Origin of the sequence: Kitasatospora hibisci, assembly GCF_043950205.1 — a bacterium.
Classification (GTDB): domain Bacteria; phylum Actinomycetota; class Actinomycetes; order Streptomycetales; family Streptomycetaceae; genus Kitasatospora; species Kitasatospora hibisci.
The window spans coordinates 1,565,001-1,621,669 of the sequence record NZ_CP171642.1; the positions used below are offsets into that span (position 1 = coordinate 1,565,001).

Here is a 56,669-nt window from a genome sequence, read left to right on the forward strand (position 1 = left end):
CACGAGCATGCCGTGCTGGTGGGCGTGCTCGGCGATGGCCCGGATCTCCTCGACGGTGTAGAGGGTGCCGAGCTCGGTGCTCTGGGTGATCGAGACCGCGCACGGCTGCGCGCGGTGCTCGTCGCCGAAGCCCCAGGCCTGCTGGTCGATGAGCTCGGGGGTGAGCTTGCCGTCCGGGGTGGGGACGGTGAGCAGCTTGATGCCGCCCATCTTCTCCGGGGCGCCGCCCTCGTCCACGTTGATGTGGGCCGACTCGGCGGCGATCACGGCGCCCCAGCGCGGGAGCAGTGCCTGCAGGGCGACGACGTTGGCGCCGGTGCCGTTGAAGACGGGGTACGCCTCGGCCTTCTCGCCGAAGTGGCTGCGGAAGACGTCCTGCAGGTGGGCGGTGTAGTCGTCCTCGCCGTAGGCGACCTGGTGGCCGCCGTTCGCGAGCGCTATCGCGGCGAGGACCTCCGGGTGCACGCCGGCGTAGTTGTCGCTGGCGAAGCCGCGCACGGCGGGGTCGTGCCGCCGCACCGCGTCGGTACCGGGGGTGAGGTCGGTCATCGGGCTGTCAGCCACAGGTGCTGTCCGTTCAGTTCTGCTGCGGGGCGGTCCCAGAGGCCCGCCAGGGACGCGGCGAGGTCAGCGGTGTCGGTGAAGCCCGGGAACTTCGCGTCCGGCTTCTCAGCCCTCATTTCGGGACTGACCAGCGCCTTGATCACCAGGATCGCAGCCGCGGCGGTCGGCTCGCCATCCTCGGCGGTGGTCTCCTTCTTGAAGGAGTCGGCCATCGCGAGGGTCCAGGCCTCGGTGGCGGCCTTGGCCGCCGCGTAGGCGGCGCCGCCGGCGGTCGGCTTGTGGGCCGAGGCGGCGGAGATCATCGCGTAGCGACCCGACTCGCTGCGGATCAGCGCGGGCTGGAAGGCCAGCGAGGTGTGCTGCAGGGTGCGCACGACGGTGTCGTGCAGGAAGTCCCAGTCGTCGATCCGGGTGTCGAAGAACCTCTTGCTGCCGCGCCAGCCGCCGACGAGGTGGAAGAGGCCGTCGACGTGGCCGTGCTCGGCCTCCAGGTGGTCGGCCCAGTCGTGGACCTCCTGCGGGTCGAGCAGGTCGATGACCTGGCCGCTGACCCGGGCGCCGGGGACGGCGATCCGGGTGGCGTCCAGGGCGGCCTCCAGGCGCCGGCCGTCGATGTCGGCGCCGATGACGGTGGCACCGTCGGCGGTGAGGCGGCGCAGGACCGCCTGGCCCGCCGGGCCGCTGGCGCCGGCGACGGCGACGACCTTGCCGGTCAGCGGCTTGTTGTCGGTGCTGGTCATGCGGCAACTCCCTGGGTGCCCGAGCCGGTGATGCCGGTGGTGGAGGCGATGACGCCACTGAGCTTCTTGTTGAGGGCCTCGTAGAACATGCTCAGCGGGAACTCGTCCGGGAGCACGGCGTCGCACAGCGCCTTGTTGAGCGCCTTGCCGTCGGTGATGTCGAGCGGCAGCGCGTCGGTGCCCTTCGCCCAGGTGGAGGCGGGGTGCGGGGTGAGGTAGCGGGAGACCAGCTCGTAGGCGGCGATCCAGTGGGCCGGCTTCGGGCGGTCGATGCCGTCCCGGTAGAGGGTCTCGATCTCGCCGCAGAGCGCGTTCGTGACCTGCGGTGCGCGCTCCCAGTCGATGGTGAGGCGGTTGTCGCGCCAGCGCAGCGCGTCGTGCTTGTGCAGGTACGCGAAGAGCAGCTGGCCGCCGAGTCCGTCGTAGTTGCGGACGCGGTCGCCGCTGACCGGGAAGCGGAACATGCGGTCGAACAGGATCGCGTACTGGACGTCGCGGGCGTGCAGGTTGCCCTCGGCCTCCAGCTTCACGGCCTCCTTGAAGGTCGTGAGGTCGCAGCGGAGCTCCTCCAGGCCGTACATCCAGAACGGGCTGCGCTGCTTGATCATGAAGGGGTCGAACGGCAGGTCGCCGTGACTGTGGGTGCGGTCGTGCACGAGGTCCCACAGGACGAAGGTCTCCTGGGCACGCTGCTGGTCCTGCAGCAGGCCTTCGGCGTCGGCCGGGATCTCCAGGCCGAGCTGCCGGACGGCGCTGGTGGTGACGGCACGGAAGCGGGCGGCCTCGCGGTCGCAGAAGATGCCGCCCCAGGTGAAACGTTCCGGCGCCTTGCGCACGGCCACGGTCTCGGGGAAAAGGACGGCGGAGTTGGTGTCGTAGCCGGCCGTGAAGTCGGTGAAGGTGATCGGCACGAACATCGGGTTGTCGAAGCGGGTGCGCTCCAGCTCGGCCAGCCAGTCCGGCCAGACGACCGTCAGCAGGACGGCTTCCAGGTTGCGGTCCGGGTTCCCGTTCTGGGTGTACATCGGGAAGACCACGAGGTGCTCCAGGCCGTCGACGCGCTGGTCGGCGGGCTGGAAGGCGAGCAGCGAGTCCAGGAAGTCGGGCTCCCGGTAGCCGGTGTCGGCCCACTTCGCGAGGTCGGCGTCGACGGCGGCGAGGTACTCGGCGTCGTGCGGGAAGTTGGGGGCGAGCTCCTCGACGGCGCCGCGGACCGTGGCGACCAGCGGGTCGACCGTGTGGCGCTGCACGGCGGCGAGGTCGATCGAGCCGTCCTTGGACTGGAGCGGGCGCAGGGCCTCGACGGCTTCCTTCAGGCGCAGCCAGGCCGGGTGGCCGGCGAGGTCGGAGACCGGGGCGTCGGCCGCCACGGCGAGCCTTGGCGAAAGATTCTGCATCGGGGACTCACTTCGACAGGAGGGTTTTCAACAGGACCACCATAAGTACGAAAGGTTCTCCTGTTCAAGGGGGGGCCCGGGCGAGAACGTCCCGCGGCCAGGGCCGACGGCCGGACGCCCCGGAGGGGACGCCGTTCGAATCTTCAGGACAGCGGCACCGTGGCGATGCGAACCTCCCGCCCCGCGCCCGGCGCAGGGCCGTGTGGCCCTTGTGGCTCTCGGCCGCGGCGAGCCTCGCAGGCCAGCGGCCCTCGTGGCCCCGTGGCCCCCGCGGCCCTCGCGCGGGCTCGTGACCCGGGTGTGGCGACGGCCGCGGCGGAGCCGGCGGCTCCCGGCGTGCCTGCTCCGGTTCGGCGGCCTGGCCGACACACCCCCGTATGCCGACCATGCCGCCTGCGTTCCGGCGGCGCCACCGGGGAGGGGCGGCGCCACGGGATACGGGGTGCCGGCGCAGGTCCGGGCCGGCCGGCGCCGCCCGTCACCGGCGTCCTGCGGAAGCCTCCACTCCGGCGCCCACCACCATGCGCCCCCGTGCGCGCCCTACTGCCGGCGGCCCCGACCGGTGATCGTGGACGGTACGCACGTCCGCGCCGTCGGGGAGGCCGCCGTTGCACGGGCCAGTCCTGGTCAACTCACTGCTGGCCGTCCTCACCACGGCCGCCGGCGGCTACTGCCTCGACCGGCTGCGCCGGGCCTCCGGCACCGCCCGGCCCGGGACGCACCGGCGCCACTCCCACGAGTCCGACGCCGCCGAGGCCCTGATGGGATTCGGGATGGCGGCGATGGCCGTCTCCGGGGACGCCGTGCCGGCCGTCGTCTGGGCCTGGGTCTTCGGCGTGCCGGCGGCGGCGTTCCTCCTGGCCTCGGCGTTCGGGCCGGACCGCCGGGCGCACCGGCTGCACCACGCGATCGGCGGGCTGGCCATGACGTACGCGGCGCTGGCCATGGCGGCCGCGCCCGCGGCCGGCCACCACCACGCCGCGGCCGGGGGGACGCCGCTGCTGACCGGGGCCCTGCTGCTCTACTTCGGGGGCTACTCGCTCTGGGCCGGGACGCGGCTGCTCGGCACCACGACGGGGCGGCTGACGACGGCGACCGCCGGGCTCCCCCTGGCCTGCCGGCTGTCGATGGGCATCGGCATGTTCGCCATGCTTCTGACGATGTGATGCCTCTGGCGAGGTGACGCGCCGCTCTCGAACCCCATTCCGGTGCCCCGGCCACCCCCCGGTCGGGGCCCGCGTGGCGTTGGTCACTGGGTGGCCGAAAGCCGTTCCCCGGGGCGCCGGCACGGCTTAGGTTGGCGGGGAGCGCGCTGTCGCGTTCCGTGCGTACTCGGGGAGCCCATGCCATGACGGCCCTGCTCGGCCTGTTGCTGCTCGGACTGCTGCTCTCGACCGTGGCGCCCCGGCTGCTGGCCCGGGCCGACTGGGCCGAGCGCGAACCCGTGCTGGCCCTGCTCGCCTGGCAGTGCCTGGTGGTGGCCGTGATGCTGTGCTGCGCGCTGAGCCTGCTGCTGGCCGCCTCGGCCGCCCTCCCCGAACTGCGCGACCTGGTCTTCGCGGGCGCCCCGCCCGGCGTGGAGGCGGCGTACGGGCTGCAGGGCGGTGAGGGCTGGGGGCGGCTGTACGCCGCGGTGCTGGCCGCCGGCGGGGTGCAGACCGTGCTGGCGCTGACCCGCGAGGTCCGCTCCGCCAAGGCCCTGCGCAACCACCGTCACGCCCAACTGGCCGATCGAGCTCCCGAGTTGCCGGAGTCCATCGACACCGCGCGGCACCGTCGGGAGCGGCTGGTGGTGCTGGAGAACGTCCGCCCCGAGGCCTGGTCGCTGCCCGGCCACAACTCCCGGCTGGTGGTGACCACCGGCGCCCTGCAGCAGCTGACCGACCGGGAGCTCGCCGCGGTGCTCAGCCACGAGCGCGGGCACGTCCGGGCCCGCCACCACTGGCTCTCCCAGTGCTCGCAGGCGCTGGCGTCGGGTTTCCCCGGGGTCGGGGTGTTCAGCGCCTTCCGGGACCAGGTGGGCGAGTTGGTCGAGCTGGCGGCGGACGACCGGGCGGCCCGCCGGCACGGCCGGCACACCACCGCCCTGGCACTGGCCGAACTCAACCTGGGGCGCGGAGTGTTCGGCTCCTGCCCACCCGGTCAGGCGCAGTCGCCGAAGCGGGTGGACCGGCTGCTCGCGGGGCGGCCGCGGCTGCCCGTGCTGCACCGGCTGCGGCTCACCGTGGCGGCGCTGGCCGCACCGGCAGCCGTCGCGCTGGTGGCCGCCGCACCGGGACTCTCGGCGCTGATCTGACCGGCGGGGGCCGGTCGCCCTGTCGCCCCCGGGTGTTCCGCTACCCCTGAGCGGGGCGGCCGCCCTCCAGCGGGCCGCCGAGCGTGAGCGCGAGCACCTCGCGCTGCAGCGGGCGGGCCTCGGCGTAGCGCCGGCAGCCCTCCTCGGTCAGCGCGACCAGGATGCCCCGGCGATCGTCGGGGCACATCGCGCGCGTCACCAGGCCCGCCTTCTCCAGCCGGCCGATCAGCCGGGACAGCGCGCTCTGGCTCAGGTGGACGGTGTCGGCCAGCTCCTGCACCCGCAGGACGTGGGAGTTGTCCGCGTTCCGCTCCTCGACCAGGCGTTCCAGCACCTCGAACTCGCTCATGCCCAGGCCGTGCTTCTCGCCCAGCTCACGGTCGAGCAGGCAGGACGCGGCGGCGTGCCGCGCCAGCAGGTCACGCCAGGACGCGACGAGCGCCGCGTCCGCGTCGGAGTCGAGTTCAGTCACGCCGCCACGGTATCACATGCACAAGAAGCTTATGTGGCAACATTTAATTCATTTGCATTGAATGCGCGTGCATGTAGTGTCCTCCCCATGACCACCGCGACTGCGACGACTCCTGACGACTCATCAACCGGCGGGCTGAGCTGGGCTCCCCGCCTCTGGGGCACGCTGATCGTGCTCTGCGCCGCGATGTTCCTGGACGCCCTGGACGTCTCCATGGTCGGCGTCGCCCTCCCGTCCATCGGCTCCGAGCTCCACCTCTCCACCTCCACGCTGCAGTGGGTGGTCTCCGGCTACGTACTCGGCTACGGCGGCCTGCTGCTGCTCGGCGGGCGCGCCGCCGACCTGCTCGGCCGACGCCGGGTCTTCCTGGTGGCCCTGGGCGTCTTCGCCGCCGCCTCGCTGCTCGGCGGGCTCGTCGACGACGGCGGTCTGCTGATCGCCGCCCGCTTCCTCAAGGGCGTCGCCGCGGCCTTCACCGCGCCGGCCGGCCTTTCGATCATCACCACCACGTTCGCCGAGGGCCCGGCCCGCAACCGCGCGCTGTCGATCTACACCACCTGCGGTGCCAGCGGCTTCTCGCTCGGACTGGTGCTGAGCGGCCTGCTCACCTCGGTCGGCTGGCGCTGGACCTTCCTGATGCCGGTCCCGGTCGCCCTGATCGCCCTGATCTTCGCCGTCCGGCTGCTTCCCCGCCCCACCGAGGAGCGGGCCCAGGGCGGGTACGACGTGCTCGGCGCGATCACCGGCACCAGCGCCGTGCTGCTGCTGGTCTTCACCGTCACCGAGGCGCAGGGCGCCGGCTGGCTGAGCGTGCGCACCCTCGGCTCGCTCGCCGCGGTCGCCGTGCTCGCCATCGCGTTCCTGGTGGTCGAGACCCGGACCGCGCACCCGCTGGTCCGGCTCGGCATCTTCCGCAACGGCTCGGTCGCCCGGGCCAACCTGATCGCGTTCACGATCTTCGGCTCGTACGCCGGCTTCCAGTTCATCGTCACGCTCTACCTCCAGCGGCTGCTCGGCTGGTCGGCCCTGGAGATGGCGCTCGGCCTGCTCCCTGCCGGCGCCCTGGTCGCCCTCTCGGCGACCCGGATGGGGGCGATCGTCGACCGCTTCGGCACCGGGAGGCTGCTGCCGATCGGCGTGCTGGCCCTGGTGCTCGGCTACACCGTCTTCCTCGGGCTCGACGAGCACGGCTCCTACCCGGCGCTGGTGCTCCCCAGCATGATCCTGCTCGGGATCGGCTTCGCCCTCGCGTTCCCGTCCGTCAACATCGCCGCCACCGCCGGAGTCGCCGACGAGGAACAGGGGCTCGCCTCCGGGCTGGTCAACACGGCCTTCCAGGTGGGCAGCGCGGTGGTGCTCGCCGTGGCCACCGCGGTCATCACCGCGGGCAGTGGCGGCGGCGAGAGCCCGGCGGCCCAGCTGGACGGATACCGCCCCGCGCTGGTGCTGGTCACCGCGGTCGCCCTGGCGGGCTTCGCGGTCGCCGCAGCGGGTGCCGTGCTCGAACGGCGGCAGCAGCGGTCAACTCCGCTGTCGGTGCCGGACTATGATTATCCGTCAGTCGACCTCGCCGACCGGCAGGACGGGATGCTGACGAAGAGCTGAACGATCCCCGGGCCCCGCGCCCCGGGGGCGCCGACTCCACCAAACCCCCGTGTTGGTGGAGTCGGCGCTTCCGTACCAGTCGGCCCGCGTGCGCCCGCCCGGTGCGGCCGCTCGCCCCGCCAGTATATTGGCCGGGAGCCAACCAACGTACGGAGCAGACACGATGGCACCTCGCGGGGAATCGGTCAATGAGGAAATGCGCCAACGCTCCCGCCGGCGCATCATGCACGCCACCGTCGAGCTCGTCGACCAGCGCGGCTACGCCGGCACCACGCTGGGCGACATAGCCGAGCGGGCCGGGCTGGCCCGCGGACTGCTGTCCTACTACTTCGACGGCAAACGGCTGCTGATGCAGTCGGCGACGCACCGGATGATGCACAAGGCGCTCTCCAGCGCGCTGGGCGAGCTCGCACCCGGGGCCTCGGCGGAGGCCCGGCTGGCCCGGGCGATCGACACCGTGCTGGGCCTGGCGGTGGAGCACCCGCGGGTGATGCGCTCGCACCTGGCCCTGATCCTGGACCCGGACACCGGGGCGTTCGTCCAGGACCCGGAGCAGCGCCGGCTGGGCGCGATCCTCCAGGAGCTGCTGCGGGACTGGGGCGCGCCGGACCCGGTGGCCGAACACGCCGTGCTGCGCAGTGCGCTGATGGGCGGCTGCATAGGCGTGCTGCTGCCGGGGGCCGAGCTGCCGCTCGCCCCCGTGCGGGCGGACCTCTTCCGCCGCTACGACCTGGACTGGCGGCTGGGCGTGCCGCCGCAGCCCCTGCCGCCGGAGCGCGAACGGCCGACGGCCCGCGGCTGACGCACGACGTCCGCCGGTCCCGGAAGAACGGCTCGGGCGCGCCTCGGGGGCGGGCGCTTCAGCGCTCCTTGAGGATCGACGCCAGCAGGTCGATGGTGCGCTCGGGGGTCAGGCTGTCCACGCAGAGCCGCTCCATGACCTGGATGTAGGCGTCGACGTCGTCGCGCTTGTCGAGGTAGAGCGCGCTGGTGAGCTGCTCCAGGTAGACCACGTCGGCGAGGTCCTGCTCGGGGAAGCGTAGGATGGTGAAGGCACCGGACTCCCCGGCGTGCGCGCCGAAGCGGAACGGCATCACCTGGATCACCACGTTGGCCTGTTCGGCGACGTCGATCAGGTACTGCACCTGACCGCGCATCACCTCGGGCCCACCGACCGGCCGGCGCAGCGCGGCCTCGTCGATGACGGCCCAGAGGCGGGGGCTGGCGCCCTCGGTGAGCAGCTTCTGCCGGCGCAGGCGCAGGCTGACCCGCCGCTCGACCTCCTCCTCGCTGATCACCGGCCGGCTCTGGCCGAAGACGGCCCGGGCGTACTCCTCGGACTGCAGGAGGCCCGGGATGAACTGCACCTCGTAGGTGCGGATCAGCGCGGCGGCCTCCTCCAGGCCGACGTAGGTCTGGAACCAGCCGGGCAGGACGTCGTTGAAGCTGTGCCACCAACCGGACTTGTTGGCCTCGCGGACCAGGCCGAGCAGGGCCTCCCGCTCACCACCGTCGTCCACCCCGTAGAGGCTGAGGAGATCGGCGACGTCGCGCTCCTTGAAGCTGACGCGGCCGAGCTCCATACGGCTGATCTTCGACTCGGAGGCGCGGATCGCGTAGCCCGCGTCCTCGCGGGTGATGCCGCGGGCTTCGCGCAGGCGGCGCAGCTGTGAGCCGAGGAGGATCCGGCGGACCATCGAGCCGCCGCCCGGCTGAACTGTGGTCATGCGTCGAAACCTCCACCTAGGGCAAACAGCGCACAGTCTGCCATCAGTTGAGCGCTCACGGTGCCGATACTGACGGATGTTCCTATCAGTTCTGCACCTCACACACCAGGATGCACGTGCATTCGGCGCTTGCATATGCCATTTGAACGACTGCACGTGAATCGACTCTTGCATCTGCAGTGAGCGCAGAGGACCATGGTGCACGTGCACCTGCACATCCCTGGCAATCCCGCGGGCTCCGCGTTCGACCCCACGCGCGACTCCGTGCACCAGCCCGGCAGCGCCCCCGCGCCACCGGGCCTTCGTGTGCGCGCGCACCTGGTCGAGGGGGCGGTCGCGCGGCCGAGCGAGTCGGAGGTGACCGGCATGACCCCGGCGGGTCCAGCCGTGTCCGCCCCCTTATGGGAGGAGCTCTTCATGGGCACCGGTACGGCCTTGGCAGTCGATCCCCATGTGGTCACCTGTACGCTCGCACCCCGCTACGAAGCCGTCAGAACCGCGCGCGACTTCGCCAGAACCGCTCTTCAGCGCTGGGGACTGGACGAGCTGTTCGACGATGTCGCGCTGGTGGCCTCGGAGTTGGTGACCAACGCCCTCCGGCACGCGATCGGCGCGCGCCCGGGAGCGGCGGGCAGCGGCCTCGACCAGTACGACTTTCCCACCCAGGCGGGCCCGGAAGGAAGACTTCCGATCCGGATCAGCCTGGTGCACCGCGCGCCGCAGGTGGTCTGCGCGGTGAGCGACCCCAGCAGTGCCGGCCCGGTGGCGCGGGAAGCGGACTTCGTCGCCGAGTCGGGCCGGGGGCTGCACCTGGTGGACTCCTTCAGCCACTCCTGGGGCTGGCACCCGCTGGGCGGCGGCAAGGTGGTCTGGGCGCTCTTCGAGGCCGAGTCGGAGGCCGCGAAGGCACCAGGGCTCGGCGGCCGGCACCGGCGCTCGGCCTAGCTCCCCGGCTCCGGAGCACGACCACGGCGACACCCCGTTCGGAACGCGACCACGGCACCCGAACGGCCACCACGACTCCGGCGGCGGCGACCGGCGACCCTCGGGCAGCGGGCACCGGCCGACCTCACCCCCCTCACGACCGCGACGGCGGACCGGACGGGCGGGCGGGGAGCACGAACCGCACGCGGGAGGCCCCCGGGGCCCGCGGAACCGCCGGCAAGACAAAGGCCGTCGTGGTGTCAGCACCCACGACGGCCCCCCGATGGTGAAGGCGGCGGCCGATCGGACCGCCAGGTGGTCGTCAGACCGCCAGGTGGTCGAACTCCCCGTCCTTGGCGCCCAGCAGCAGCGCCGCGATCTCGGCCCGGGTGTAGATGAGCGCCGGACCGTCCGGGAACCGCGAGTTGCGCATCGCCACCTCGCCCCCCGGGAGGGCGGCGAACTCGACGCAGTTGCCCTGAGAGTTGCTGTGCAGGCTCTTCTGCCAGACCACGTCCTTGAGGTCCGCAGCCGCCATCCCGTTGTACGTGCCGTACGTGTCGTGCATAGAAATCTCCCGAAGAGCTCCGGAGTGGTCGTCCAGCGCGGCGCCCCGGCCACAGCCGAACGACTGGACCGGCCCCGTACCGGCCCGGCACAACGCCTCACTTGACGTGATGATAGCTCCAGTGCACGTGCATCAGCACGGGACAGTGCAGGTGCACGGACCCTTCGCCACCGAACCGCAACTCTTCACCACCTCGACACCTGACGGTACGTAAGCGGACAAATCCGACGGAATCGGCGAGCTTCCGCTAACCGCCCGTAGGCGGCTCCCCGCTGAATGTTGATCTTCGAACGCCCGGAGTCGCACCCCCGTGACCCTGCGTCAGGCGGCCGCAGCCCTGTGAGACATCTCACGCGCCACCGGTGCAACAGGGGGCGGGTCCGGACGCGTCCGGGGCGAGACCGCCACTTCACGAAGACATTGCACCTTATGTCCGGTTTTACGGCAGGCCGCCCCGCTGGGTTCGGTAGCCGACTGCAGGCAGGGCGGCCCTATGTCCTACGATCTCCGCCATGAGCACCGCAGCCATCCCGGGCGCGCCACTGCCCGTCCGCACCCCAGGCTCCCGTGCGCGGGGGCGCCACCGCCGCCCCGAGCGCCCCGAGATCCCGACCGGAGCCCCCGCCCTGGTGCTCGCTGTGCCCGCGACCGCCGGCCCGGAGTCCCGCCCGGTGGTCGAGGAACTCCTCTCCATCGTGCGCAGCGAGCAGACCGGCGTACAGACCGCCGCCGGCTACCTCCCGGCCGGCGAGGCCGAGGGCGAGGCCTCCGCCGAGGACCGCACCGTCGCCGAGCTGTTGGCCACCGCCGCCGAGGCCGGCCTGCCCGCGCCGGTCGTGGTACCGCTGGTACCGGGGCCGCACGGCTTCCTGGCCGAGCTGCACGCGCTGGCCGCCGAGCACGGCGCCCAGGTGACCGACGTGCTGGGCCCGCACCCGTTGCTGGCCGAGGCCGTCCACGTGCGCCTCTCCGAGGCCGGTCTGGCCCGCGCCGACCGCGCCCGACTGTTCGCCATCGCGACGGCCGCCGACGGCGTGGTGCTCACCACCGTCGGTGGCGAGGACGCCGCGGCCGCCGCCGGGATCACCGGCGTGCTGCTGTCGGCCCGCCTCGCCGTGCCGGTCGTCGCCGCCGCGCTCGACGTACCCGGCTCGGTGGCCGGGGCCGTCGCGCACCTCAAGGAAATGGGCGCGCAGAACCCGGCGCTGGCCCCGCTGGTGATCGGCCCGGAGGCCGACTCCGAGCTGCTCGCCGCGGCCGCCGAGGAGAGCGGCTGCCCGTCGGCCGCACCGCTGGGCGCGTACCCGACGGTCGGCCAGCTGATCGGCTCCACTTACCTGGCCGCACTGCCGGCCCAGGTCGTCGAGGCCGAGGAGGCCGCCGAGGAGCCCGCCACGGGCTCCGGTGGCGGGCGGCACGCCGCCGAGTAGGCGGGAACCTCAGAACGCGGCGCGGGGCCCGGAACGATGGCGTTCCGGGCCCCGCGCGTGCGTGGGCGGGCCCGCGCCCGTGGTCGGGCGCTCAGGAGTCGCCGCCGACCCGTCCGGTGGGCGCGGCGGCGTCCTCGAACCGCAGCGCCGGCAGCTGCACCGGCCGGGACTGCGCGGCGAACGAGGCGAGCAGGGTGCTGCTCGCGTTCCACTGCGGCTGCGCGGCGCCGCCGTCCTCCGCCCGGCGCACCTGGATCGCCTCGGCCCGGCCGGCCCGGCGCAGCAGGATGTTCTTCGGCGGCCCGGCCTCCGGGTCCAGCCAGAGCTCGTTCCCGCCGAACTCGCAGTCCAGCACCAGGACGTCGTCGGGTTGGCCGTCGGGCGTGGCCCGGAAGGCGAGGCCGGCCCGGCGGTATCCGGTGAACCGGCTGCGGCTGAAGGTGACGGCCTCGCCGGCCAGTTCGTGACGGGCGGTGGAGACGGCGAAGTCGCTCTGCCCGGCGCCGTCGATCAGCAGCCCGTCGAAGACGGTGCCCTTCTCCCGGCCGAGCGAGTGCAGCGCCACTCCCCCGCCGGCGTTGCCGTAGAGCACGCTCGCGGTGTAGTCGAAGTCGTTGAGGTAGGCGCCGTGCTCGATGCCCCAGCCGCCGTTGTGGTAGGCCGCGAACTCGGTGACCACGTGGTGCTGCCGGGCGTTCAGCCAGACGAAGATGCCGTCCTGCAGGTTGTTGTGGGCCAGGCAGCGCCGGAAGGTCCAGACCCCCTCGCCGTTCTCCGGCCACTCGAAGCCGGAGGCGCCGTTGGCGCCCTGGACGCCGACGGCCACGCAGTCCAGCGCCTTGCCGCCGGTGCCGGCGCCCAGGTTGAAGCCGGTCAGCCGGTAGGCCCGCGGGTTGGGCTCGAGCACGGTGCGGGAGGCCACGCAGGACTCGTAGACGATGTCGTCGGACGGCTGCTGCGGGGTGCGGGTGTCCGGCGGGCCGTCCCACCAGTAGGCGTCCTCCCAGGTGTCGTGGCTGATGCAGCTGCGGAAGGTGATGCCGTGGCTGGCGTGCGGGACGTACGCGTGGTTGCCGGCGTCGCGCACCACCACCCCCTCGACCACGGTGCCGCGGGTGGCGTCGCCGAGCATGTGGAAGTGGAGCCCGTAGCGGCCGAGCACCGGCGTGGTGACCGCGGCGCTGCCGTCCGGGCCCTTCCAGCTCTCCCTGGTGTCGGTCCGCGGGCCGACCCAGCGCAGCACGGCGTGCCGGACGTCGGCCTGGCGGGAGCTGGTGAGGTGGACGTGGGCGCGCCCCTCCGCGGAGCCCTCGACCCGGACGCTTCGGGTCAGGTTGAGCACCTCGGCGCCGACCGTGACGCCCCCGCCGAGGGCGACCCGGGGGTGGGCGTACCGCAGCGGGGCCTCCAGGGTGACGGTGGATCCGCTGACGGAGCGCACGACGGCGAGGTCGTAGCGGGCGGAGAAGCCGTCCTCGTCCGGCGGACCGGTCGGGGTGACGGCCAGTTCGTCACCGGCCCGCCAACCCGCGGGCGGGGCGGCAAGGCTGACGGTGGTGGCACCGGCCCGCAGCTCGCCGGCCGCGCGCACCCAGGCGGTCTTGGCGGCTCCGTCCAGCCGCAGGTAGCCGGCCCCGGTGACCCAGAGGCCGACGTCGGTGTCGACCACCTTCATGCCGTCGCCCTGGAAGCGCTTCTCGTCGACGGAGGGGAAGCGCAGGGTGTGCACGGCGGTGTCGCCGGGGGCGAGGGCGAGGGTTCCGCGGACCTCGACGTTGCCGGCCGAGCTGAGGGTGACACCGCGGTCGGCGGCGAAGGTGAGCGAGCCGCCGGGCTCGACCAGCAGGGAGCCGACGGCGGCGTCGGTGTCGAGCAGCACCCGGTCGGTGATCCGGACGGCACTCTGCGGTCCGGGCACCCGGCCGCCCCAGCCGGCCGGGTCGGACCAACGGCGGCCGCCCTGGTCGGGCTCGGGGGCGGCGCCCTCGGCGCCGTCGCCGGGCGCGGGCGGTACGCCGGGGCCGCGGTCCGGGCCGCCGCGGTCCGGGCCGCCGTGTTCCGTGCCGCCGTCGCCGCCGGTGTCGGCCAGGCTGGTGGCGGTGCTACCCGGGGCGGACCCGGTCGAGCCGGTCGAGCCGGTCAGCGAGCGACGCAGGGCCTCCTCGCCGCCGATCGCGGCGAACACCGTGCCGACGGCGAGCCAGCGCAGCATTGTGCGACGGCTTACGGGAGTTCGGGGTCGTTCGGGTGGGATGTCCGGTCTGCGATGCTTTGCCCTGCGATGCGCTCCGCGGGCTCCGTCGGCCGGCGATCCGCCGCCCCGCTCCTCGTCCATGGCCATCGCTGCGTAGCCCTCCCCCCAGACGGCTGCGTCGGTCCCGACGTTCTGAAGCATAGGCAGTTGCGGCGTCCCGTACGGGCGTTGCCGGAAATCGGTCATTTCTGATCATGGTGGACACGTCGCGAGCAGGCGGTCCGCAAACCGTGACGGGCATCACACATGTTTGCGGTTTGAACTTGAGTCTGCTTAACGTGCTCCCCGTTCGTGGCCACACGGACCCAGCCCGTCCGCAACGCCGAGTCCTGCCGTCGGGTGTGCTGGCAGCGCAGAAACGCACCACGGCAGGAGCGGGGGAACCACAGGTAGGTCGCCCCGGGCCGGTCCGCGTACCGGTCCAGGGCTAGGGGTGAAGCCGCGTCCACAGCGCGGCCGGGCAACTCCAGCCCGAATCCGACAGCTCACCTCGCAGGCGTGGGAGAGGACCGCATCTTCATGCTGCCCACCAACGGCACCCGCCTGTCCGGCCGTACCCGCCGCGCCATCGCCGCGCTCGGAGTCGCGGGCATCGGCCTCACCATCCCCTGCCTGACCACCACCTCCGCCTCCGCCGCCTCGGTCGCGACCTGGGACAAGGTCGCCCAGTGCGAGAGCAGCGGCAACTGGAGCATCAACACGGGCAACGGCTTCTACGGCGGCCTGCAGTTCACCAACAGCACCTGGGCCGAGTTCGGCGGCACGGCCTTCGCCGCCCGCGCCGACCTGGCCACGAAGGACCAGCAGATCGCGATCGCCGAGAAGGTGCTCGCGGTCCAGGGCCCGGGCGCCTGGCCGGTCTGCTCCGTCCAGGCCGGTCTGACCAAGGGCGGCACCCCCGCCGCGGTCGACACCTCCACCGCCGCCAAGCCCGCCGCGCAGACCCCGGCCCCGGCCGCCAAGCCGGCCGCCCAGGCCCCCGCCGCCAAGCCCGCCGCCCCGAAGGCCGAGACCCCGGCCGCCGCCGACGCCACCAAGACCTGGAGCCAGAACCGCTCCGACTGGTCGCAGAAGTGGCAGGAGAAGGACGGCGACTACACCGTGGTCACCGGCGACTGGCTGTCCGCCATCGCCGACGAGCACCACGTCCAGGGCGGCTGGGAGCGGCTGTACGAGCTCAACCGCGACACCCTGACCGAGGGCCCGAACCACATCTACCCGGGCCAGCACCTGAGCCTCGGCGAGCACGCCCGGACCCAGGCCTCGGACGAGTCCGGCAAGGGCTTCGACTGGTTCAACCGCTCCTCCGGCCAGGCCGCGGGCACCACCGCCGCCAAGCCGGCCGCGCAGACCGCCACCCAGGCCTCCCAGACCCAGGCCCAGGCACCGGCCGAGGCCGCCACCGGCAGCATGGCCGCCGCGGTCTCCTTCGCCCTGTCGAAGGTCGGCCAGGCCTACGTCTACGGCGGCACCGGGAACGGCGGCTGGGACTGCTCCGGCCTGACCCAGGCCGCGCTGCGCGCCGCGGGCGTCTCCGTCCCGCGCGTCGCCGCCGACCAGGCCGCCGCCAGCACCCACGTGTCGCTGGACGCCCTCAAGCCGGGCGACCTGCTGTTCTGGTCCAACAACGGCCAGGACTCCGGCGTCTACCACGTCGCGCTCTACATCGGTGACGGCAAGTACGTCGAGGCCGCCAACCCGAGCGCGGGCGTGCGGACCCAGACCGTCGCCAACTGGGCCCCGGACTTCGCCGGCCGGGTCTGACCCACCGCACACGCCGCAGCCCCCGGGGGAGAGAGACCGCTCCTCCCCGGGGGCATCGGCCTGCGCGCCGCCGGCCGGACCCGGCCCGCGAGCACCCGGCCCGGCGACGGCCCGGCGACGGGCTCGGCACCGGGCCCGCCCGGTCATGGTCAAACCGGGCCGCACCGGGCATGCTGCTGCTCTGCGCACCCGAGGAGGAGTCCCCATGGCCCAGGTCACCGTCACGCTCGACGCCAATCTCGCGATCGACGCGATGATGCTCTCCGGCACCAAGAACCCGCAGGACGCCGTCGAGCTGATCCTCCGCGACTACCTCGCGCGGGGCCGGCGCACCGAGACCCGGACCGGCGAGGCCACCGACGGACACCGCCTGGAGGAGGGCCGTCCCGCGGCCCAGGAGGGCTGAACGGCGAACGGCCGGGGTCCGGGGAGCGGTGTGCTCCCCGGGCCCCGGCCGTTCCCGCCCGGACGCGGCGTCCGGGCGTGCCGTCTCAGCGGGCGCAGGCGCCCGTGGAGCCGCGCATCACGAGCTCCGGCTGGAACATGAACTCGCCGCGCTGGGCGGCGTTCCCGCCGACCTCCTCCAGCAGCGCGTCGACGGCCGCGGTGGCCATCGCCTCCACCGGCTGCCGGATCGTGGTCAGCGGCGGCTCGGTGAACGCTATGAGCGGCGAGTCGTCGAAGCCGACCACCGAGACGTCCTGGGGGACGCTCAGCCCGCGCTGGCGCACCGCGCGGATCGCGCCGAGCGCCATCATGTCGCTGCCGCAGACGATCGCCGTGCAGCCCTTGTCCAGCAGCGCGCCGGCCGCGGCGTGCCCGCCCTCCACGCTGAACAGCGTGTGGTGGACGAGGCCCTGGGCCTCCTCCTCGGTCCGCCCGAGCACCTCGCGCATGGCCGCGGTGAAGCCCTCGATCTTGCGCAGCACCGGCACGTACCGGCGCTGGCCGACGGCCAGACCGATCCGCTCGTGGCCGAGTTCGGCCAGGTGCTGGACGGCCATCCACATCGCGGAGCGGTCGTCCGGCGAGATGAACGGGGCGTCGATCTTCTCGCTGAAGCCGTTGATCAGCACGAAGGGCACCTGCCGGCCGATGAGCCGGGCGTACCGGTCGTGGTCAGCGGTGGTGTCGGCGTGCAGGCCCGAGACGAAGACGATGCCCGACACCCCCCGGTCGACCAGCATCTCCACCAGTTCGTCCTCGGTGGACCCGCCCGGCGTCTGGGTGCAGAGCACCGGCGTGTAGCCGTGCCGGCTCAGCACCTGCTCGATCACCTGGGCCAGCGCGGGGAAGATCGGGTTGCTCAGCTCTGGGGTGATCAACCCGATCAGACCCGCGCTGCGCTGGCGCAGCCGGGTCGGCCGCTCGTACCCGAGCACGTCGAGCGCCGCCAGCACGGTCTGCCGCGTGGCGGCCGAGACGTTCGCCTTGCCGTTGAGCACGCGGGAGACGGTGGCTTCACTGACCCCCGCCTGCGCCGCGATGTCTGAGAGTCGCGCCGTAGTCACGGTCCCAGAGCCTATTGCAACCACGTCAGACCGCCCACCAGTCGGTGCTGTCCGGAGCGAGCACCGTCTCGCCGCCGTCCACCAGGGCGTCCGCGGAGGAGAGCAGCAGGCGGCCGGGCGCCGGTATCCGGACGGGCTCGGCGGTGGTGTTCACGGTGCAGACGAAGGAGCCGCGGCGGAAGGCCAGCGTGCCGGCCGGGCTGTCCAGCCACTCGACGTCGGTGCCGGCGCCGAGGTCGGCCTGCTCGCGGCGGACGGCCAGCGCGCTGCGGTACAGCTCCAGGGTGGACGTCGGGTCGCCGGTCTGCGCCTCGACGCTGAGCTCGGCCCACTCGGCGGGCTGCGGCAGCCAGCTCGGGCCGCCGGCGGTCGGGCCGAAGCCGTACGGGGCCTCGGTGCCGGACCACGGGATCGGCACGCGGCAGCCGTCGCGGTAACCGTCCTGGCCGGCCTGGCGGAAGAACGACGGGTCCTGGCGGACCTCGTCCGGCAGGTCGGTGACGTCCGGCAGACCGAGCTCCTCGCCCTGGTAGAGGTAGGCCGAGCCGGGCAGCGCGAGCATCAGCAGGGTGGCGGCGCGGGCGCGGCGCAGGCCGAGCTCGCGGTCGCCGGGGGTGCGGATCTGGGTGCCGAGGCCGGGCTCGTTGGCGAACCGGGTGGCGTGCCGCGTGACGTCGTGGTTGGAGAGCACCCAGGTGGTGGGGGCGTCGACCGGGCGCATCGAGTCGAGCGAGAGGTCGATCACCTCCCGCAGCTCGGCCGCCGCCCAGGAGGTGCCCAGGTACTGGAAGTTGAAGGCCTGGTGCAGCTCGTCGGGGCGGACGTAGTTGGCGGTGCGCTGGACGGTCGGGGTCCACGCCTCGGCGACGCCGATCCGCTGGCCCGGGTACTCGTCCAGGATCTTCCGCCAGCTGCGGTAGATCTCGTGCACGCCGTCCTGGTCGAAGAACGGCATGATGTCGTTGCCGAGCAGCTTGAGCTGGTCGCCGCCGCCGATGTCGGGCAGGCCGGGGGCCTTGACCAGGCCGTGGGCGACGTCGATCCGGAAGCCGTCGACGCCCATGTCGAGCCAGAACCGCAGGATCGAGCGGAACTCGTCGGCGACGGCCTGGTTCTCCCAGTTGAAGTCGGGCTGCTCGGGGGCGAACAGGTGCAGGTACCAGTCGCCGGGGGTGCCGTCCGGGTTCTCCGAGCGGGTCCAGGCCGGGCCGCCGAAGATCGACTCCCAGTCGTTGGGCGGCAGTTCGCCGTTCTCGCCCTTGCCCGGACGGAAGTGGTAGCGGTCGCGCAGCGGGGACGCAGGACCCTCGCGCAGAGCACGCTGGAACCACTCGTGCTGGTCCGAGGAGTGGTTGGGGACGAGGTCGACGATGATCCGCAGACCCAGCGCGTGCGCGTCGCGGATCAGCGCGTCGGCGTCCAGCAGGGTGCCGAACATCGGGTCGACCGCGCGGTAGTCGGCGACGTCGTAGCCGGCGTCGGCCTGCGGGGAGGCGTAGAACGGGGAGAGCCAGACGGCGTCCACGCCGAGGTCGCGCAGGTAGGGCAGGCGGCTGCGGATGCCGGGCAGGTCGCCCATGCCGTCGCCGTTGGAGTCGGCGAAACTGCGCGGGTAGACCTGGTAGATGACCGCGTCCCGCCACCAGCCTCTGGACGCGCCGGCGCTGGCCTCGTGAGCGGTGGCGTCGGCGGCGGGCCGGGAGGTGTCGGCCAGGTTCTGGGTCATGGACGGTGTCCCTTGGGGATCAGAGGAGCGGGGAGCGGTCAGGACTTCGAGGCGCCGGCGGTCAGGCCGGTCACCAGGTGACGCTGCACCAGGTAGAAGAGGAGCGACGACGGGATCGCGATGAGCACCGCGGTCGCGGCCATCAGGTTCCACTGCGCGTCGTGCTCGCTGACGAAGGTCTGCAGGCCGACTGCGAGGGTGTACTTGTCGGAGCTCAGCATGAAGGTGGAGGCGAAGGCGACCTCGGCCCAGGCCGTCAGGAAGGAGTAGAAGGCGGCCACCGCCAGGCCCGGCCGGGCGAGCGGCAGCACGAGGCGCCAGAAGGTGCCGAACGGGGTGAGCCCGTCGACCCGGCCGGCCTCGTCGATCTCCACCGGGATGGTGTCGAAGTAGCCCTTCAGCAGCCAGGCGCAGTACGGCACGGTGGTGGTCGAGTAGACCAGGACCAGGCCCAGGTAGCTGTCCAGCAGGTCGAGCTCGGAGAGGATCGTGTACATCGGCACGATCAGCACCGCGATCGGGAACATCTGGGTGACCAGCAGCGACCACATCAGCGGCCGGTGGCCGGGGAAGCGCATCCGGGAGACGGCGTAGCCGGTGGAGGCGGCGATCAACACGCCGAACACGGTGGTGATGCCGGAGACCAGGAAGGCGTTGCCGAACCAGGTGAAGAAGTCGGTGTCGAACAGCACGGTGCTGTAGTTCGACAGCGTCATCTTGTCGAGGATGTCGCCCGGGTGGAGGTAGTCGGTCTTGTCCGGGCCGAAGGAGACGTAGACGATCCACGCCACCGGGAAGAGCGCGATCAGGCTCGCCAGGATCAGCGCGCCGTGCGAGAGCGCCCGGGCCAGCGGGCTCGCCTCGCCGCGGCGGCGGGCCCTGGCCGGCCGGGCGACGGGCGCCGCGGGGCGCGTGGTCAGGGGTGCGGGTCGGTCGGTGGTGGTGCTCATCGGGATTCCTGCCTTCGTGTCGCCGGGGTGGTCGGGATCAGCCGTTCGCCTGCTCGTTGCGGGCGAGCCAGCGCCGGTAGAAGGCGGTGAAGACGATCAGGATGGAGAGCAGGATGACGCCGTAGGCGGCGGACTGCGCGTAGTCGCGGGGCTGCTGGCCGAAGCCGAGGCGGTAGGCCCAGGTGACCAGCAGCTGGGCGTCGGGTGCGCCGTTGCCGCCGAACAGCAGGAAGATCACGGCGAACTGGTTGAAGGTCCAGATCACGCCGAGCAGGACGACGGTGGAGGAGACGGTGCGCAGCCCGGGCAGGGTGACGTGGCGGAACCGCTGCCAGGCGGTGGCGCCGTCCATCTCGGCGGCCTCGTAGAGCTCGGCCGGGATCGACTGCAGGCCGCCGAGCAGCGAGATCATCATGAACGGCACGCCGACCCAGGTGTTGACCAGCACGGCGGCGGCCTTCTGCGCCAGCGGGTCGTCCAGCCAGCCGGGCTCGGGCAGGTGCAGGGCGGAGAGCAGGCCGTTGACGGCGCCGCCGTCGGCGAGCATCAGCCGCCAGGAGAAGACGGTGACGAAGGTCGGCACGGCCCACGGAAGGATGAGCATCATCCGGTAGAAGGCGCGGCCGCGCAGCTTCTGGTTGAGCAGCAGGGCGAGGCCGAGGCCGATGCCGTAGTGCAGGGCGACGCACAGGGCCGTCCAGCTGATGGTCCAGACGAAGTGCGACCAGAAGCGGTCGTACGAGCCGGGGCCCCAGAGGATGTCGGCGTAGTTGTCGAAGCCGACGAAGTGGTAGCTGGCCGGGATCTCGTTGACGCCGATCTTGCGGGCGGCGTTGAGGCTGTTGGCGTCGGTGAGGGTGAGCCAGACACCCTCGGCGAGCGGGTAGAGCACAAGGACGCCGAGCACCAGCACCACCGGCGCGATCATCGCGTAGGCGTACCAGTGCTTGGCGTACGAGCGCTTGAGGCGCTCCATCAGGCCCGGACGCGGATCGCGCTCCCGGCTGCCCTGGCCGGTGGCGCCCTGCACGGCGACTGACATGTTCGACACCTTCTCGGGGAGGTCCGCCGCCTCGCTACGGCGACTGCTGCTGCTACGGGTCCGGCCGTCCGGCCCGCCGGGGAGGTGGCGGCGGGCCGGACGGCTGCGGGGTGTTACTTCGCGAAGCCCGGGAGGAGCTTGGCGTAGTCGGTGGCGACGGTGTTCAGGCCGTCCTCGGTGCCGGTGCCCTGGACCACCTTGCCGAGGTTGGTGCCGAGCGAGGCGAACAGCGAGCTGTACTCCGGCAGTTCGGGGCGGGGCTTGGCGCTGGCGAGGACCGCCTGGAAGCCGGCGATGCCGGGGTCGGCCTTGACCTCGGGGGTGAAGGCGTCGAAGCGGGTCGGCAGCGTGGAGTTCTTCTTCGCGATGAACGCCTGGCTCTCGGCCGAGGTCATGAAGGCGGCGAACTTCTCGGCGGCGACCTTGTGGGCCTTGTCGGAGCCGGCGTAGACGGAGATGTTGTGGCCGCCGGTGGGGGCGCCGGCCTTGCCGGAGGCTCCGGCCGGTACGGGGGCGATGCCGAGGTTGGTCTTGTCGGCGAACGCGGAGCCCTTGTAGATGTTGGTGATCTCCCAGGGACCCTGGATGATCGCCGCGACCTTGCCGCTGTTGAAGGCGTCCATCATGTGCGCGTAGGCGTCGGTGGTGACGTCGGCCTTGGCGGTGCCCGGCGAGGTGAACATCGTCTTGTAGGTCTCGATGGCCTTGACGGCCTCGGGCGAGGCGACGGTGATCTTCTTGCCGGCGGCGTCGACGGTGTCGGTGCCCTCACCGAACAGGAACGGCATGGCGTAGTAGCCGTCGGCGGCCTTCAGCCAGAAGCCGTCCACGCCGGTCTTCTCCTTGACGGCGGCGGCGGCGGTCTTCAGCTCGTCCCAGGTCTTGGGGGCGGCGGCGACGCCGGCCTTGGTGAAGAGCTCCTTGTTGTAGAGCAGACCCAGGGTGTCGGTGACCAGCGGCACGCCGTAGGTCTTGCCGTCGTACTTGGCCTGCTGCACCAGGGTGGGCTGGAAGGAGCCGGCGTCGGCGGTGGCCGGCGTGCCGTCCAGCGGCTCCAGGAAGCCGGCCTTGGCGAAGGCGGCGGTCCAGCCGACCTCGGAGCGGAACACGTCCGGAGCGCCCTTGGCCCCCATGGCGGTCTGGAGCTTGTTCTGCGCCTGGTCGAACGGGACGTTGACGAAGTCGACCTTGATCTCAGGGTTGGCCGCCTCGAACTTCTTGACGAGCTCCTGGTAGTTGGGCGCCTCGTTGGTCGCGTTCGACGTGTCCCAGTAGGTGAGGGTGACCGGCCCGTCGGCCTTGCCGTCCGAGCTGGAGCCGCTGCTGCCACAGGCAGCCATCGAGACCGCGAGGGCCACAACGAGGGCAGAGGCCGCGATGCCACGCCGCATGAGAACTCCTTGGAGGGGTGGGGGTGCCCGAGATGTTGGGAGACAGGCGCATAATGGCTGCCTCGTGCCGACCGCACCGTTGCTGCCGTCGGGCTCGGAAGGAAGTTAACAGCGGGGCAATCGTCGCGGAAAGTCCTTGCAGCAAGTTTCTGCAAGAATCGGCGATCGTTACGCGCGCGTGTCCTTGACGTTGCCGCACGGTAGTTGACCGGTGAAGCTACGGCGACGATATGTCCGGTTCACCCGGGTATGAACGATGCGATTAGTACGCTGCGTTGCGGAAAGACGCTTGCAGCCGGACATGCCGGGAGCCCGGGCCGACGGCCCGGGCTCTCGTTCGGCTCCCCCCATTGTGCCTGCCCGCGGTCTGTACCCCGCGGGTCCGCGCCCCGGGGTCAGGCCACCCCGAGCCGCAGCACGGTGGTCGAGCGGAACTCCCGCCCCGGCCGCAGCTCGGTGCCGGGGAACCCCGGGTGGTGCGGGGAGTCGGGGAAGTGCTGGGTCTCCAGCGCCACGCCGGCGTAGGGCCCGTACGCCGTCCCGCTCGCCCCGGTCACCGCGCCCTGGAACTTGTTGGCCGTGTAGACCTGGATCCCCGGCTCGGTGGTCAGCACCTCCAGGGTGCGGCCGCTCACCGGGTCCTCCAGCAGCGCCGCACGGGCCGGGACGCCGTCCGCCGGGCGCGGGCGCAGCACCCAGTTGTGGTCGTAGCCGCCGGGCCCGGCCAGCTGCGGGTGCTCGTCGTGCACCGACTTGCCGATCGGGCGGGCGACGGTGAAGTCGAACGGCGTGCCGGCCACCGGCTCGATGCGCCCGTACGGGATCTGCCGCTCGTCGGCCGGGGTGTACCCGTCGGCGTCCACGGTCAGCAGGTGGCCGAGGACGTCACCGCCGCCCTCGCCGGCCAGGTTGAAGTAGGCGTGGTTGGTGAGGTTGAGCACGGTCGGCAGGCTGGTGACCGCCTGGTAGGCGATCGCCAGCTCACCGGCGGCGCTCAGCGTGTAGTCGACGGTGACGTCGAGCCCGCCGGGGAAGCCCTGGTCGCCGTCCGGGCTGTGCAGCCGGAGCCGGACGCCCGAGGGGAGCGCCTGCGCCTCCCACATCCGGTGGGCGAAGCCGTCCGGGCCGCCGTGCAGGGTCATGCCGCCGCCGGTGGGGGCGAGCGGATGATCCTCACCGTCGATGGTCACCGTGCTGCCGTCGATCCGGTTGGCGTACCGGCCGACCACGCTGCCGTAGTGCCGGCCAGGGCCGAGGATCTCGGCGAGCCGGTGGGGGGCGAGCAGCACCTGGCCCGGCCGGCCCGAGCGGTCGGGGGCGGTGAGGGTGTGCAGGGTGGCCCCGAGGGTGAGCACGGTCGCCTCGTACGGGCCGGCCCGGAGCGTCCAGCGTTCGATCGCCGTGCCGGCGCCCGAGGGTTCGAGGGGTCCGCGCCGCACGCTGGTCGCCTGCGACCCGTTCGCCGGGGGCGTCGCCATGGCCTGCTCCTCACTACCGGCCGCGGACGCGCCGCAGCCCCTGGGTACCCGGTCGTCGGAGGCCCGCCGAAGGGCGGGCCCCAGGGAGTTTCCTACGGATCGAAAGCCTAGTCACCGGGGGCGGTACGGGGGCTCTTGCCGCGCCCGCGCGCCGCCCCGGTGCTCCCGGCCGCCGCCCCGCCCCGGCGCCCCGGCACCACTTCCCGGCAGCGCTCGCCGTCAGCGCTCCCCGGCGCCGCCGTTATCCGTCCGCACGGTCGCCCGCGCCGTCGGCCGGCTGCTCCGGCGGCAGGCCGAGCGCCGAGGCGAGCCCGTCGGGGCCACTGCCCGCCTTGCGGTAGACCGCCGCCAGTCGGCGGTTGACCAGGCTCAGGTGGACGCCCAGCTGGTCGGCGATCCGCTGCGCCGGAAGACCGCGCACGGCGAGCCGGGCGACGTCCCACTCGGGCTGGGAGAGCGTCTCTCGGGTGTCACTGAGCCGGTTGGGCCGCAGGCCGTAATTGGCCAGCTCCCGGCGGGCCCGGACGACCAGGCCGTCGGCAGCGCAGTGCTGGGCCAGCTCGATGCCCTGGTACAGGTACTCCTGGGCGTCCTCCAGCCGACCGACCCGGCGCAGCGCGGCACCGAGGTCCACCAGGGCGACGGCGTGCTCGTAACCGGCGGGCGACTGCCCGAGGTGGCGTGCCGCGGCCTCCAGCAGCTCGACCGCCTGCTGCCCGTCCTCGATCTCGGCCTGCAGCCGCAGCGCGGTGCCGATCGCCGAGGCGGTCCCGAAGCGGCGGGCGTCGGCGACGGACTTCTGCGCGTACCAGCGGGCGCGCTCGGGCTCGTCCTTGGCCAGCGCGACGGCGAGGTGTCCGGCCCACGGCGCCCAGACGGTGTTGTGCCAGCCGCGCGCCTCCAGCTGGGCTCCGGCGTCGGTCAGCGCGGCGGCGGCGCCGGCCTTGCGGCCCTTGGCGAGCAGCAGCTTGCCGTAGAGCGACGCCGCGTCCGGCAGGACCATCGCGGTGTCGTGGTACGGCGGGTTGAACCCGAAGCCGCTCGCGACCTCCCAGGCCTCGTTGACCCGGCCGCGAGCGATCAGGGTGTCCACCAGGACGCCGACGGCGTCCCAGGCGAGCGGCAGCTTGGGGCCGATCCGCTCGGACAGTCGCAGCGCCCGGCGCAGGAAGTCCTCGGCCTCCGCGAGCAGACCCCGGCGGAACCTGGCCAGGCCCATCAGGAAGTAGGCGAAGCCGCGGTGGGCACCGCTCCAGCCGGCGATCTCGAACTGGACGATGGCGTCCCCGAAGAGCCGCTCGGCCTGGGCGATGCGGTCGTTGTAGGTGTAGGAGAGGCCGAGCGTGGCGGGCAGCTCGAAGCCCCAGGTGGAGTCAGTCCAGCCGAGCCCCCTGGGCAGCCGGCCCTGGTCGAGGACCTGGTCCGCATGCCGCAGCACCTCGGCGGAGGGTTCGCCGCGCAGGGTGAGGTCCCAGGCGCGCAGTGCCAGGACGGCCCGGTCGGCGGCCTCCCGGCCGGTGAGGCTCGCGCAGAGCGCGCCCAGCCGCGCGGAGCGGGCGGGCCCGTCCTCCTCGGACTTGCGGTAGGCGTGCCACATGAACGCGGCGGCCTCCAGCCGGAGCCGGCCCGCCGGGTCGTCGACGGTGTTCCCGGCCTCGTCCTGGCAGACCCGGGCCGCCTCGCCGAGCTGGCCGCTGTGCGCGAGCACCTCGGAGAGCCGGAAGGTGGCGTCCACCCGGAGCGAGGGGCGCAGCGGTCCCTCCTCCGGGTCGAGGGCGAGCTTGAGCTGGTTGACGGTGGCGGCCGGGTCGGTGAGCAGGGCGGAGCAGCCGAGCTCGTAGAGCACCTCGGCGCGGATGTCGTCGTCCGGCGGTTCGGCGAGGGCGCGGTGGAGACAGCGCTGGGCCGCCTCGGGCGCGCCGATCAGCAGGTGTTCCTGGGCCGCGCGGCGCAGCTTGCGGACGGTCCGGTCGTCGCCCTCGCCGGGGAAGGTCTCCACCAGGTGCCGGGAGGCGGCGAGAAGGCCGAGCCCGGCGTTCTCGATCTCGGCGGCGGCCACGCCGTGCATGCCGGTCCGGGTGGATTCGGGCATGGTGTTGTAGATCGAGCTGCCGATCAGCGGGTGGACGAACTCCAGGTTCCCGCCGGGCGTCTGGGTGAGGATGCGCTGCTTGCGCAGCTGCTTGACGGAGTCGCGGGCGCCCTCGGTGCTCTGGGTGGAGATCCGGGCGGCGAGGTCCTGGCGGATGTCGGTGCCGAGCATCGCACAGGCCCAGGCGAAGCGGAGGGTGGAGGCGCCGAGCCGGTCCAGCCAGCCCTTGAGGGTCATCCCGATGACGTCGACGGCCAGCTCGCGCAGTTGCTGGGAGTTCTCCTCGACCGGGTCGAGCTCCTGGTCCCGGACCTGGTCGAGGAGGGCGACGGCCTCGAAAGGGTTGCCGTTGACGACGTTCCAGAACTCGTAGCAGAAGGAGTCCTCGGCCTTGTCCCCGAGCTCGGCGCGGACCATGTCGGTGACGGAGACCAGGGTGAGCCGGCTCAGCTCGTGCCGGCGGGTGGCGAGGTCGGAGACGGCGGCCCGGTGGTCGTTCGCCTCGGGCTGCCAGTCCGCGGCGTCCTCGCGGTGGGCGAAGACCAGCAGGACCGGCAGTTCACGGGCGCGGACCGCGAACTGGGCGAGCCAGGCGAGCGATTCGAGGTCGGCCCAGTGCAGGTCGTCGACGATCATCACCATCGGGGCGCGGCGCGGGGCGAGCTGGGTGAGGACGTAGTCGAGGCCGTCGCGGACGCCCTGCGGGTCGAGGCGGCGGGCGCCGGCCTTCGGCTGCTTGAGGCCCATGGCCGGTCCGACGACCTCCTCCCAGGTACCCATGACCTGGCGGAACTCAGCCGGTTCGAGGCTGCCGAGGACGGGCTGGAGCAGCTGGCGCAGCACGTGGTACGGCTCGTTGGACTGGCGCTCGCCCCCGCGGGCGAACAGCACGGTGGCACCGTCACGGAGCTTGGCGATCCGGCGGACCTCGTGCAGCAGGCTGGTCTTGCCGATGCCGGGCCGGCCGCAGAAGGTGAGCAGCTCGCCGATCTCGGTGCCGCCGGCCGCGAACTCCCGGCAGAGCTTCTCCACCGCGGCTTCGGCGGAACGCAGTTCGGCGTCACGGTCGCGCAGCCTGACCCGGGTCGACGCGGTGTCGGTCTCCCGTCCGCCGACTCCCGCCCGAAGTTCGTGTTCCTGCTCGGTCACCGTCGCGCCTCCGCCTCGCAGTTCCGTGCTCGTGGGAGCGAGGTTAGCGCCGCGGGGGGCGCGCTGCGCGGCGTTCACCCAGGCTGGGGCCGGAATTGAGGGTTCGGCCCGCTTGCCAAGGGCATTTGCCCTATATACCTAACGTCCGATCATTGCATCAGATACTCTGCGGCCTTCGCGATCAGTTGATCTTGCCATGCCACTCCGTTCACGTCGAGCACCGCAACTCAACTCCCCGCGAAAAGCCCTCGTACTCTGTAGACCCCCACCCTCAGCCGCACCGGGAGTCCGATGTCTGACGACACCTCACTTCAGATTCCGTTCCCGCACCGTCGCAGCCCTCACGGACGGCACGCCGCCGAACTGCACCACGCGTGGCTGTTGCGGCATCCGTTGCTGCCCGACCCCTACCACCCCTCCTATGCGCACTGGGACGTGGTGTCGCTCGCCGCACTCGGCTACCCCGATGCCGGGCCGGACGAACTCGCGCTGGCCGCGGATCTGATGGGCTTCTACTTCCTCTTCGACGACCAGTTCGACGGGCCGCTGGGCCGGCGCCCCACCGAGGTGGCCCCGATCTGCGAACGGCTGATCGGCGTGCTGCACGGCGCTCGGCCGAACCCGTCCTCCGCGGTCGAGACCGCCTTCGCGGACCTCTGGGAGCGCAGCGCGCGGGGCATGCCCGCACGCTGGCAGGCGCGCGCGGCGTACAACTGGGAGTGGTACCTGGCCAGCCACCCCGCCGAGGCCGCCGGCCGGATCTCCGAACGGCCGCCCGATCGCGACGGCTACCTGGCCCTGCGCCGGGGCACCGCCGCGATGGAGACGATCTTCGACATGGTGGAGCGGCTCGGCAACTTCGAGGTCCCCGCCGCCGTCCTCCACCACCCGGTGCTCCGTCAACTCCGGCAGCTCGCCGCCGACATACCGTCACTCAGCAACGACGTGCGGTCCTTCCCGCTGGAGGCGCCGCGCGGGGACGTCAACAACCTGGTGATGATCGTGCAGCGCGAGCGGGACTGCTCGGCCGAGGAGGCCTGCGCCGTGGTGATGGCCGAGGCCCAGCTGATGGTCGAGCGCTGCGGCGAGCTGCACGACCGCCTGCCCGCCGTCCACCGGGAGCTCGGCCTGGCCCGGGTGGAGCGGATCCTCGCCCAGCGCTACGCCGACGGCCTGGTCACCTGGCTGGCCGGCTACCTCACCTGGGAGTCCCGCACCGGCCGCTACCTGACTGCCTGAGCGCAGCCCAGGCCCGGCCCGGCGCGGCTCCGGCAGGGCGCCGGGCCGGGCTGCCGGGGCGGACCACGCCCGCCGCCCGCACCACCCGCGCGGCCGAAAACGGCCGGAAACCACCACCCTCCGTACAGCGGTCGGGGACGGACCGTAGCCGGGCCCGCCGTCCCCGGCTAGGGTGCTCGACGGCGCGGGCGCCCCGGCGACGCCCCGCCCACATGCGCGTCCGTACCCTCCGCCGGACCGCGCGGGCCCCGGGTCCGCGGTCCGGCGCGCCGCCCGGCCCGTGCGGCCTCGGCGGCGCCCCCGACAACGCGAGGAGGCACCCGAGCATGACGGTCTACCAGCCCCCCGGGCGACCCGGCTCCATCGTCCGCTACCGCTCCCGGTACGAGCACTGGATCGGCGGCGGCTGGACGCCCCCGGTCCGCGGCGAGTACTTCGAGAACCCCAGCCCGGTCACCGGTGAGGTCTTCACCGAGGTCGCCCGCGGCTCCGCCGAGGACGTCGAGGCCGCGCTCGACGCCGCCCACGCCGCCGCCCCGGCCTGGGGCCGCACCCCGCCCGCCGAGCGCGCACAGGTACTGCTGCGGATCGCGGACCGGATCGAGGCGCACCTGGAGGAGCTCGCCGTCGCGGAGAGCTGGGAGAACGGCAAGCCGGTGCGCGAGACGCTGGCCGCCGACCTCCCGCTGGCCGTCGACCACCTGCGGTACTTCGCCGGCGTGCTGCGGGCCCAGGAGGGCGGCATCTCCCAGCTGGACGAGGACACCGTGGCGTACCACTTCCACGAGCCGCTCGGTGTGGTCGGCCAGATCATCCCGTGGAACTTCCCGATCCTGATGGCGGTCTGGAAGCTCGCCCCGGCGCTGGCGGCCGGCAACGCGGTGGTGCTCAAGCCCGCCGAGCAGACCCCGGCCTCGATCCTGCTCCTGATCGAGCTGATAGCCGACCTGCTGCCGCCCGGCGTCGTCAACGTCGTCAACGGCTTCGGCCTGGAGGCCGGGCGGCCGCTGGCCTCCAGCAGCCGGATCCGCAAGATCGCCTTCACCGGCGAGACCACCACCGGCCGGCTGATCTCCCAGTACGCCAGCGGGAACCTGATCCCGGTCTCGCTGGAGCTCGGCGGCAAGAGCCCGAACCTGTTCTTCGCCGACGTCGCGGCCGAGCGGGACGCCTTCTACGACAAGGCGCTCGAAGGCTTCGCGATGTTCGCCCTCAACCAGGGCGAGGTCTGCACCTGCCCCAGCCGGGCGCTGGTCCAGGCCGAGGCCTACGACCGGGTGCTCGCCGACGGTCTGGAGCGGGTGCGGGCGATGCGCCAGGGCGACCCGCTGGACACCGAGACCCAGATCGGCGCCCAGGTCAGCGACGACCAGCTGAAGCGGATCCTCTCCTACATCGAGGTCGGCCAGGCCGAAGGCGCCAAGGTGCTGGCCGGCGGCGAGCGCGCGGAACTCGGCGGGTCGCTCGCCGGCGGCTACTACGTGACGCCCACCGTCTTCGAGGGCGTCAACGGGATGCGGATCTTCCAGGAGGAGATCTTCGGTCCGGTCCTCTCCGTCACCCGCTTCGAGGACTTCGAGGACGGCATCGCCCTCGCCAACGACACCCTGTACGGGCTCGGCGCGGGCGTGTGGACCCGGGACGGCAACACCGCGTACCGGGCCGGGCGGGCCATCCAGGCCGGCCGGGTCTGGACCAACTGCTACCACGCCTACCCCGCCCACGCGGCCTTCGGCGGCTACAAGAACTCCGGGATCGGCCGGGAGAACCACAAGGCGGTGCTGGAGCACTACCAGCAGACCAAGAACCTGCTGGTCAGCTACTCCCCCGACGCCGTGGGCTTCTTCTAGGCGGTGCTGCGCCGAGCCGGCCGGCACCGGGTCGCGCCGGGTCGCGCCGGGTCGGTCGCGCGCCGGGTCGCGCACCGGGTCGCGCCGGGGCCGAGATCGCGGAGTGGGAAGTCGGGCCGGCCGACTTCCCACTCCGTCACCACTCCCCGTGGCCCACAGGACTCCCGTCAACTGACAAATCGCCTATATCGGGATCTAAGCACAAGAAAGCCGAAAATCGCCGACACGCCGCCGACACGCCCGGACACGCCCGGGCGACGCCCTAGACAGGAGGAGGCCCAACCCCTTCTCGTTCCAGGGAGAACTCGATGACCATCGCCACCGCCAAGCTCACCGACCCGGCCGTCCGCGCCTTCGTCACCGCGCTCAACGCCGGCGACCGGACCGCCTTCTTCGAGGCGCTCACCTCCGACGCCACGATGTCCGACGACGGCTCGGACCGGAACGTCGAGGACTGGACCGAGCGGGAGATCTTCTCCAGCAGCGGCCACCTGGACGTCCAGTCCGAGTCCCAGAACGGGCACGCGCTGGTCGCCAACTACCGCAACGACACCTGGGGCGAGATGCGCACCGCGTGGCGCTTCACCGTCGACGGCGGGAAGATCAGCCGCTTCGAGACCGGCCAGGCCTGACGGGCCTCCCGGGCCGGACGGGCCTCCCGTCAGAGCGTTCCGCCACGTGTGGCGGGCTCAGCGACCGGCCGCAGTCCGCGCCCGGCGGGACCTCCCCGGAGGCCCGTCAGGCGAGCCCCAGGCAGCCGCGCACCGCGCGGATCAGGTTGCGGGAGCGGACGTCGCCCGTGACGCCGGGCTGCATGCCGTTGGTGACGTAGCCGAAGCCGATCCCGAGGTCCGGGTCGGCGAAGCCGAGCGACCCGCCCCGGCCCGGGTGGCCGAAGCTCGCCGGTGAGGCCATCGGCGCGGTCGGGCTGTGCCGGAAGTAGCCGAGGCCGAAAGTCGAGTTGACGATCAGCACCCGGTCCGGCCCGCTGACCGCCGGTCCGACCGCGCGGGCCAGCAGCTCCGGCCCGAGCAGCGGCGGGTGCGTCTCGCCGGGCGCCCCGCCGTGCCGGTCCGCCGCACCGACCAGCGCCGCGTAGAAGCGCGCGACCGAGCGGGCGGTGCCGATCCCGCCCGCACCGGGGATCTCGGCGGCCTGCACCGCCGGGTCGTTGAGGTCCACGCCGGGGCGGACCGAGGCGAAGGCGCGGGCGGTCAGCGAGGTCGGGTCCTGGTAGGCGTCCCGCACCGACTGCTTGGGGCGCAGCCGCAGCCCGCTCTGCCCGGTCCGGGCGGCCTCCGGGGCGGGCAGGTCCACCAGTCGGCCGACCCGGGGCGCGGCGCCGGCCGGCAGACCGATCCACAGGTCCAGACCGAGCGGCCGGGCGATCTCCTCGGCGAGGTACTGGCCGACCGTCCGCCCGCTGACCCGCCGGACCACCTCGCCGACCAGCCAGCCGAAGGTGTACGGGTGGTAGCCGTGGGCGGTGCCCGGCTCCCAGGCGGGCGCCTGGGCCGCGACGGCGGCCGCCGCCCGCTCCCAGGTGAGCACGTCCTCCAGGCGCAGCGGCACGTCGAGCGCGGGCACCCCGGCCTGGTGCGAGAGCAGCCAGCGCACCGGCACCCGGTCCTTGCCCGCCGCCTTGAACTCGGGCCAGTACGAGGCGACCGGCGCGTCCAGGTCGAGCTGCCCGCGCTCGGCCAGCAGCAGTGCGGTGGTCGCGGTGAGGCCCTTGGTGACCGAGCGCAGCACCTGCGCGGTGTCGGCCGTCCACGGCACGGCCGGCGCCGGCCGCCCGCCGACCTCGGGACGGGCGTCGCCGGCCCACAGGTCGACCACCTTGCGGCCGCGCAGGTAGAGCGCGAAGGCCGCGCCCAGCTCGCCGTACTCGCGGAAGTTGCGCGCGAAGGCCTCCCGTACCGGCTCGAAGCCCTCGGCCGTCTCGCCCCAGATCTCCACCACCGCGTGCCGCCCTGTCCCGTCCGACCGTCGTCCCGTGCCCGCGCCGACCGCTGCGCCCGCCCCCGAGTCGTGGGAACGATTGGGATCGTTCGGGTCTTCCGCGCCGTTCGAACCGTTCGAACCGGCTCCGAAACCCTAACCTGTCGGTCATGACCAACCCTGCCGAAGAGCTGCTGGACGTCGTCGACGAGCACGACCGGGTGATCGGGACCGCGCTGCGCGGGGAGGTGTACCGGGACGGGCTGACGCACCGCTGCGTCTTCGTCCTGGTCCGCGACCCCGCCGGGCGGCTCTTCGTCCACCGGCGCACCGGCACCAAGCTGTTCGCCCCCGGCGCGTACGACATGTTCGTGGGCGGCGTGGTGGGCGCCGGCGAGACGTACGCGAGCGCCGCCGTCCGGGAGGCCGAGGAGGAGCTGGGGGTCAGCGGGATCGAGCCCCGCCCGCTGTTCAAGTTCCTCTTCCGCCGGGACCGGCTCGCCTGGTGGTGCGACGTCTACCAGGCCGAGTGGGACGGGCCGGTCACGCCGCAGGAGTCCGAGGTGGCCTGGCACGCCTGGCTCACCCCCGCCGAGCTGGACGAGCGGCTCGCCCGTGACACCTTCGTGCCGGACGGGCTGGACGCCTACCGGCGCTACCGCGCCTGGCAGACCGGCCGGGCCCGGTGACACCGGCCGGGCCGGACCTCCCCCGAACCTTCGGCCACAGCACCACGGCCGGTCACAGCGCCACGGTCGGGCACGGCCACCCGGTCGGGCGGCCGCCGCGGGGGGCGCCCGGGCCGGCGCCGGCCCGGGCGTCCAAGATCCACCGGCCGCGGCCCGGACGGATAGGGTGACGCGCATGGTTTCCCGTACGCCGTCGGCCACGCCCCCGTCCGCGCGCACCGACCGCGGCCCGGCTGCCGGCAAGGCCGCCGGAGCAGCCACCGGCAAGGCCACCGGAAAGGCCGCCGCCCGTGCGGACAAGGGCGGTGACCGGCCGCGGCGCCGGCTCAGCGTGGACGAACGGCGCGAGCAGCTGATCACGGTCGCACTGGAGCTGTTCAGCTGCCACCCGCCGGAGGAGGTGTCGATCGACGACATCGCGGCCGCCGCCGGCGCCTCCCGGCCGCTGGTGTACCACTACTTCCCGGGCAAGCAGGCACTGTACGAGGAGTCGCTGCGCCGGGCCGGCCGCGAGCTGGCCGCCCGGTTCGAGGAGCCGGCCGAGGGCCCGCTCTCCGAGCGCCTGTACCGGGTGATGGGCCGCTACCTGGACTTCGTGCAGAGCCACGGCCCCGGCTTCGCCGCGCTGTTGCGCGGCGGCTCGGTGGCCGCCAGCGCCGGGACGTCCGCGGTGATCGACGAGGTCCGGCAGGCCGCGCACGAGCAGATCCTGTCCCACCTGGCCGTCCCCTCCCCCAGCGCGGGCCTGCGGCTGGCCGTGCGGGCCTGGATCGCCAACGCCGAGATCACCTCGCTGGAGTGGCTGGCCGAGCGCTCGCTGCCGCTGGAGCAGTTGCAGCTCCAGCTGGTCCAGGAGTTCGTGGCCTCGCTCACCCTGACCGCCGCCCGGGAGCCGGCCCTGGCCGTCGAACTGGCCGGGTTCTTCGCCGGCGAGCGCCCCGAGGGCCCGACCGGGCGGCTGGTGCGGGACCTCTCCGGGCTCTTCGCCGTCCCGGGCATCGCCGAGGCGGTCACCGCCCTGGCCGTGGTGCCCCCGCCCGCCGCCCCGGAACCCACCGCGGAAGCCGGGCAGCAGGCCGGACCGGGTCCGGCCTGACGGACACCGATCCGACGGACACCGATCCGAGGAGCGCCGGCCCGAACCGCGCCGGCCTGACGGACCGCCGGTTCTGCGGTGACAGCGCCCTCTGATAGGAATGTGCACGGATCTGACGGCATGCCGGTCGAGCGCGTGCCCGAACCACCGGACCACCGAAGGCACGCGCAGAGCGGGGGCTCATCAGTTGACCCAGGACGGCCAGTTCACGACGGAGGCCAACGCCTTCGCCGCCGCGGAGCAGGTCTCCGCGACGCTCGGCGCCCTCGTGGACGCCCTCTTCGAGCCGCACACCTCACGCCACCCGGCGGCCTCGCTGACCGCGCTGCGGGCCGGCGCGCACCCCGCCGCCGAGACCCTGTTCAACCTGCGGCTGGCGCCCAACGGCCCGGTGCACGACGCCGTCGACCGGCTCGGCACCGTGGTCACCGCCGGCACCGCCCGTCCCGGCACCGGCGCCCCGCTCTCCGCAGCGGTCGCCGACGCGCTGCTCGCCCGCTTCGGCGGCGGCGCGGTGCGCGGCACCGTGGCCGACCGGGGCACCGCGGCGGCCGCCCTCTTCGAGCTGCCGGTGACCGGCGAGCCCGCCGACCCCAAGCTACGCCCGGCGTTCGCCCCGGCGCTGGCCGAACTCGCCGCCGGGCAGCAGACCCGCGAGCCGGTGGAGCTGGCCACCGGTGCCGGCGCCGAGGTCCGCCTGGTGGTGCCGCCCGGCTTCCACGCGCTGACCTCCCCCGGCGGCCCGCCCGGCGTCTCCGCACGCACGGTGTCCGCCGACCCGGCGGCCGCGGACGGCCCGGCCGTCGCCAAGGGCACCGACCCGGTGACCGGTGCGGCGGCCGTCGAGCTGACCGCCCATCTGGCCGAGCTCGTCGAGGAGCTGTTCAGCGGCACCGGCCCGGCGCCGCGCCGGGACTTCGCGGTGGTCGCCGCCGCGCTGGCCGACACCGTCACCGCCTCGGGCACGGCCTACGCCGGCGTCTGCGCGGTCGAGGTCGACGGCCGCCCGAGCGAGGCGACGCTGACCGTCGCGCTCGCCCAGCACCCGCTGCCGATCACCGAGCTCGCCACCGAGCTCGCCACCGTCCGCCGGCACGCCGAGGTCTGGACGGTGCTGCTGCCGGCCGGGCCGGCCGCCGTCCTGGTCGAGGGCCGCAGCGTCCCGGTGCCCGCCTCGCTGGCCGCGGACGGGCAGCGCCGCGGGACGGTCACCTCGGTGGCGGAGGCCTTCGTCCCGCTGCCGGACGGCGTGACGGTGCTCTGCGTCCAGCTGGCCACCGGCCGGGTGCAGGACTGGGAGCTGTACACGGGGGTCTTCGCCGAGCTGCTGAAGAGCGTCCAGTTCGGCTGGGACGGCGTGGCCGGGAAGCTCACCTCCCCGGCCACGGCCGCGACGGCCCCGGCGGCCCCCGCGACGCCGCCCGCCGGCGTTCCCGTGGCGCCGGACGCGCAGGCGGTCACCACCGAAGTCCCTTCGATGCCGACGGCGTTCGCCGACCCGGTCCCGGCCGACGCCACCCCGCTGCCGGTGCACCTGCGCGGCACGCCGGTCCGCGTCCCCCCGGCCGACTTCAACCCCTTCGCCCCGGTCGCCGAGCCGACCCCCACCCAGCCGATCCTCGTCCCGGACGACGGCCCGGCGGCCGACTCCGAGCGGGCGCCCAAGGGCACGCCCGTCATGGTCCCGCCGCCGGACTTCAACCCGTTCGCACCGCTGGCCCCGACCCTCACCGACACCACCGTGCCCGGTGCGGAGGCGGACGACCGACCCAAGGGCACGCCGGTGACGGTCCCGCCGCCGGACTTCAACCCCTTCGCCCCGATGGCCGCCGACACCCCCGCCCCGCCCGCGCCCGCCGCGCCGGCCACCGCGCCCGTGTCCGACCCGTTCGGCACGGTGGTGCCGGAGCAGCACAGCGACCCGTTCGGCACCACGATCCCGCAGTCGTCCTCGGCCGCCCCGCCGCCGCCCCCGGTCCCGCCGGCCGTCGCGGCACCGACCGTCACCCTGCCGGCCGAGGACACCGCCGACGATCCGGACCGCAAGCCCAAGGGCACGCCGGTGACGGTCCCGCCGCCGGACTTCAACCCCTTCGCCCCGATGGCCGCCGACACCCCCGCCCCGCCCGCGGAGACCCCCGCCGCCGCACCCGAGAACAGCCCGTTCGGCTAGGGCGCACCCTCGGTGGACGACGGTGCCGGACCCGGCGACACGCTCGCCGGGCCCGGCACCGTCGCTCCACCACCCGCCCGTCCGCGCCCCGGCCCGACCGCCAACTGGTACAGACCTATTGCCAGTTGCCCGTCCGCTCCCTACCCTCGGCTCAGGATCCTCCGCGGCACCCCGACGGCCCGAGGTCCCCGGTTCCGCGCCGCCCCCATGGCCCGGAGCACGCTGCTCCACGCACCTGACACCTCCCCACGGGTAACGGGGCGTCCGGGCCTGCCCGGGCCCCCAGGACAGGAGCCACATCCATGCGCAGACGTCGGATCAGCCTGCCGCTGCTCGCAGCCGGGACCCTGCTCGTCCCGCTGCTCGCCGCCGCCCTCCCCGCCGCCACCGCCCACGCCGTCTCCGGGTCCGCCACCGCGGCCTTCACCAAGGGCAGCGACTGGGGCTCCGGCTACGAGGGCGGATACACCATCACCAACGGCTCCAGCACCTCGCTCAACGGCTGGACACTGGAGTTCGACCTGCCCTCGGGGAACACGGTCGCCTCACTCTGGAACGCGACCTACACCACGGCGAGTTCGCACGTCACCGTGAAGAACCCGAGCTGGGCCGGCAGTCTGCCCCCCGGCGGCACGTACAACTTCGGCTTCAACATCGCCTACTCGGGCGCCTACAAGCCGTTGCTCAACTGCAAGCTGAACGGCCTGCCCTGCGAGGGCGGCGGCGGGGACGTGGTCGCGCCCAGCGTGCCGGGCAACCTCCAGGCCGGCACCACCACCCAGACCACCGTGGACCTCTCCTGGACGGCGAGCACCGACAACGTCGCGGTCACCGGCTACGACGTGTTCCAGGGCGGCACCAAGGTGGCCACCACCGACGGCGCCACCACCGCGGTCACCGTCCAGGGGCTCACCGCCGGCACCGCCTACCAGTTCACCGTCCAGGCCTTCGACGCCGCGGGCAACCGCTCGGCCGCCGCCGGCCCGGTCGGCGCCACCACCAAGCCGCCGGTCGACCCGGACAAGCAGCCGCCGACCGCCCCCGGCACCCCCACCGTGACCGGCTCGGACGCCAACAGCATCTCGCTGAGCTGGGCGGCCAGCACCGACAACGTCGGCGTCACCGCCTACGACGTCTACAACGGCACGGCGCTCGCCGCGACCGTCACCACGCCGTCCGCCACGGTCGGCAACCTGGCGCCCGACACCTCCTACACCTTCAGCGTGAAGGCCCGCGACGCAGCCGGGAACGTCTCGCCCGCCTCCGGCCCGGCGACCGGAAGGACCAAGCCGGGCGGCACCGACCCCGGGGCTCTGAAGATCGGCTACTTCACCCAGTGGAGCATCTACGCCCGCGGCTACAGCGTGAAGAAGCTCGACACCTCGGGCTCGGCCGGCCGGCTCACCACGCTCAACTACGCCTTCGCCAACATCCACCCGACCACCAAGCAGTGCTTCATCACCAACAAGGCGGCCGGGAACGACTCCGATCCCAACGCGGGCGACGGCGCCGGTGACGCCTGGGCGGACTACGGCAAGGGGTGGGACGCGGGCAACTCGGTCGCCGGCACCACCGACACCTGGGACCAGAAGCTGGCCGGCAACTTCAACCAGCTGAAGCAGCTCAAGGCCAAGTACCCCAACCTGCGGATCCAGATCTCGATCGGCGGCTGGTCGTACAGCAAGTGGTTCTCCGACGCGGCCGCCACCGACTCCTCCCGCAAGGCACTGGTCAGCTCCTGCATCGACATGTACATCAAGGGCAACCTGCCGGTCATCGACGGCCGCGGCGGCGCGGGCAGTGCGGCCGGCATCTTCGACGGCATCGACCTCGACTGGGAGTGGCCGAACTCCGACGGGCACCTGGGCAACATCTTCAGGCCCGCCGACAAGGCCAACTACACGCTGCTGGCCCAGGAGTTCCGGCGCCAGCTGGACGCGCTCGGCGCCACCACCGGCAAGCACTACACGCTGAGCGCCTTCCTCCCGGCCGACCCGGCGAAGATCACCGCGGGCATCGACGTCCCCGGCCTGTTCGGCGCCTTCGACTTCGCCACCATCCAGGGCTACGACTACCACGGCGCCTGGGAGATGACGACCAACCAGCAGTCCGCCCTCAAGGTCGCGGCCGGCGACCCGTCGACCCCGGACCGCCGGTTCAGCTCCGAGATCGCCATCAACGCGTACGTCGACGGCGGCGCCCCGAAGAGCAAGCTCACGCTGGGCATCCCGTTCTACGGCCGCGGCTGGACGGGCGTGCCGCGCGGCACCACGAACGGCCTCTTCCAGAGCGCCACCGGACCGGCTCCGGGCAGCTACGAGAACGGCTTCGAGGACTACCACAAGCTCAAGGACCTGGCCGCGAGCGGCGGTTACACCCTCTACCGGGATCCGGTGGCCGGCTTCGCCTACCTCTACAACGGCACGGTGTTCTACACCTACGACGACCCGACCGAGATCGCCCGCAAGACCGCCTGGATCAAGTCCCAGGGACTGGCGGGCGCGATGGTCTGGTCGTTCGACGGGGACACCGCGAGCGGTGAGCTGATGGCCGCGGTGGACAACGGCCTGCGGTGACGCGCGATCCCCGGCCAGGCGGCCGGGGATTCCCACCACGGTCACCCGACCGTCCCGGCGGGTTCCTGCTTCTTCCCGCTGTGCCGGTCCGGCCTGCGCTCGACAGGCTGACACCGGCAGTCCGGCGGCCCTGACGACGTCGGCCGCCGCGTTGACGTCCTGGTCCAGGGCGGTCCCGCACGCCCCACACGTCCGCTTCCGGACGTTCGGGGCTCGGGGCCGTCCCGGACGCCGCGGTGCGAAGCCATGCGAAGCGTCCGCCGTGATCCCGGCCGGGCGGGAACGGCGCAGCAGGTCAGCCGGCCCGGCGGGCCAGGTGCACGACGTCCGGCACCCCGCGGGCGACCGGGATCTCGTGGGTCGCCACGTCCGAGAAGCCCGCCGCGCGCAGCGCCTCCTCGAAGGCCGGGGAGGGCTGCGCGCTCCAGACCGCCAGCACCCCGCCGGGCTGCAGCCGGTGCCGGAGCACCGCGAGCCCGTCCGCGCCGTAGAGCCCGGCGTTGGAGTCGGTGACCGTCCAGTCCGGGCCGTTGTCGATGTCGAGGCAGAGCGCGTCGTAGCGCTCGCCGTCGGCCGCCGCCAGGTACTCCAGCAGGTCGGTGTGGAGCACCTCGACCCGGACGTCCTCCAGCGCACCGGCCGAGAACGCGGCCAGCGGACCGGTCCGGTGCCAGTCGATGATCGCGGTCTCGCGCTCGACGATCGCGATCCGGCCCCACCGCGGCTCCGCCGCCGCGTACGCCAGGGAGAAGCCGACGCCGAGTCCGCCGATCAGCACCGAGGGCCGGGTCGGCACCGTGCCGGCGCGGTCCAGCTCGTCCAGCGCGGCCTGGATCAGCAGTCGCTCGGAGCGGCCGTCGGCGGTGTCCATCAGGAAACAGCCGTTGGCGATGATCTCGAAGTGCCGCCCCCGCTGCCGCAGGACCACCTCGCCGAAGGGGCCCTCCCGCCGGTCGAGCGTGACGACGGCGTCGTGGCCGTCCCGTGCGGGCAGTGCGGTGGACATGCGGGTTCCCTTGCAGGCTCGGATGCACGGACTACCCGCCCGACAATAGCCGAGGCCGGGCCCGGCCCGGTCATGTCGTGATCAGCACTCCGGCGTAGGAGACGCCGGCGATCATCACCCAGGAGGCCAGGCCGAGCAGGGCGATCCGCCCGCCGGTGCGCAGCAGGGTGGGCAGGTGGACGGCGCTGCCGAGGCCGAACAGGGCGGCGGCCAGGAGCAACTCCTGGGCGTCCGCAGCCAGGGTGAGCGCCCGGTCGGGCAGCACGCCGGTGGTGCGCAGCACGATCATGGCGAGGAAGCCGGCCACGAACAGCGGCACGATCGGCGGTCGGGTGGCGGCCGTGCCCCCGGCTTCGCCCCGACCGGCCCGCGAGCGGCGCACCGCGACCACGACGCCGGCGACCAGCGGTGCCAGCAGCATGACGCGCATCAGCTTGACCAGGACCGCCTCGCGCAGCGCACCGGCCCCACCGGTCTGCGCGGTGGCGACCACCTGCCCGACGTCGTGCACGCTGGCGCCGACCCAGCGGCCGAACTCGGCCTCGCCGAGCCCGAGCGGGTGCTGGAGCAGCGGGAGGACGGCGATGGCGAGGGTCCCGCAGAGGGTGACCAGGGCGACGGAGGCGGCGGCGTCCTCCTCGTCGCTCCCTGCGGCCTGGCTGACCGCGCCGATCGCGGAGGCGCCGCAGATCGAGTAGCCGGTGGCGACCAGCAACGGCTGGTCGCCGGGCAGGCCGAGTCGGCGCCCGAGCCACCAGGTGCCCGCGAAGGTGGCGGCGACCACGGCGAGCACCATGGCCACGGTGGCCCAGCCGAGCCCGAGCACGTCGCCGAGGGAGAGCTTGAGACCGAGCAGGACGATGCCGATCCGCATCAGCCGCTTCCCGGCCGTGGAGAGGCCGGGGCGGGCGACGCCGCGGACGACCGGGCGCAGTCCGGGCAGGTGCGCGGCACCGATGCCGAGCACCACCGCCGCGGTGAGCTTGGGCACGGCGGGGACGGCCTGGTGGACGGCGAGGGCCGCGGCGACGCCGAGGGCGGCGAGCAGTAGGCCGGGGGCGTCCCCGCCGAGCGGGGGGAGCATGCGGGTGCGGGCGTGCCGCTCCCGGACGGTCAGCGCCACCGGGTGCTCACCGCCGGCCGTCGGCGGGCAGCCGGTAGGTCCGTCGGACGCTGGTGCCCAGGCGGGAGATGTCGGCACCGTAGATGTGGATCGAGTGGGCGATGGTGGTGCCCGTGTTGCGGACGGCGTGGATGTCACCGGGCGGGGCGAAGGCGGCGACGCTCCCGGCCGGGGCGACCACGTGCTCGGTCTCCACCAGGTGGGCGGTGCGGCCGTCGGAGACGAGCCGGTAGCGGGTCTCGCTCTCCTGCCCCTCGTGGACACCGGCCACGCACCACGCGACGTGGTCGTGGATCGGGGTGTACTGGCCGGGGAGCCAGACCAGGGCGACGATGGAGAAACCGCCGTCGGGCTCGGCGTGCACGAGGTGCTGGCGGTAGCGGTCCGGGTCACCCTCGCGCTGGTCCTCGGTGAGCAGGTCGCTCTCGCGAAGGTGCGGGGCGAGCCGCTCGCCGACCAGGTAGGCGGTGAGCTCGGGCGGCAGTCCGCGGTCCACGACCGCGCGGACCTCGCCGACCAGAGCGGTCATACGCTCGGTGAGACGGCCGCTGCCGACCGTGGCTGAGGGTGTCATGGCAGCAGGTTGGCGGCACCCCACCTATCACGTCCAACGATGGTTCGTTAGCTGTCCCCGAAATCCAGCTTATGGGTCACGGCGGCAGCGGCAGGACGGCGGCAGGCCTCAGCAGGGCGTCAGCAGCCGACCCGGGCCGCGGCCGCCGACCGCAGGTGGTCCAGCACCAGGGCGGTCGCCGGGATCCGTCGGTGCTCGCGGAGCACGTACGCGCTCACCTGGCGGCGCAGGTGCGGTTCGACCGCCCGCCCGGTGACCTTGCGGTGGCACATGAAGGAGAGCACCAGCGCGGGCATCAGTGCGATCCCGACCCCGGCCGCGACCAGGCTCTGCACGGCGAGGTTGTCGTCGGTGGAGAAGACGATGTCGGGCGCGAAGCCCTCCTCGGCGCAGACGTGCAGCAGGTTGGCCCGACAGCGCGGACAGCCGGCGATCCACCGCTCGCCGTCGAGATCGGACAGCCGGACGGCGTGGCGACGCCCGAGCGGGTGGCCGACCGGCAGGAGGACCGTGAGCAGGTCCTCCATGAGGGGTATCTCGTCCACGCCGTCCGGCAGCTCGGTGACCACGCCCGGATAACGGAAGGCCAGCGCGATGTCGCACTCGCCGCGCAACAGCCGCTGGACGGAGTCGGGCGGTTCGGCCTCCAGCAGCTCCACCCGGACGCCGGGGTGCTCGGCGAGCAGCCGGGCCATCGCCTCGGGGATCAGGGTGGCGTTGGCACTCGGGAACGCGCAGACCCGGACCCGCCCGGCGCGCAGCCGGGCCAGCGCGGCGAGCTGCTGCTGGGCGGCCGAGAGGCTGCCGAGGATCTGCTCGGAGTGCCGGGCCAGCGCCTCGCCGGCCTCGGTGAGCCGAAGTCCGCGCCCGGCCCGGGTGAAGAGCGGGAGGCCGACGGAGCGTTCCAGCGCCTTCATCTGCTGGGTGATGGCGGGCTGGGTGTAGCCGAGTTCGCGGGCAGCCGCCGAGTAGGAGCCGGCCCGGACGACCTCGTGGAACGTCCTGATGTGCCGCGAATCGAATACCGGATCCACTACCCCTCCGCCCGTCCGCTCCGCTGCAGTCCGGCAATCATAAGCAGACTTTGGAGGAGCCCGGCCTGACCCCGTGTGCACCTATGGTTTACGGCGGGATCACCCGCCCCACCGGAACCGCCCCGCGCCACCGGCCCGATTCGTCCCCCTCCGGCCCCGGTGCCCCCCTCCGGCCCCCGGTGCCCCACGCCGTTGCCCGGTACTAGGCGCCGAGGTCCTTGAGCGCCTGCGCCGTCGCCACCCGGGTGCGCTCGTTCAGCCCGAGCCCTCGCAGCAGGGCTGCCCCCAGCTGGACCGCGACGTCTTACTCGTCGACGCCGAGCACCCCGTCGTGGTCGTCGCGGTGCCGCCGCCCGCGCGCACCACCGCGACGCAGGAGCTGGACAGCCGCCCCTCGACCTCGTTCACCGCCTCGTACCGCTCCCGGCCGCCCGCCGCTCGGCGCAGATCTGCGGCGGCCGGCCGGCCGAGGCCGCGCCCTTGGCCGCCTGGGCGGCGGGCGGCTCCGCGGTCCCGCCCACCCGGCTCCTGCTCGTGACGGTGAGCCGGCACCGCCCGCCCCGGTCCTCCCGCCGGGCGGTCACCTAACACGCCGGCCCTTCAGCAGCCAGCCGAGCGCGCCGCCGGCCACCAGGGTGGCGAGCAGGGCGATCCAGAGCGGGGCAGTGACGGTGAACACCCAGAACTGGATCTGGACCCTGTCGAGGTTGGCGAAGAGGAACCACACCGCGAGCACGATGATGACCCCGATCCCGATGTACCGGGTGGGGATGCCGGCGATCTCGCTGCGCTTGGCGCCGGACGAACCGTTTGAAATCTTGGTCACACGCTCAAGTCTGCGATCCGATCGGCGGATTTCTCCGGTTACGCGCCCGGGAGTAGCCCGCACGGGGCAACCCGCTCTACGGCCCCCGTTGGGCTGCTGTGGCGGCCTGACGGGGGCCGTCACGGTGGCCGGACCAAGGGCCGGGGCCCGGGGCTCGACAGGGGCCGGACGGCCGGGGGCTCGACGGGCGAAGGCCCACCGGGGACGGCCCACCGGGGACGGCCCGGGAGGCCTCCCCCGGTCCGGCCGGCTCAGCGCTCGTCGCGCCAGGACCGCCAGAGCGCCGCGTACGGACCGCCCGCCGCCACCAGCTCGGGGTGGCTGCCGTACTCGCTGATCCGGCCGCCCTCGACCACGGCGATCACGTCCGCGTCGTGCGCGGTGTGCAGCCGGTGCGCGATCGCGATCACCGTCCGACCCTCCAGCACCCGGGAGAGCGAACGCTCCAGGTGCCGGGCGGCCCGCGGATCCAGCAGCGAGGTGGCCTCGTCCAGCACCAGGGTGTGCGGATCGGCCAGCACCAGCCGGGCCAGCGCCAGTTGCTGCGCCTGCGGCGGGGTCAATGCCGTGCCGCCCGAGCCGACCTCGGTGTCCAGGCCCTCCGGCAGCGCGTCCACCCAGTCTCCGGCGTCCACGGCGCCGAGTGCCCCGCGCAACTCGGTGTCGTCCGCCTCCGGCGCCGCCAGCCGCAGGTTGTCCCGCAGGCTGCCGACGAAGACGTGGTGCTCCTGGTTGACCAGCGCGACCTGCGCGCGGACCCGCTCGGCCGGCATCCGGGCCAGCGCGGCACCGCCGAGCGTGACGCTGCCCCGGCCGGGGGCGTAGATCCCGGCGAGCAGTCGGCCGAGGGTGGACTTGCCGGCGCCGGACGGCCCGACCAGGGCCACCCGGCTGCCCGGGGCGACGTCCAGGCTGATGCCGTGCAGCACGTCGGCACCCTCGCGGTAGCCGAACCGCACATCCGTCGCCTCGACCCGGCGGCCGCTCGGCCTGGCGTCCTCGTCGGTCTCCTGCTCGGGCACCTCACGGACCCCGACCAGCCGGGCCAGCGAGGCCTGCCCGATCTGGAGCTCGTCGTACCAGCGCAGGATCAGGTCGACCGGCGCGGTGAGCGCCTGGGCGTAGAGCACCCCGGTGGTCAGCTGGCCCACCGAGATCCAGCCCTGCAGGGTGAACAGGCCGCCGAGCACCAGGGTGCCGAGCACGGCCAGGGTGTAGACCGCGTCGATGGTCGGGAACCAGACCGAGCGCAGCCAGAGGGTGTACCGCTCCCAGGCGAGCCACTCGCCCAGCTTGCGGTCGGTCAGCCGGACCCGGTCGTCGCCCAGGCGCAGCGCCTCCACCGTCCGCCCGGCGTCGACCGTCTCGGCCAGCACGGTGTTCACCGCGGCGTAGCCGGCCGACTCGTTGCGGTAGGACTGCGGGGCACGCCGGAAGTACCAGCTCGAGGAGGCCAGCAGCAGCGGCAGGCCGATCAGCGCGGTGAGCGCGAGCAGCGGCGAGGTGAGCACCAGGGCGCCCATGACCAGCAGCAGCGACACCACGGCGACGGCCAGCTCGGGCACCGCCTCCCGGACCGACTTGTCGAGCCGGTCGATGTCGGTGGTGCCCCGGGAGACCAGGTCCCCCGTGCCGGCCCGCTCCAGGACGCCGGTCGGCAGCGCCACCGAGCGGACCAGGAAGTCCTCGCGCAGGTCGGCCAGCACCCGCTCGCCGAGGATGCTGCCGCGCAGCCGCGACCACCAGGTGAACGCGGACTGCACCACCAGCGCCAGCAGGTACCAGCCGGCCGCGACCGCGATGGTCGACTCGGCGGTGCCGGTGGCGAGTGACTCGACCAGGGTGCCGAGCACCCAGGGACCGACCAGTCCGGCGACGGTGGCCACCGAATGCAGCAGCACCACCGAGGAGAAGCCGGCCCGGTGGCGCCGGGCGAGCAGCTGCAGGTAGGCGCGGACCGCGGCCGGGGAGCCGACCGGGAGGGTGGTGGCCGGCCCCTGTTCCCGTTGGACGGGGGGCTTCATGTCAGGCTCCTCGGTGGGTTGGTCGTCCGGTACGCGGGTCGGTCGGTCACACGCCCTCCCCGACCGGGGCCGGCTCCTCGTCGCGGGTGACCACGGCGCGGTAGACCGGCTGGGTGTGCATCAGTTCGCGGTGGCGGCCGGCCACGACGGCCCGGCCGTCCTGGACCAGCACCACCCGGTCCGCCTGGTCGAGCAGCAGCGGGCTGGTCGCGAACACCACGGTGGTACGGCCCTCGCGGTTCTTGCGCAGCCCGGCGGCGATCCTCGACTCGGTGTGGGCGTCCACCGCACTGGTCGGCTCGTCCAGGACGAGCACCGGCGGGTCGGCCAGCAGCGAGCGGGCGAGCGCCAGCCGCTGGCGCTGGCCGCCGGAGAGCGATCGGCCGCGCTCGGTGATCCCGGCGCGCATCGCGTCCCCACCGCAGTCGGGCGAGCCGTCCACCAGGGCGTCGAGGACGTCCTCCGCCCGGGCGGCGGCCAGCGCCTCGGCCGGCGCGACCCGGCCCGAGGCGGGGATGTCCAACAGCCCGGCCAGGGTGCCGGAGAGCAGCACCGGCTCCTTGTCGTGCACCAGGACGGCCGCGCGTGCCTCGGCCAGCGGGACGGCGTCCAGGGCCGTGCCGCCGAGCCGGACCGAGGGCTGCGGCTCCTCGCCCTCGGCCAGCGGGACGTGCCCGCCGAGCCGCTCGGCGAGCGCCCCGGCGAAGTCCGGATCGCCGCAGACCACTGCGGTCAGCTCGCCGGCCCGGGCGGTCAGCCCGGTCGCGGGGTCGTGGAGGTCGGACCGGCCGGGCCCGGAGAGCACCGCCTCGGCGGTGGCGGTGGTCCGGCTGAGCGAGAGCACCCGGACGGCCCGCCCGGCGGAGACCCGGGCGACGCTCCAGGCGTGCGCGGCCTCCCCGAGGATGCGCAGCGGGGCGGCCAGGAAGGCGGTGGCGCCGTAGACGGCGACCAGGGTGCCGACCCCGATCCGGCCGGAGGCCGCCAGGTGGGCCCCGTACCAGCTGACGCCGACCACGAACAGGCCGGGCAGCAGGATCTGCTGGGCCTGCATCAGGGACCAGACCCGGGCCGACCGGACGGCGGCGGCGCGGACCTTCTGGGAGGCGGCCCGGTAGCGGTCGAGGAACAGCTCCTCGCCGCCGATGCCGCGCAGTACCCGGAGCCCGGCCACGGTGTCGGCGGCCAGCTCGGTGGCCTTGCCGCCGAGCGCGCGCTGCTCCGAGTAGCGCCGCTCGAACGGGCCGAGCAGCGGCCAGACGGCGGCGGCCAGCACCGGCACGCCGAGCAGCACGGTGAGGCCGAGCAGCGGCTCGGTGACCAGGACGGCGCCGCTGACCGCGAGCCAGACGATCACCGCACCGCGGACCCGGGCGACCAGCTCGACGTACCAGCCGATCTTCTCGACGTCGCCGCTGCCGACAGCGACGATCTCGCCGGTGGCGATCCGCCGGGCGAGACCGCTGCCGAGCCGGGAGGCCTGACGGGCCACCAGCTGGCGGACCTGGGTGGCGGCGTGGATCCAGTTCCACACCGCCTGGCGGTGCAGCAGGACGGTGCCGACCGCCGCGACGGCGGCGAGGGCCAGGGCGAGGCCGCCGGCCCGCCAGATGCCGGCGGCGTCGCCGTCGACGGCGGCCTGGACGCCCATCCCGAGCGGGACCGGCAGGGCCGCCTGGCAGCCCATCTCCAGCACGGACCAACAGGTGGCCAGCACCTGGCCGCGGCGCTGGCTGCGCTGGAGCCAGCGCAGGAAGGCGAGGGGGGAGGACAGATCGGGGCCACCGGGATCGGCCAGCGGCAGGGACTTGAGCGGCATGACGCTCCGTTGCGGGTGGTACGGGCGGTTGACGCGGGATTGCGGCGACGCGGGTGGCGTGCGAAGGCGGCCGCGCGGATGGCGCGGGGCGACGGAGAACCGGCCGGCAGGGTCACGGCCGTGACGAGCTGTTCAGGAGGTCATGACAGCGAGCCTGCCAACCCGCTGTGACCTGCGCAACAGGTTTTCCCGCCGCGCGCGCCCCCTTCCCGCCCCCTTCCCGCCCCCGTCCGCACCCGGCCGCCCCCTCCCGCCTACTGACCGCCTACCGACCGCCCACCGACCGCCCACCCGACCGCCTCCGACCAGACGCCCGGACGCCCCGCCCGGACGCCTCCGCAACCCGCTGCGTGCGCCGGTACCACGCGTCAGAAATTTCTTTCCGCAACCGGGAACAATCCGGACACGGAACCGGTTCTGCGACTGGAAGCACTTGGACAACCCGGAGGCACCACTTCCCGTGAGCAGCATCCCGAGCGTCACCCTCAACAACGGCACCCAGATCCCGCAGCTCGGCTTCGGCGTCTGGCAGGTCCCGGACGCGGAGGCCACCGCCGCCGTGCACGCCGCCGTCCAGGCCGGCTACCGCTCGATCGACACCGCCGCGATCTACGAGAACGAGGCCGGCACCGGCCAGGCGATCGCGCAGGCGCTGGCCGGCGGCGTCGCCCGCGAGGACCTCTACATTACGACCAAGCTGTGGAACTCCGGCACCCGCGACTGGTCGGGCGAGCAGGGCCGCGACGCGGTGCTGCGCGAGTTCGACGCCTCGCTGGACAAGCTGGGCCTGGACTACGTGGACCTCTACCTGATCCACTGGCCGCGCCCGATGCACGGCAGCTACACCAACATCTGGAAGGCCTTCGAGCAGCTCGCCGCCGACGGCCGGGCGAGGTCGGTCGGCGTCTCGAACTTCGGCCCCGAGCAGCTCACCCGCCTGCTCGACGAGTCCTCGGTCGTCCCGGTGCTGAACCAGGTCGAGCTGCACCCCTACTTCCCGCAGGAGGAGCTGCGCGCCTTCCACGCCGAGCACGGCATCGCCACCGAGGCGTGGAGCCCGCTGGGCCAGGGCAAGGACCTGCTCGCCGAGCCGGCCCTTCTGCAGATCGCCGAGAAGCACGGCCGCACCGTCGCCCAGGTGGTGCTCCGCTGGCACCTGCAGAGCGGCGTCATCGCGATCCCGAAGTCGGTCACCCCGTCCCGGATCAAGGAGAACCTGGACGTCGCCGGCTTCGAGCTGGACGCGGCCGACCTCGCCGCGATCGCGGGCATCGCCACCGGCCGGCGGATCGGCCCGGACCCGCAGGGCTTCGACTGGAACTGACGCCCCGCCCGGTCGCGGTCGGCCACCGGCCGCGACCGTCCGGCGGTCACCGCGACCGCCGGGGGCTCGTCAACCCCGAAGGCCGCCTTCCCCCTTACGGGCCGGCGGCCTTCAGTACGTTGGCGAATCGTTTTGGCTGGAGATTGCAGTACTGCCCAGCCTAGAACCGAGCCGCCTTGGCGATCAGCGCCAGTGCCGTCTCGTGCTCGTGCTCCTCAAGCGGAGCCAGCAGCAGCCGCTGGACCTGGGCGACGCCCGCGGCCGAGCGGTGCAGCAGGTCCTGGCCCGCCGGCGAGAGCGAGAGCAGGTTGCGGCGCCCGTCCGAGGGGTCGCGCCGGCGCTGCACCAGGCCACGCCGGACCAGCCGGCTGACCATCTCGGCCATCGTGGCCTTGTCCAGCGAGGCCAGCTCGCCGACCGTCCGCTGGTCGGCACCCGGCTCCAGTTCGAGCGCGTCCAGCACCGCGTACTGCGGCGCCGTCAGCTCCGAACCGACGTGCTCCGACCAGAGCTTGGTGTGCACCTGCTGGCTCACCCGGATCAGGTAGCCGATCGCCCGCTGGGCGTCCAGCATCGGTCTCGCGTCGCTGAGGACGGCGACCTGGGCCGGCTCCAGCCTGGCTATCTTGGCCATCACCCGCACGATCTCCAGCTGCTCCTCCGGGGAGAGCGGCTCGAACAACGTGCGCTGCACGCGGACCACCCCGCCGGTGGCCTCGCGCACCGCCTGGGCACCGCTCTGCGAGAGCGCGAGCAGTTTGCGCCGACCGTCGGCCGGGTCGCGGCGTCGCAGCACCAGGCCGCGCCGGACCAGCCGGGCGACCATCTCGGCCATCGTGGCCTTGTCCAGCGAGGCGCGCTCGCCGACCGTCCGCTGGTCGGCACCTGGCTCAAGGGCCAGGACCAGCAGTACGGCGAACTGCGGAGCCGTGAGGTCGGCTCCGACGTGTTCGGACCACAGACGGGTGTGTACCTGCTGTGCAACGCGGATGAGGTGCCCGGGCGACTGCTGCAGTCGCGCGGACACGCGGGTCGTCGGGATCTCCCCCAGCACCATGTATCCGTCCCGATGTCACACCCGGTGTGTGTGGGACACCCGGGTGGGGCAGTAACGGCGAGTGGGCGTCCCGCTGTGAGGGAGGGCGCTCCAGCCGTGCAGCCGGTGGCTGCTGGCGGACACTATACAAACGGCAGGCCCTCGCTGGCAGGCGGGGGCGGATAGTAGACGCAGGTTCGGCAACATTGGCATATTTACGCGCCGTGCCGACTCGACAGTAACCCGAACGCAGGAGAAAGCCGACCGGCCGGTCCTTACCCTCGGTCACCTGCGGCTTCACCCTGGCCGCACACCCTACCCGCCGGTAGGGTGTGGCCACTCGACGGTCCGCCCCGAGCCGCCGCTCCGCGCGACGCCCGCGCGGAGCCCGCGACGCTCCGCACCGGACCGGGCGAGACCCGAGCGGGATCGACGATCCCGCAGATCCGAGAGAGACGAGAGCGAGCATGACCGAGCAGACCACCGCCCCCCGGGTCGCCGTCGTCACCGGCGCCGCGCGCGGACTGGGCGCCGCCACCGCCGAGCGCCTGGCGGCCGACGGCTACGCCGTCGCCGTCCTCGACCTGGAGGAGGCGGCCGGCAAGGACACCGTCGACCGGATCACCGCGGCCGGCGGCCGGGCGATCGCCGTCGGTGCCGACGTCTCGGACGCCGGGCAGGTGCAGGCCGCGGTCGACCGGATCGCCGCCGAGCTCGGCGCCCCGGTCGTTCTCGTCAACAACGCGGGCGTTCTGCGCGACAATCTGATCTTCAAGATGTCCGAGTCCGACTGGGACACGGTCATGAACGTCCACCTCCGTGGCGCCTTCCTGATGACCCGCGCGGTCCAGAAGCACATGGTGGACGCCGGCTTCGGCCGGATCGTCAACCTGTCCTCCTCCTCCGCCCAGGGCAACCGCGGCCAGGCCAACTACTCCGCCGCCAAGGCCGGACTCCAGGGGTTCACCAAGACCCTGGCGATCGAGCTCGGCAAGTTCGGCATCACCGCCAACGCCGTCGCCCCCGGCTTCATCGCCACCGACATGACCGCCGCCACCGCCGCCCGGGTCGGCATGGACTTCGAGGACTTCAAGCGCGCGGCCGCCACGCAGATTCCGGTCCAGCGGGTCGGCGTGCCCGAGGACGTCGCGAACACCGTCTCGTTCCTCGCCGGCGAGGGCGCCGGATTCGTCTCCGGCCAGGTCATCTACGTGGCCGGCGGCCCCCTCGACTGAGGCACCGGACCTACACAGGGTGACCACGGAGCGGGAGCCGGCCCGGCCGGTCTCCCGCTCCGTTCGCTTTACCCGCCCTTGGGGATACCTGCCCGGATACCGGACACACGAACGATCGAAGAATATCGGAAAAGCATCTCCTTATGACCGGATTCCGGCCGCATCGATGCTTTCCGGAGAATTCCGAATTCCCCGGCGGGCGGCCCGGACCCCGTGGGTATGGTCACCGGGGTGCAAGCGCCGAGTGAATTGCCGGAGAACCAGACCACCCGCCGTGAGCGCGCGCGCCGCACCCCCGCCCACCCCGGCCGGGACACCGGCTGGCCGCCGCTGAGCCGACGCCACGCCGGCCTGCTCGCCCTCACCTGCCTCGGCTACCTGCTGGTGGTGGCCGGCGTGCTGCTCGACACCGCCCTGGTCGACCTCGACTGGTCGCTCCGCCTGCTCCGTCCCTACGAACGGTGGCCCGGTCTGCGACCGCTGCTCGACAACTGGGTGGTGGCCGGGCAGCGCGGCCCCTCCGCGATCGCGGCCTTCGCCTGGCTCGGCTGGCGCGCCCACCGGCTCCGGCGGCTACGCCCACTGCTGGTGATGGGTGCCGCGCTGCTGCTGCTCAACGTCACGGTGGGCGCGGTGAAGATCGTCACCGGCCGACTGGGCCCGCACTACGCCCACTACGTCGGCTCGCCCGAGCTGTTCTCGGGGGGCACCATATTCCCCTCAGGCCACACCGCCAACGCCGTCGTCACCTGGGGAGTCCTCGCCTACCTGGCCGTCCGCTGGCGGCGCACCGGCGCGGCGCTCGCCGCCGCCACCGCCTGCTCGGTCGGGCTGACCACCGTCTACCTCGGCACCCACTGGGTCTCCGACGTGCTGGCCGGCTGGACCGCCGGGCTGCTGGTGCTGCTCGCGCTGCCGCTGCTCGAACCCCTGGTGACCGCCGCCGAACAGCGGGTGGCCGCCCGGCGGGCCCACCGGGCGGCGCCGGCGGTCATCCCTCCCAGGAGCGTTCCACGACCCCGTCGCGAACCGCGAGGTTGAGTCGGCCCTCCCGGAAGTCCATGGTCATCGACGCCCCGGGCGGCAGCACCCGGACCGAGGCCCAGCCGTGGCTGCGGGCCAGTTCCTGTGCCCGCTCCACCCGCAGCCCCGCGTAGCCCTCCGCGTCCGCCTCGGTCATCGCGCCTCCCCGCCTCCGGCCCCGGACGTACGCTGGAATCGTAGACCGCCGAAGGAGGTGACGGGCGTGCGCACCACGACTCCGCGCCGGTGGCGGAGCGGCACCGAACCCGCCACCGCCCGCAGCGATCTCAAGCTGCGCTACCTGCTCTCGCTGACGTTCACCCCGCTGTTCGCCATCGCCACCGTGGCCTTCGCCATCTGGGCCGCCAACGCCCCCGAGTACGGCGCCCCCAGCCGGGGCACGCTCATCGGCTTCGCGGTGGCCTGCGGGATCCTCACCCTGTTCGCCGTCGTCGATCTCGTCATCGTCGTCCGGCGTCGCCGGACCGAGCTCTGACGCGGTGTCTCCCCCGGCGGGGGAGGCCGGGCCCGCCAGGTCTCCCCCGCCACGGTGTCCGCAGGACGGCGCACCGGACGTTCCCTAGCGGTTGCCGACCGCCTGCTTCACGAGTGTCCGGCCGAAGTCCCACATCAGCCCGCTCCCCCGGTGAGCGTCGTCCATCACGTCGACGAAAGCGTCCATGAACCGGTCGACGTCCCGCTCGGTGATGATCAGCGGCGGAATCAGTTTGATCACCTCCAGGTGGTCCCCGGACACCTGGGTGAGGATCCGGTGCCGCTGCAGCAGCGGGACGACCACCATCTGCGCGAACAACCCCTTCCGGGCGGCCTGCAGCGCCGTCCAGCCGGTCCGCAGCTTCAGCGACTTCGGCCGGCCGAACTCGATGCCGATCATCAGGCCCCGGCCGCGGACCTCGGCCAGCAGCTCGTACCGCTCGACCAGCGCCGCCAGCCGCCCGCGGAACAGGTCGCCGATCCGGCCCGCGTTCTCGACCACCTTCTCGTCCCGCATCACCTCCAGGGTGGCCAGGCCCGCCGCCATCGCCTGTGCGTTGGAGCCGAAGCTGGCCGAGTGCACCAGCACACGGTCCATCGAGGAGTACACCTTCTCGAAGATCCAGCTCTTGCCGAGCGTCGCCCCGACCGGCACGTAGCCGCCGGAGAGCGCCTTCGCCGCGCAGACCAGGTCCGGCAGCACGCCCTCCTCGTGCTGGTAGGCGAAGAAGTCTCCGGTCCGGCCGACGCCGGTCTGCACCTCGTCGCAGATCAGCAGCGCCTTGTGGGCGTGCAGCAGCTCCTGCGCCTCGCGCAGCCAGCCCGCCGGCGGCGCCTGCACGCCCTTGCCCTGGATCGGCTCCACGATCAGCGCCGCGACGTCGCCCTTCTTCAACTCCTTGGCCAGGGCCGCGAGATCGCCCAGCGGGACGGCGGTGTCCGGCAGCAGCGGCTCGAAGCCCTTGCGGAACCCGCTCTCCCCGTTGACCGAGAGCGCGCCGGTGGTCAGCCCGTGGAAGGCGTGGTCCGCGTAGAGGATCCGCCGGCGCCCGGTCGCGTACCGCGCGAACTTGAGTGCCGTCTCGACCGCCTCGGTACCGCTGTTGCCGAAGAAGACGCGGTCCAGGCCGGGCGCGTACGAGAGCAGCCGTTCGGCGAAGAGGCCGGGCAGCGGAGAGCAGTCGAAGCGGACCAGGTCCGGCAGGTCGAGGTCCATCACCTGCTGGATCGCCGAACGCACCACCGGGTGGTGGCGGCCCAGCGCGAAGATGCCGAACCCGGCCAGCATGTCCAGGTACTCGTTGCCCTCGGCGTCGTAGAAGTACGGCCCCTCGGCGCGCTCGTAGTACTTGTCGAATCCGATCGTGTGCAGCATCCGCGGCAGCTGCGGATTCAGGTAGCGGCTGTGCAACTCGTACCGCTCGGCGCCGCGTTCGGCGATCAGGGCGGCGAGGTCGAAGCGTGGACCGGTTCGGTCGGGGTCAGCCGGCATGGCGCTGTTTCGCTCCTCGGGTCGGTAGCAGGTTCTTGGCGAAGGCGGCGGTCTGGGCGGCGACGCCGGTACCGGTCAGGCCGCTCTCCTCCAGGATCTCGCCGCGGGCGGCGTGCCCGAGGAACTCCTGCGGCAGGCCGAGGACCCGTACCGGGACGTCCACGTCGGCGTCCTGCAGCGCCTGGGCGATCGCGGCGCCGACGCCGCCGGTGCGGCCGTTGTCCTCGACGGTGACGACCAGCCGGTGCTCGGCCGCCAGCACGGCGAGGGCCGGGTCGACCGGCTTCACCCAGCGCGGGTCGACGACGGTCGCGGTGAACCCCTCGGCCAGCAGCAGCCGGGCCGCGTCCAGCCCCGCGCCGGCCGTGGTGCCGATCGTGACCAGCAGGATCTCCGGCAGCTCGCCGGTGCGCAGCAGCACGTCCACGCCGCCGATCCGTTCCATCGCCGGGACGGCCGGCCCGATGTTCGCCTTCGGGAAGCGGACCACGGTCGGGGCGTCCGCGACGTCCACCGCCTCGCGCAGCTGTGCCCGCAGCTGGTCGGCGTCGCGCGGCGCGGCGAGCCGCAGACCGGGGACGACCTGGAGGATCGACATGTCCCACATGCCGTTGTGGGAGGCGCCGTCCGGGCCGGTCACGCCGGAGCGGTCCAGCACGAAGGTGACGCCCAGCCGGTGCAGGGCGACGTCCATCAGGACCTGGTCGAAGGCCCGGTTGAGGAAGGTCGCGTAGACCGCCACGACCGGGTGCAGCCCGCCGGTGGCCAGCCCGGCCGCGCTGGTCACGGCGTGCTGCTCGGCGATGCCGACGTCGAAGGTCCGCTCCGGGAACGCCTTGGCGAACTTGGCGAGCCCGACCGGTTGGAGCATCGCGGCGGTGATCGCGACCAGGTCCGGCCGTTCCGCGCCCAGGGTGTACATCTCGTCGCCGAACACGGACGTCCAGGAGACCCCGCCGCTGGGCGAGATGGGCAGGCAGGTGTACGGGTCGATCGGGCCGACCGCGTGGAACCGGTCCGCCTCGTCCTGTTCGGCCGGGCGGTAGCCGCGGCCCTTGACGGTCAGGCAGTGCACGATCACCGGACCGCCGAAACCGCGGGCCTGGCGCAGCGCCTGCTCGATCGCGGGCAGGTCGTGCCCGTCGATCGGTCCGAGGTACTTGAGCCCGAGGTCCTCGAACATGCCCTGCGGGGCGAAGGCGTCCTTGAACCCCTTCTTGGCGCCGTGCAGTGCGTCGAAGATCGGCTGGCCGACCAGCGGGGTGCGTTGCAGCGCTCCCTTGCCGAGCGCGAGGAAGCGCTCGTAACCCTGGGTGGTGCGCAGCGTGGCGAGGTGGTTGGCCAGGCCGCCGACGGTCTTGGCGTAGGAGCGCTCGTTGTCGTTGACGACGATGACCAGTGGCCGGTCCCGGGCCTCGGCGATGTTGTTGAGCGCCTCCCAGGCGAGCCCGCCGGTGAGGGCGCCGTCGCCGATGACCGCGACGGTCTGCCGGTCGTACTGGCCGAGCAGGCGGGCAGCCTTGGCCAGGCCGTCCGCGTAGGACAGCGCGGTGGAGGCGTGCGAGTTCTCGACCAGGTCGTGTTCGGACTCGGAGCGCGAGGGATAACCGGAGAGCCCTCCCCTGCTGCGCAGTTTCGAGAAGTCCTGCCGCCCGGTGAGCAGTTTGTGGACGTAGCTCTGGTGGCCGGTGTCCCAGACGATCCGGTCGTAGGGCGAGTCGAAGACCCGGTGCAGGGCGATGGTCAGCTCCACCACGCCGAGGTTGGGGCCGAGGTGGCCGCCGGTCCGGGTGACGGCGTCGATCAGGAAGTCGCGGATCTCGTCGGCGAGGAGCGGTAGCTCGGCGGCCGGGATCTTCCGCAGGTCGGCCGGGGACTTGACGCTGGAGAGCAGTGACATGTGTTCACCTCACGACTCGGGGTGGTGCGGTGGTTCCGGTGGTACCCCTGGTGCGGCGGTACCGCTGGCGCAGGGGCCGCCCGGCCCGGGAGGCCGTTCCCGTGCCGGGCGGGGGTGCGATCAGCGGCCGCGGTTGGCGCCGACGGTGTCGGTGATCGCGCGCAGTGATTCCTTCAGCGAGCCCATGGTGGCGAGGACGGCGGTCGGCTCGTAGCCGCAGTGCGCCATGCAGTTGGCGCAGCGGGCGTCCCGGCCGCGGCCGTACTTCGACCAGTCGGTCTCCTCGATCAGCTCGCGGTAGGTGGCGACGTAGCCGTCCGCCATCAGGTAGCAGGGGCGCTGCCAGCCGAAGAGCGAGTAGTTGGGGATGCCCCAGGCGGTGCACTCGAAGTCGACCTTGCCCTCCAGGAAGTCCAGGAAGAGCGGGCTGTGGTTGAGCCGCCAGCGGCGCCGGTTGCCGCCGGCGAAGGTCTTGCGGAAGAGCTCGCGGGTCTGTTCGACGCCGAGGAAGTGCTCCTGGTCGGGAGCCTTCTCGTAGGCGAATGCCGGGGAGATCATCATCTCGTCGACCTGGAGTTCGTCGTTGAGGTAGTCCAGGACGTCGATGATGGTCTGCGGGGTGTCGGTGTTGAAGAACGTGCTGTTGGTGGTGACCCGGAAGCCGCGCCGCTTGGCCTCCTTGATCGCCTCGACCGCCTCGTCGAAGGTGCCCTCCTTGGCCACCGAGGCGTCGTGCCGCTCGCGCAGCCCGTCGATGTGCACGGTGAAGGTGAAGTAGGGCGAGGGCTTGAACCTGTCGAGCTTCTTGCGCAACAGCAGCGCGTTGGTGCAGAGGAAGACGTACTTGCGGCGCGCGACCAGCTGCCGCACGATCTCGTCGATCTGCGGGTGCATCAGCGGTTCTCCGCCGGCGATCGAGACCATCGGCGCACCCGACTCCAGCACCGCGCCGACCGCCTGCGCGACCGGCATCCGCTGCTTCAGCACGCCCGCCGGGTGCTGGATCTTGCCGCACCCCTCGCAGGCCAGGTTGCAGGCGAAGAGCGGTTCCAGTTCGACGATCAGCGGGAACTTCTCCCGCCGCCTGAGCTTCTGCTGCATGAGGTAGGTGCTG

46 protein-coding genes and 1 riboswitch (2 of these 47 cut by a window edge) are annotated in these 56,669 nt (G+C 73.1%); of the genes, 19 read left to right on the forward strand and 27 right to left on the reverse strand.

The window, feature by feature from the left end; genetic code table 11:
* The 3 genes in view from ACF9IK_RS06655 to ACF9IK_RS06665 are tightly spaced (each overlapping or abutting the next) and all read right to left on the reverse strand, a layout consistent with a single transcriptional unit that may run on beyond the window.
* Positions 1-549, reverse strand: partial view of a threonine aldolase family protein gene (locus ACF9IK_RS06655; protein ID WP_395298486.1) — the 5' portion only. Its footprint begins 531 nt before the window's first position; the window shows 549 of its 1,080 coding nt (coding positions 1-549); the start codon lies at positions 547-549; the stop codon falls past the left edge of the window.
* Complete coding sequence (locus tag ACF9IK_RS06660; protein WP_395293301.1) at positions 546-1,304, reverse strand: SDR family NAD(P)-dependent oxidoreductase; 759 nt, start codon at positions 1,302-1,304, stop codon at positions 546-548. The genes ACF9IK_RS06655 and ACF9IK_RS06660 overlap by 4 nt, the downstream gene beginning before the upstream one ends.
* Positions 1,301-2,701, reverse strand: coding sequence for a DUF6421 family protein (locus ACF9IK_RS06665; protein WP_395293302.1), 1,401 nt, complete (start codon positions 2,699-2,701; stop codon positions 1,301-1,303). The genes ACF9IK_RS06660 and ACF9IK_RS06665 overlap by 4 nt, the downstream gene beginning before the upstream one ends.
* A 608-nt stretch (positions 2,702-3,309) precedes the next feature.
* Here ACF9IK_RS06665 and ACF9IK_RS06670 point away from each other — a divergent pair.
* Both ACF9IK_RS06670 and ACF9IK_RS06675 read left to right on the forward strand, forming a co-directional pair.
* Positions 3,310-3,867: a DUF5134 domain-containing protein gene (locus ACF9IK_RS06670; protein WP_395293303.1), complete on the forward strand. Its 558-nt coding sequence runs from the start codon at positions 3,310-3,312 to the stop codon at positions 3,865-3,867.
* 182 nt (positions 3,868-4,049) lie between these two features.
* Entirely contained in the window at positions 4,050-4,997 is a 948-nt protein-coding gene (locus tag ACF9IK_RS06675; RefSeq protein ID WP_395293304.1) for a M56 family metallopeptidase, read from the forward strand.
* Between the two features lie 40 nt (positions 4,998-5,037).
* Here the strand turns inward: ACF9IK_RS06675 and ACF9IK_RS06680 are convergent, their stop codons facing one another.
* A complete protein-coding gene (locus ACF9IK_RS06680) occupies positions 5,038-5,469 on the reverse strand; it encodes a MarR family winged helix-turn-helix transcriptional regulator (RefSeq protein ID WP_395293305.1) in 432 nt (143 codons plus the stop codon).
* A gap of 87 nt (positions 5,470-5,556) precedes the next feature.
* On the opposite strand from ACF9IK_RS06680, the gene ACF9IK_RS06685 reads away from it, so the two are divergent.
* On the forward strand, positions 5,557-7,074 hold the full coding sequence (locus ACF9IK_RS06685) for an MFS transporter (RefSeq protein ID WP_395293306.1): 1,518 nt from the start codon (positions 5,557-5,559) through the stop codon (positions 7,072-7,074).
* Between the two features lie 196 nt (positions 7,075-7,270).
* The gene (locus ACF9IK_RS06690) at positions 7,271-7,876 is read left to right on the forward strand and encodes a TetR/AcrR family transcriptional regulator (RefSeq protein WP_395293307.1); all 606 of its coding nucleotides are present in this window, start codon (positions 7,271-7,273) and stop codon (positions 7,874-7,876) included.
* Between the two features lie 58 nt (positions 7,877-7,934).
* On the opposite strand, the gene ACF9IK_RS06695 is transcribed toward ACF9IK_RS06690, so the two are convergent.
* Positions 7,935-8,801 carry a helix-turn-helix domain-containing protein gene (locus tag ACF9IK_RS06695; protein WP_395293308.1) on the reverse strand — a complete coding sequence of 289 codons (867 nt, stop codon included), beginning with the start codon at positions 8,799-8,801 and terminating at the stop codon, positions 7,935-7,937.
* Between the two features lie 417 nt (positions 8,802-9,218).
* On the opposite strand from ACF9IK_RS06695, the gene ACF9IK_RS06700 reads away from it, so the two are divergent.
* Entirely contained in the window at positions 9,219-9,746 is a 528-nt protein-coding gene (locus ACF9IK_RS06700; protein ID WP_395293309.1) for an ATP-binding protein, read from the forward strand.
* Positions 9,747-10,047: 301 nt separating this feature from the next.
* On the opposite strand, the gene ACF9IK_RS06705 is transcribed toward ACF9IK_RS06700, so the two are convergent.
* Complete coding sequence (locus ACF9IK_RS06705; RefSeq protein ID WP_313766590.1) at positions 10,048-10,293, reverse strand: DUF397 domain-containing protein; 246 nt, start codon at positions 10,291-10,293, stop codon at positions 10,048-10,050.
* A 512-nt stretch (positions 10,294-10,805) separates the two neighbouring features.
* On the opposite strand from ACF9IK_RS06705, the gene ACF9IK_RS06710 reads away from it, so the two are divergent.
* Entirely contained in the window at positions 10,806-11,723 is a 918-nt protein-coding gene (locus ACF9IK_RS06710) for a hypothetical protein (RefSeq protein ID WP_395293310.1), read from the forward strand.
* Positions 11,724-11,814: 91 nt separating this feature from the next.
* On the opposite strand, the gene ACF9IK_RS06715 is transcribed toward ACF9IK_RS06710, so the two are convergent.
* Positions 11,815-13,935, reverse strand: a complete 2,121-nt coding sequence (locus ACF9IK_RS06715; RefSeq protein WP_395293311.1) for a hypothetical protein — start codon at positions 13,933-13,935, stop codon at positions 11,815-11,817.
* 383 nt (positions 13,936-14,318) lie between these two features.
* A riboswitch (cyclic di-AMP (ydaO/yuaA leader) is annotated at positions 14,319-14,491 on the forward strand.
* On the opposite strand from ACF9IK_RS06715, the gene ACF9IK_RS06720 reads away from it, so the two are divergent.
* Together ACF9IK_RS06720 and ACF9IK_RS06725 are read left to right on the forward strand one after the other, a co-directional pair.
* Complete coding sequence (locus tag ACF9IK_RS06720; protein WP_395293312.1) at positions 14,476-15,741, forward strand: transglycosylase family protein; 1,266 nt, start codon at positions 14,476-14,478, stop codon at positions 15,739-15,741. Its footprint overlaps the riboswitch before it by 16 nt.
* A 205-nt stretch (positions 15,742-15,946) precedes the next feature.
* The gene (locus tag ACF9IK_RS06725; protein WP_395293313.1) at positions 15,947-16,147 is read left to right on the forward strand and encodes a hypothetical protein; all 201 of its coding nucleotides are present in this window, start codon (positions 15,947-15,949) and stop codon (positions 16,145-16,147) included.
* Positions 16,148-16,232: 85 nt separating this feature from the next.
* On the opposite strand, the gene ACF9IK_RS06730 is transcribed toward ACF9IK_RS06725, so the two are convergent.
* The 7 genes from ACF9IK_RS06730 to ACF9IK_RS06760 form a co-directional block, all read right to left on the reverse strand.
* Entirely contained in the window at positions 16,233-17,252 is a 1,020-nt protein-coding gene (locus ACF9IK_RS06730) for a LacI family DNA-binding transcriptional regulator (RefSeq protein WP_395293314.1), read from the reverse strand.
* 25 nt (positions 17,253-17,277) lie between these two features.
* Positions 17,278-18,978: a glycoside hydrolase family 13 protein gene (locus tag ACF9IK_RS06735; protein WP_395293315.1), complete on the reverse strand. Its 1,701-nt coding sequence runs from the start codon at positions 18,976-18,978 to the stop codon at positions 17,278-17,280.
* 38 nt (positions 18,979-19,016) lie between these two features.
* Positions 19,017-19,928, reverse strand: a complete 912-nt coding sequence (locus ACF9IK_RS06740) for a sugar ABC transporter permease (RefSeq protein WP_395293316.1) — start codon at positions 19,926-19,928, stop codon at positions 19,017-19,019.
* 37 nt (positions 19,929-19,965) lie between these two features.
* On the reverse strand, positions 19,966-20,970 hold the full coding sequence (locus ACF9IK_RS06745; protein ID WP_395293317.1) for a carbohydrate ABC transporter permease: 1,005 nt from the start codon (positions 20,968-20,970) through the stop codon (positions 19,966-19,968).
* A 113-nt stretch (positions 20,971-21,083) separates the two neighbouring features.
* Complete coding sequence (locus ACF9IK_RS06750) at positions 21,084-22,361, reverse strand: extracellular solute-binding protein (protein WP_395293318.1); 1,278 nt, start codon at positions 22,359-22,361, stop codon at positions 21,084-21,086.
* Positions 22,362-22,756: 395 nt separating this feature from the next.
* On the reverse strand, positions 22,757-23,839 hold the full coding sequence (locus tag ACF9IK_RS06755; RefSeq protein ID WP_395293319.1) for an aldose epimerase family protein: 1,083 nt from the start codon (positions 23,837-23,839) through the stop codon (positions 22,757-22,759).
* A gap of 241 nt (positions 23,840-24,080) precedes the next feature.
* The gene (locus ACF9IK_RS06760) at positions 24,081-27,080 is read right to left on the reverse strand and encodes an ATP-binding protein (protein ID WP_395293320.1); all 3,000 of its coding nucleotides are present in this window, start codon (positions 27,078-27,080) and stop codon (positions 24,081-24,083) included.
* A gap of 291 nt (positions 27,081-27,371) precedes the next feature.
* Here ACF9IK_RS06760 and ACF9IK_RS06765 point away from each other — a divergent pair, with 291 nt between their 5' ends.
* The 3 genes from ACF9IK_RS06765 (at position 27,372) to ACF9IK_RS06775 (ending at position 30,801) form a co-directional block, all read left to right on the forward strand.
* Positions 27,372-28,319: a terpene synthase family protein gene (locus tag ACF9IK_RS06765; RefSeq protein WP_395293321.1), complete on the forward strand. Its 948-nt coding sequence runs from the start codon at positions 27,372-27,374 to the stop codon at positions 28,317-28,319.
* A 326-nt stretch (positions 28,320-28,645) separates the two neighbouring features.
* The gene (gene exaC, locus ACF9IK_RS06770; protein WP_395293322.1) at positions 28,646-30,169 is read left to right on the forward strand and encodes an acetaldehyde dehydrogenase ExaC; all 1,524 of its coding nucleotides are present in this window, start codon (positions 28,646-28,648) and stop codon (positions 30,167-30,169) included.
* A gap of 308 nt (positions 30,170-30,477) precedes the next feature.
* Positions 30,478-30,801: a nuclear transport factor 2 family protein gene (locus tag ACF9IK_RS06775; RefSeq protein WP_395293323.1), complete on the forward strand. Its 324-nt coding sequence runs from the start codon at positions 30,478-30,480 to the stop codon at positions 30,799-30,801.
* 106 nt (positions 30,802-30,907) lie between these two features.
* Here the strand turns inward: ACF9IK_RS06775 and ACF9IK_RS06780 are convergent, their stop codons facing one another.
* A complete protein-coding gene (locus ACF9IK_RS06780) occupies positions 30,908-32,131 on the reverse strand; it encodes a serine hydrolase domain-containing protein (protein WP_395293324.1) in 1,224 nt (407 codons plus the stop codon).
* Between the two features lie 149 nt (positions 32,132-32,280).
* Here ACF9IK_RS06780 and ACF9IK_RS06785 point away from each other — a divergent pair, with 149 nt between their 5' ends.
* From ACF9IK_RS06785 to ACF9IK_RS06800, 4 genes are all read left to right on the forward strand, one after another.
* On the forward strand, positions 32,281-32,799 hold the full coding sequence (locus tag ACF9IK_RS06785) for an NUDIX hydrolase (RefSeq protein ID WP_395293325.1): 519 nt from the start codon (positions 32,281-32,283) through the stop codon (positions 32,797-32,799).
* 175 nt (positions 32,800-32,974) lie between these two features.
* A complete protein-coding gene (locus ACF9IK_RS06790) occupies positions 32,975-33,895 on the forward strand; it encodes a TetR/AcrR family transcriptional regulator (RefSeq protein WP_395293326.1) in 921 nt (306 codons plus the stop codon).
* Positions 33,896-34,082: 187 nt separating this feature from the next.
* Positions 34,083-36,068, forward strand: coding sequence for a hypothetical protein (locus tag ACF9IK_RS06795; RefSeq protein ID WP_395293327.1), 1,986 nt, complete (start codon positions 34,083-34,085; stop codon positions 36,066-36,068).
* 302 nt (positions 36,069-36,370) lie between these two features.
* On the forward strand, positions 36,371-38,644 hold the full coding sequence (locus ACF9IK_RS06800) for a glycosyl hydrolase family 18 protein (RefSeq protein WP_395293328.1): 2,274 nt from the start codon (positions 36,371-36,373) through the stop codon (positions 38,642-38,644).
* A 295-nt stretch (positions 38,645-38,939) separates the two neighbouring features.
* Here ACF9IK_RS06800 and ACF9IK_RS06805 read toward each other — a convergent pair whose 3' ends face one another.
* From ACF9IK_RS06805 to ACF9IK_RS06835, 7 genes are all read right to left on the reverse strand, one after another.
* Positions 38,940-39,650, reverse strand: coding sequence for a spermidine synthase (locus ACF9IK_RS06805; protein ID WP_395293329.1), 711 nt, complete (start codon positions 39,648-39,650; stop codon positions 38,940-38,942).
* 70 nt (positions 39,651-39,720) lie between these two features.
* Positions 39,721-40,734, reverse strand: coding sequence for a YeiH family protein (locus ACF9IK_RS06810; RefSeq protein WP_395298487.1), 1,014 nt, complete (start codon positions 40,732-40,734; stop codon positions 39,721-39,723).
* 46 nt (positions 40,735-40,780) lie between these two features.
* Positions 40,781-41,347 (reverse strand): cysteine dioxygenase, encoded by a 567-nt coding sequence (locus ACF9IK_RS06815; protein ID WP_395293330.1) that lies wholly within the window; start codon positions 41,345-41,347, stop codon positions 40,781-40,783.
* A 119-nt stretch (positions 41,348-41,466) separates the two neighbouring features.
* Positions 41,467-42,381, reverse strand: coding sequence for a LysR family transcriptional regulator (locus ACF9IK_RS06820; RefSeq protein ID WP_395293331.1), 915 nt, complete (start codon positions 42,379-42,381; stop codon positions 41,467-41,469).
* 580 nt (positions 42,382-42,961) lie between these two features.
* On the reverse strand, positions 42,962-43,207 hold the full coding sequence (locus ACF9IK_RS06825; RefSeq protein WP_395293332.1) for a LapA family protein: 246 nt from the start codon (positions 43,205-43,207) through the stop codon (positions 42,962-42,964).
* 251 nt (positions 43,208-43,458) lie between these two features.
* Entirely contained in the window at positions 43,459-45,231 is a 1,773-nt protein-coding gene (locus tag ACF9IK_RS06830) for an ABC transporter ATP-binding protein (protein ID WP_395293333.1), read from the reverse strand.
* A gap of 46 nt (positions 45,232-45,277) precedes the next feature.
* Positions 45,278-47,050, reverse strand: coding sequence for an ABC transporter transmembrane domain-containing protein (locus tag ACF9IK_RS06835; protein WP_395293334.1), 1,773 nt, complete (start codon positions 47,048-47,050; stop codon positions 45,278-45,280).
* 460 nt (positions 47,051-47,510) lie between these two features.
* Between ACF9IK_RS06835 and ACF9IK_RS06840 the strand changes: the two genes are divergently transcribed.
* Complete coding sequence (locus ACF9IK_RS06840; RefSeq protein WP_395293335.1) at positions 47,511-48,374, forward strand: aldo/keto reductase; 864 nt, start codon at positions 47,511-47,513, stop codon at positions 48,372-48,374.
* 160 nt (positions 48,375-48,534) lie between these two features.
* Here the strand turns inward: ACF9IK_RS06840 and ACF9IK_RS06845 are convergent, their stop codons facing one another.
* The gene (locus tag ACF9IK_RS06845) at positions 48,535-49,401 is read right to left on the reverse strand and encodes a MarR family winged helix-turn-helix transcriptional regulator (RefSeq protein WP_395293336.1); all 867 of its coding nucleotides are present in this window, start codon (positions 49,399-49,401) and stop codon (positions 48,535-48,537) included.
* A gap of 476 nt (positions 49,402-49,877) precedes the next feature.
* Between ACF9IK_RS06845 and fabG the strand changes: the two genes are divergently transcribed.
* Positions 49,878-50,645 carry a 3-oxoacyl-ACP reductase FabG gene (gene fabG, locus ACF9IK_RS06850; protein WP_395293337.1) on the forward strand — a complete coding sequence of 256 codons (768 nt, stop codon included), beginning with the start codon at positions 49,878-49,880 and terminating at the stop codon, positions 50,643-50,645.
* A gap of 231 nt (positions 50,646-50,876) precedes the next feature.
* Positions 50,877-51,686, forward strand: coding sequence for a phosphatase PAP2 family protein (locus ACF9IK_RS06855; RefSeq protein WP_395293338.1), 810 nt, complete (start codon positions 50,877-50,879; stop codon positions 51,684-51,686).
* On the opposite strand, the gene ACF9IK_RS06860 is transcribed toward ACF9IK_RS06855, so the two are convergent.
* Positions 51,637-51,825, reverse strand: a complete 189-nt coding sequence (locus tag ACF9IK_RS06860) for an I78 family peptidase inhibitor (RefSeq protein ID WP_395293339.1) — start codon at positions 51,823-51,825, stop codon at positions 51,637-51,639. The two genes, ACF9IK_RS06855 and ACF9IK_RS06860, sit on opposite strands and share 50 nt — an antisense overlap.
* Positions 51,826-51,891: 66 nt before the next feature.
* On the opposite strand from ACF9IK_RS06860, the gene ACF9IK_RS06865 reads away from it, so the two are divergent.
* Positions 51,892-52,164 (forward strand): DUF6343 family protein, encoded by a 273-nt coding sequence (locus ACF9IK_RS06865; protein ID WP_395293340.1) that lies wholly within the window; start codon positions 51,892-51,894, stop codon positions 52,162-52,164.
* 84 nt (positions 52,165-52,248) lie between these two features.
* Here the strand turns inward: ACF9IK_RS06865 and ACF9IK_RS06870 are convergent, their stop codons facing one another.
* From ACF9IK_RS06870 to hpnH, 3 genes are all read right to left on the reverse strand, one after another.
* Positions 52,249-53,655, reverse strand: a complete 1,407-nt coding sequence (locus ACF9IK_RS06870; RefSeq protein ID WP_395293341.1) for an aspartate aminotransferase family protein — start codon at positions 53,653-53,655, stop codon at positions 52,249-52,251.
* The gene (gene dxs, locus ACF9IK_RS06875; RefSeq protein WP_395293342.1) at positions 53,645-55,555 is read right to left on the reverse strand and encodes a 1-deoxy-D-xylulose-5-phosphate synthase; all 1,911 of its coding nucleotides are present in this window, start codon (positions 55,553-55,555) and stop codon (positions 53,645-53,647) included. The genes ACF9IK_RS06870 and dxs overlap by 11 nt, the downstream gene beginning before the upstream one ends.
* 120 nt (positions 55,556-55,675) lie before the next feature.
* Positions 55,676-56,669 carry the 3' portion of an adenosyl-hopene transferase HpnH gene (hpnH, locus tag ACF9IK_RS06880; RefSeq protein ID WP_395293343.1) on the reverse strand. It continues 32 nt past the right edge of the window, so only the last 994 of its 1,026 coding nucleotides appear in the window; its start codon lies off the right edge, out of view — the gene reads right to left on this strand; it ends in the stop codon at positions 55,676-55,678.

Bases quoted from the DNA above. Each gene is read 5' to 3' on its own strand.
- ACF9IK_RS06740 (WP_395293316.1), bottom strand. From the start codon at position 19,928: ATGAGCACCACCACCGACCGACCCGCACCCCTGACCACGCGCCCCGCG.
- ACF9IK_RS06790 (WP_395293326.1), top strand. From the start codon at position 32,975: ATGGTTTCCCGTACGCCGTCGGCCACGCCCCCGTCCGCGCGCACCGAC.
- ACF9IK_RS06715 (WP_395293311.1), bottom strand. From the start codon at position 13,935: ATGCTGCGCTGGCTCGCCGTCGGCACGGTGTTCGCCGCGATCGGCGGC.
- ACF9IK_RS06735 (WP_395293315.1), bottom strand. From the start codon at position 18,978: ATGACCCAGAACCTGGCCGACACCTCCCGGCCCGCCGCCGACGCCACC.
- ACF9IK_RS06665 (WP_395293302.1), bottom strand. From the start codon at position 2,701: ATGCAGAATCTTTCGCCAAGGCTCGCCGTGGCGGCCGACGCCCCGGTC.
- ACF9IK_RS06870 (WP_395293341.1), bottom strand. From the start codon at position 53,655: ATGCCGGCTGACCCCGACCGAACCGGTCCACGCTTCGACCTCGCCGCC.
- ACF9IK_RS06705 (WP_313766590.1), bottom strand. From the start codon at position 10,293: ATGCACGACACGTACGGCACGTACAACGGGATGGCGGCTGCGGACCTC.
- ACF9IK_RS06700 (WP_395293309.1), top strand. From the start codon at position 9,219: ATGGGCACCGGTACGGCCTTGGCAGTCGATCCCCATGTGGTCACCTGT.
- ACF9IK_RS06800 (WP_395293328.1), top strand. From the start codon at position 36,371: ATGCGCAGACGTCGGATCAGCCTGCCGCTGCTCGCAGCCGGGACCCTG.
- ACF9IK_RS06805 (WP_395293329.1), bottom strand. From the start codon at position 39,650: ATGTCCACCGCACTGCCCGCACGGGACGGCCACGACGCCGTCGTCACG.
- exaC (WP_395293322.1), top strand. From the start codon at position 28,646: ATGACGGTCTACCAGCCCCCCGGGCGACCCGGCTCCATCGTCCGCTAC.
- dxs (WP_395293342.1), bottom strand. From the start codon at position 55,555: ATGTCACTGCTCTCCAGCGTCAAGTCCCCGGCCGACCTGCGGAAGATC.
- ACF9IK_RS06765 (WP_395293321.1), top strand. From the start codon at position 27,372: ATGTCTGACGACACCTCACTTCAGATTCCGTTCCCGCACCGTCGCAGC.
- ACF9IK_RS06660 (WP_395293301.1), bottom strand. From the start codon at position 1,304: ATGACCAGCACCGACAACAAGCCGCTGACCGGCAAGGTCGTCGCCGTC.
- ACF9IK_RS06830 (WP_395293333.1), bottom strand. From the start codon at position 45,231: ATGAAGCCCCCCGTCCAACGGGAACAGGGGCCGGCCACCACCCTCCCG.
- ACF9IK_RS06745 (WP_395293317.1), bottom strand. From the start codon at position 20,970: ATGTCAGTCGCCGTGCAGGGCGCCACCGGCCAGGGCAGCCGGGAGCGC.
- ACF9IK_RS06675 (WP_395293304.1), top strand. From the start codon at position 4,050: ATGACGGCCCTGCTCGGCCTGTTGCTGCTCGGACTGCTGCTCTCGACC.
- ACF9IK_RS06775 (WP_395293323.1), top strand. From the start codon at position 30,478: ATGACCATCGCCACCGCCAAGCTCACCGACCCGGCCGTCCGCGCCTTC.
- ACF9IK_RS06755 (WP_395293319.1), bottom strand. From the start codon at position 23,839: ATGGCGACGCCCCCGGCGAACGGGTCGCAGGCGACCAGCGTGCGGCGC.
- ACF9IK_RS06835 (WP_395293334.1), bottom strand. From the start codon at position 47,050: ATGCCGCTCAAGTCCCTGCCGCTGGCCGATCCCGGTGGCCCCGATCTG.
- ACF9IK_RS06810 (WP_395298487.1), bottom strand. From the start codon at position 40,734: ATGCTCCCCCCGCTCGGCGGGGACGCCCCCGGCCTACTGCTCGCCGCC.
- fabG (WP_395293337.1), top strand. From the start codon at position 49,878: ATGACCGAGCAGACCACCGCCCCCCGGGTCGCCGTCGTCACCGGCGCC.
- ACF9IK_RS06685 (WP_395293306.1), top strand. From the start codon at position 5,557: ATGACCACCGCGACTGCGACGACTCCTGACGACTCATCAACCGGCGGG.
- ACF9IK_RS06695 (WP_395293308.1), bottom strand. From the start codon at position 8,801: ATGACCACAGTTCAGCCGGGCGGCGGCTCGATGGTCCGCCGGATCCTC.
- ACF9IK_RS06815 (WP_395293330.1), bottom strand. From the start codon at position 41,347: ATGACACCCTCAGCCACGGTCGGCAGCGGCCGTCTCACCGAGCGTATG.
- ACF9IK_RS06860 (WP_395293339.1), bottom strand. From the start codon at position 51,825: ATGACCGAGGCGGACGCGGAGGGCTACGCGGGGCTGCGGGTGGAGCGG.
- ACF9IK_RS06710 (WP_395293310.1), top strand. From the start codon at position 10,806: ATGAGCACCGCAGCCATCCCGGGCGCGCCACTGCCCGTCCGCACCCCA.
- ACF9IK_RS06725 (WP_395293313.1), top strand. From the start codon at position 15,947: ATGGCCCAGGTCACCGTCACGCTCGACGCCAATCTCGCGATCGACGCG.
- ACF9IK_RS06785 (WP_395293325.1), top strand. From the start codon at position 32,281: ATGACCAACCCTGCCGAAGAGCTGCTGGACGTCGTCGACGAGCACGAC.
- ACF9IK_RS06690 (WP_395293307.1), top strand. From the start codon at position 7,271: ATGCGCCAACGCTCCCGCCGGCGCATCATGCACGCCACCGTCGAGCTC.
- ACF9IK_RS06750 (WP_395293318.1), bottom strand. From the start codon at position 22,361: ATGCGGCGTGGCATCGCGGCCTCTGCCCTCGTTGTGGCCCTCGCGGTC.